This is a genomic window from Bradyrhizobium sp. S3.2.6, from assembly GCF_040546885.1.
Taxonomy (GTDB): Bacteria; Pseudomonadota; Alphaproteobacteria; order Rhizobiales; family Xanthobacteraceae; genus Bradyrhizobium; species Bradyrhizobium cytisi.
This window is the reverse complement of sequence record NZ_JBEPOS010000036.1, coordinates 1-56,775: the sequence shown is the minus strand read 5'-3', so window position 1 is coordinate 56,775 and position 56,775 is coordinate 1. Positions and strand designations below refer to the sequence as shown.

The 56,775-nt window shown below is 63.6% G+C and carries 51 protein-coding genes and 2 pseudogenes; 33 read left to right on the top strand and 20 right to left on the bottom strand.

Annotation, left to right across the window (positions count from 1 at the left end; translation table 11 throughout):
- Positions 1-14: 14 nt before the first annotated feature.
- Positions 15-926 (bottom strand): peptidylprolyl isomerase, encoded by a 912-nt coding sequence (locus ABID58_RS35490; protein WP_148756439.1) that lies wholly within the window; start codon positions 924-926, stop codon positions 15-17.
- A 352-nt stretch (positions 927-1,278) separates the two neighbouring features.
- Here ABID58_RS35490 and secA point away from each other — a divergent pair, with 352 nt between their 5' ends.
- Entirely contained in the window at positions 1,279-4,119 is a 2,841-nt protein-coding gene (gene secA / locus ABID58_RS35485; protein ID WP_354037541.1) for a preprotein translocase subunit SecA, read from the top strand.
- Positions 4,120-4,289: 170 nt separating this feature from the next.
- Here secA and ABID58_RS35480 read toward each other — a convergent pair whose 3' ends face one another.
- Entirely contained in the window at positions 4,290-4,715 is a 426-nt protein-coding gene (locus ABID58_RS35480; RefSeq protein ID WP_148751963.1) for a MarR family winged helix-turn-helix transcriptional regulator, read from the bottom strand.
- Positions 4,716-4,903: 188 nt separating this feature from the next.
- On the opposite strand from ABID58_RS35480, the gene ABID58_RS35475 reads away from it, so the two are divergent.
- The 7 genes from ABID58_RS35475 (at position 4,904) to ABID58_RS35445 (ending at position 12,402) form a co-directional block, all read left to right on the top strand.
- Positions 4,904-6,088, top strand: a complete 1,185-nt coding sequence (locus ABID58_RS35475) for a substrate-binding domain-containing protein (protein ID WP_354037540.1) — start codon at positions 4,904-4,906, stop codon at positions 6,086-6,088.
- A gap of 167 nt (positions 6,089-6,255) precedes the next feature.
- Positions 6,256-7,770, top strand: coding sequence for an amidase (locus ABID58_RS35470; protein ID WP_354037539.1), 1,515 nt, complete (start codon positions 6,256-6,258; stop codon positions 7,768-7,770).
- Between the two features lie 36 nt (positions 7,771-7,806).
- Positions 7,807-8,664: a branched-chain amino acid ABC transporter permease gene (locus ABID58_RS35465; RefSeq protein ID WP_148751960.1), complete on the top strand. Its 858-nt coding sequence runs from the start codon at positions 7,807-7,809 to the stop codon at positions 8,662-8,664.
- A gap of 4 nt (positions 8,665-8,668) precedes the next feature.
- Positions 8,669-9,883, top strand: a complete 1,215-nt coding sequence (locus ABID58_RS35460) for a substrate-binding protein (RefSeq protein ID WP_148751959.1) — start codon at positions 8,669-8,671, stop codon at positions 9,881-9,883.
- A gap of 6 nt (positions 9,884-9,889) precedes the next feature.
- Positions 9,890-10,993, top strand: coding sequence for a branched-chain amino acid ABC transporter permease (locus ABID58_RS35455; protein WP_354037537.1), 1,104 nt, complete (start codon positions 9,890-9,892; stop codon positions 10,991-10,993).
- Positions 10,980-11,714: an ABC transporter ATP-binding protein gene (locus tag ABID58_RS35450; protein ID WP_354037536.1), complete on the top strand. Its 735-nt coding sequence runs from the start codon at positions 10,980-10,982 to the stop codon at positions 11,712-11,714. The genes ABID58_RS35455 and ABID58_RS35450 overlap by 14 nt, the downstream gene beginning before the upstream one ends.
- Positions 11,707-12,402 (top strand): branched-chain amino acid ABC transporter ATP-binding protein, encoded by a 696-nt coding sequence (locus ABID58_RS35445; RefSeq protein WP_148751956.1) that lies wholly within the window; start codon positions 11,707-11,709, stop codon positions 12,400-12,402. Before ABID58_RS35450 ends, ABID58_RS35445 begins: the two co-directional genes overlap by 8 nt.
- A 13-nt stretch (positions 12,403-12,415) precedes the next feature.
- Here the strand turns inward: ABID58_RS35445 and ABID58_RS35440 are convergent, their stop codons facing one another.
- From ABID58_RS35440 to ABID58_RS35425, 4 genes are all read right to left on the bottom strand, one after another.
- Positions 12,416-13,924 carry a L,D-transpeptidase family protein gene (locus tag ABID58_RS35440; protein ID WP_502916457.1) on the bottom strand — a complete coding sequence of 503 codons (1,509 nt, stop codon included), beginning with the start codon at positions 13,922-13,924 and terminating at the stop codon, positions 12,416-12,418.
- 388 nt (positions 13,925-14,312) lie between these two features.
- On the bottom strand, positions 14,313-15,275 hold the full coding sequence (locus ABID58_RS35435) for an acetyl-CoA carboxylase carboxyltransferase subunit alpha (protein ID WP_148751954.1): 963 nt from the start codon (positions 15,273-15,275) through the stop codon (positions 14,313-14,315).
- Between the two features lie 314 nt (positions 15,276-15,589).
- Positions 15,590-16,570 (bottom strand): site-specific tyrosine recombinase XerD, encoded by a 981-nt coding sequence (gene xerD, locus ABID58_RS35430; RefSeq protein ID WP_354037532.1) that lies wholly within the window; start codon positions 16,568-16,570, stop codon positions 15,590-15,592.
- A gap of 17 nt (positions 16,571-16,587) precedes the next feature.
- Positions 16,588-16,734, bottom strand: coding sequence for a hypothetical protein (locus ABID58_RS35425; RefSeq protein ID WP_008144572.1), 147 nt, complete (start codon positions 16,732-16,734; stop codon positions 16,588-16,590).
- A 170-nt stretch (positions 16,735-16,904) separates the two neighbouring features.
- Here ABID58_RS35425 and ABID58_RS35420 point away from each other — a divergent pair, with 170 nt between their 5' ends.
- Genes ABID58_RS35420 through ABID58_RS35410 form a run of 3 tightly spaced genes read left to right on the top strand, consistent with a single transcriptional unit; the run spans position 16,905 to position 20,020 of the window.
- Positions 16,905-17,528: a shikimate kinase gene (locus ABID58_RS35420; RefSeq protein ID WP_148751952.1), complete on the top strand. Its 624-nt coding sequence runs from the start codon at positions 16,905-16,907 to the stop codon at positions 17,526-17,528.
- Entirely contained in the window at positions 17,525-18,694 is a 1,170-nt protein-coding gene (aroB, locus tag ABID58_RS35415) for a 3-dehydroquinate synthase (RefSeq protein ID WP_354037531.1), read from the top strand. Before ABID58_RS35420 ends, aroB begins: the two co-directional genes overlap by 4 nt.
- A 21-nt stretch (positions 18,695-18,715) precedes the next feature.
- Entirely contained in the window at positions 18,716-20,020 is a 1,305-nt protein-coding gene (locus ABID58_RS35410) for an HlyC/CorC family transporter (protein ID WP_148751950.1), read from the top strand.
- Between the two features lie 138 nt (positions 20,021-20,158).
- On the opposite strand, the gene ABID58_RS35405 is transcribed toward ABID58_RS35410, so the two are convergent.
- Positions 20,159-20,434, bottom strand: a complete 276-nt coding sequence (locus ABID58_RS35405) for a BolA family protein (RefSeq protein WP_148751949.1) — start codon at positions 20,432-20,434, stop codon at positions 20,159-20,161.
- A 188-nt stretch (positions 20,435-20,622) separates the two neighbouring features.
- Here ABID58_RS35405 and ABID58_RS35400 point away from each other — a divergent pair, with 188 nt between their 5' ends.
- Entirely contained in the window at positions 20,623-21,261 is a 639-nt protein-coding gene (locus ABID58_RS35400; RefSeq protein WP_148751948.1) for a J domain-containing protein, read from the top strand.
- On the opposite strand, the gene ABID58_RS35395 is transcribed toward ABID58_RS35400, so the two are convergent.
- Together ABID58_RS35395 and ABID58_RS35390 are read right to left on the bottom strand one after the other, a co-directional pair.
- Positions 21,258-22,301 (bottom strand): HWE histidine kinase domain-containing protein, encoded by a 1,044-nt coding sequence (locus tag ABID58_RS35395; RefSeq protein WP_354037529.1) that lies wholly within the window; start codon positions 22,299-22,301, stop codon positions 21,258-21,260. The genes ABID58_RS35400 and ABID58_RS35395 overlap by 4 nt on opposite strands.
- 157 nt (positions 22,302-22,458) lie before the next feature.
- Complete coding sequence (locus ABID58_RS35390) at positions 22,459-23,562, bottom strand: citrate synthase/methylcitrate synthase (RefSeq protein ID WP_354037527.1); 1,104 nt, start codon at positions 23,560-23,562, stop codon at positions 22,459-22,461.
- Between the two features lie 80 nt (positions 23,563-23,642).
- Between ABID58_RS35390 and ABID58_RS35385 the strand changes: the two genes are divergently transcribed.
- The 3 genes from ABID58_RS35385 (at position 23,643) to atzF (ending at position 27,818) form a co-directional block, all read left to right on the top strand.
- On the top strand, positions 23,643-24,869 hold the full coding sequence (locus ABID58_RS35385) for a citrate/2-methylcitrate synthase (protein WP_354037526.1): 1,227 nt from the start codon (positions 23,643-23,645) through the stop codon (positions 24,867-24,869).
- Between the two features lie 82 nt (positions 24,870-24,951).
- Complete coding sequence (locus ABID58_RS35380) at positions 24,952-26,346, top strand: cytochrome P450 (protein ID WP_354037524.1); 1,395 nt, start codon at positions 24,952-24,954, stop codon at positions 26,344-26,346.
- A gap of 89 nt (positions 26,347-26,435) precedes the next feature.
- Positions 26,436-27,818, top strand: coding sequence for an allophanate hydrolase (gene atzF / locus ABID58_RS35375; RefSeq protein WP_354037523.1), 1,383 nt, complete (start codon positions 26,436-26,438; stop codon positions 27,816-27,818).
- Here atzF and ABID58_RS35370 read toward each other — a convergent pair.
- The 5 genes from ABID58_RS35370 to ABID58_RS35350 form a co-directional block, all read right to left on the bottom strand.
- Entirely contained in the window at positions 27,815-28,540 is a 726-nt protein-coding gene (locus ABID58_RS35370; RefSeq protein ID WP_354037521.1) for a Crp/Fnr family transcriptional regulator, read from the bottom strand. The genes atzF and ABID58_RS35370 overlap by 4 nt on opposite strands.
- Before the next feature lie 69 nt (positions 28,541-28,609).
- On the bottom strand, positions 28,610-29,488 hold the full coding sequence (locus ABID58_RS35365) for an ABC transporter ATP-binding protein (RefSeq protein WP_354037520.1): 879 nt from the start codon (positions 29,486-29,488) through the stop codon (positions 28,610-28,612).
- Positions 29,476-30,255 (bottom strand): ABC transporter permease, encoded by a 780-nt coding sequence (locus ABID58_RS35360; protein WP_354037519.1) that lies wholly within the window; start codon positions 30,253-30,255, stop codon positions 29,476-29,478. Before ABID58_RS35360 ends, ABID58_RS35365 begins: the two co-directional genes overlap by 13 nt.
- Positions 30,252-31,253, bottom strand: a complete 1,002-nt coding sequence (locus tag ABID58_RS35355) for an NrtA/SsuA/CpmA family ABC transporter substrate-binding protein (protein WP_354037517.1) — start codon at positions 31,251-31,253, stop codon at positions 30,252-30,254. Before ABID58_RS35355 ends, ABID58_RS35360 begins: the two co-directional genes overlap by 4 nt.
- 203 nt (positions 31,254-31,456) lie before the next feature.
- Positions 31,457-32,119: a DedA family protein gene (locus ABID58_RS35350; RefSeq protein WP_148751939.1), complete on the bottom strand. Its 663-nt coding sequence runs from the start codon at positions 32,117-32,119 to the stop codon at positions 31,457-31,459.
- 297 nt (positions 32,120-32,416) lie between these two features.
- Between ABID58_RS35350 and cobS the strand changes: the two genes are divergently transcribed.
- The 5 genes from cobS to ABID58_RS35325 all read left to right on the top strand — a co-directional run bounded on the left by cobS (position 32,417) and on the right by ABID58_RS35325 (position 38,244).
- A complete protein-coding gene (gene cobS, locus ABID58_RS35345) occupies positions 32,417-33,415 on the top strand; it encodes a cobaltochelatase subunit CobS (protein WP_148751938.1) in 999 nt (332 codons plus the stop codon).
- A 92-nt stretch (positions 33,416-33,507) separates the two neighbouring features.
- Entirely contained in the window at positions 33,508-35,409 is a 1,902-nt protein-coding gene (gene cobT / locus ABID58_RS35340; protein ID WP_354037515.1) for a cobaltochelatase subunit CobT, read from the top strand.
- On the top strand, positions 35,406-36,476 hold the full coding sequence (locus tag ABID58_RS35335; protein WP_354037513.1) for an esterase-like activity of phytase family protein: 1,071 nt from the start codon (positions 35,406-35,408) through the stop codon (positions 36,474-36,476). The genes cobT and ABID58_RS35335 overlap by 4 nt, the downstream gene beginning before the upstream one ends.
- Before the next feature lie 143 nt (positions 36,477-36,619).
- Positions 36,620-37,732 carry an NADH:flavin oxidoreductase/NADH oxidase gene (locus ABID58_RS35330; protein ID WP_354037512.1) on the top strand — a complete coding sequence of 371 codons (1,113 nt, stop codon included), beginning with the start codon at positions 36,620-36,622 and terminating at the stop codon, positions 37,730-37,732.
- Between the two features lie 104 nt (positions 37,733-37,836).
- Positions 37,837-38,244: a hypothetical protein gene (locus tag ABID58_RS35325; RefSeq protein WP_354037511.1), complete on the top strand. Its 408-nt coding sequence runs from the start codon at positions 37,837-37,839 to the stop codon at positions 38,242-38,244.
- 7 nt (positions 38,245-38,251) lie between these two features.
- Here the strand turns inward: ABID58_RS35325 and ABID58_RS35320 are convergent, their stop codons facing one another.
- From ABID58_RS35320 to ABID58_RS35310, 3 genes are all read right to left on the bottom strand, one after another.
- Positions 38,252-38,497, bottom strand: coding sequence for a PilZ domain-containing protein (locus ABID58_RS35320; RefSeq protein WP_187434928.1), 246 nt, complete (start codon positions 38,495-38,497; stop codon positions 38,252-38,254).
- A 312-nt stretch (positions 38,498-38,809) separates the two neighbouring features.
- Positions 38,810-40,141, bottom strand: coding sequence for a T6SS phospholipase effector Tle1-like catalytic domain-containing protein (locus tag ABID58_RS35315; protein WP_354037509.1), 1,332 nt, complete (start codon positions 40,139-40,141; stop codon positions 38,810-38,812).
- Between the two features lie 226 nt (positions 40,142-40,367).
- Positions 40,368-40,712: a hypothetical protein gene (locus tag ABID58_RS35310; protein ID WP_148751931.1), complete on the bottom strand. Its 345-nt coding sequence runs from the start codon at positions 40,710-40,712 to the stop codon at positions 40,368-40,370.
- A 199-nt stretch (positions 40,713-40,911) separates the two neighbouring features.
- On the opposite strand from ABID58_RS35310, the gene ABID58_RS35305 reads away from it, so the two are divergent.
- The 4 genes from ABID58_RS35305 (at position 40,912) to ABID58_RS35290 (ending at position 42,863) form a co-directional block, all read left to right on the top strand.
- A complete protein-coding gene (locus ABID58_RS35305; protein WP_354037508.1) occupies positions 40,912-41,187 on the top strand; it encodes a hypothetical protein in 276 nt (91 codons plus the stop codon).
- Positions 41,184-41,480, top strand: coding sequence for a hypothetical protein (locus tag ABID58_RS35300; protein ID WP_354037507.1), 297 nt, complete (start codon positions 41,184-41,186; stop codon positions 41,478-41,480). The genes ABID58_RS35305 and ABID58_RS35300 overlap by 4 nt, the downstream gene beginning before the upstream one ends.
- 292 nt (positions 41,481-41,772) lie before the next feature.
- The gene (locus ABID58_RS35295) at positions 41,773-42,051 is read left to right on the top strand and encodes a DUF1488 family protein (protein ID WP_354037506.1); all 279 of its coding nucleotides are present in this window, start codon (positions 41,773-41,775) and stop codon (positions 42,049-42,051) included.
- Positions 42,052-42,194: 143 nt separating this feature from the next.
- Entirely contained in the window at positions 42,195-42,863 is a 669-nt protein-coding gene (locus ABID58_RS35290; RefSeq protein ID WP_354037505.1) for a hypothetical protein, read from the top strand.
- A 157-nt stretch (positions 42,864-43,020) separates the two neighbouring features.
- On the opposite strand, the gene ftsZ is transcribed toward ABID58_RS35290, so the two are convergent.
- Together ftsZ and ABID58_RS35280 are read right to left on the bottom strand one after the other, a co-directional pair.
- Complete coding sequence (ftsZ, locus tag ABID58_RS35285; protein WP_354037504.1) at positions 43,021-44,280, bottom strand: cell division protein FtsZ; 1,260 nt, start codon at positions 44,278-44,280, stop codon at positions 43,021-43,023.
- A 50-nt stretch (positions 44,281-44,330) separates the two neighbouring features.
- Complete coding sequence (locus ABID58_RS35280; RefSeq protein WP_354037502.1) at positions 44,331-44,843, bottom strand: hypothetical protein; 513 nt, start codon at positions 44,841-44,843, stop codon at positions 44,331-44,333.
- A gap of 110 nt (positions 44,844-44,953) precedes the next feature.
- Between ABID58_RS35280 and ABID58_RS35275 the strand changes: the two are divergent.
- The 4 genes and pseudogenes from ABID58_RS35275 to ABID58_RS35260 form a co-directional block, all read left to right on the top strand.
- A pseudogene (locus ABID58_RS35275) lies at positions 44,954-45,112 on the top strand (DUF1488 family protein); the annotation flags it as partial.
- 545 nt (positions 45,113-45,657) lie between these two features.
- Complete coding sequence (locus ABID58_RS35270) at positions 45,658-46,827, top strand: GmrSD restriction endonuclease domain-containing protein (RefSeq protein ID WP_354037500.1); 1,170 nt, start codon at positions 45,658-45,660, stop codon at positions 46,825-46,827.
- Positions 46,820-47,932 (top strand): AAA family ATPase, encoded by a 1,113-nt coding sequence (locus ABID58_RS35265; RefSeq protein WP_354037498.1) that lies wholly within the window; start codon positions 46,820-46,822, stop codon positions 47,930-47,932. Before ABID58_RS35270 ends, ABID58_RS35265 begins: the two co-directional genes overlap by 8 nt.
- The gene (locus ABID58_RS35260) at positions 47,933-48,844 is read left to right on the top strand and encodes a hypothetical protein (RefSeq protein ID WP_354037497.1); all 912 of its coding nucleotides are present in this window, start codon (positions 47,933-47,935) and stop codon (positions 48,842-48,844) included. It abuts the gene before it with no gap.
- Positions 48,845-48,975: 131 nt separating this feature from the next.
- Here the strand turns inward: ABID58_RS35260 and rpmB are convergent, their stop codons facing one another.
- Positions 48,976-49,281, bottom strand: coding sequence for a 50S ribosomal protein L28 (rpmB, locus tag ABID58_RS35255; protein ID WP_148751926.1), 306 nt, complete (start codon positions 49,279-49,281; stop codon positions 48,976-48,978).
- Positions 49,282-49,862: 581 nt separating this feature from the next.
- Here rpmB and ABID58_RS35250 point away from each other — a divergent pair.
- From ABID58_RS35250 to ABID58_RS35230, 5 genes and pseudogenes are all read left to right on the top strand, one after another.
- Positions 49,863-50,672, top strand: coding sequence for a DUF3108 domain-containing protein (locus ABID58_RS35250; RefSeq protein WP_354037544.1), 810 nt, complete (start codon positions 49,863-49,865; stop codon positions 50,670-50,672).
- A gap of 584 nt (positions 50,673-51,256) precedes the next feature.
- Positions 51,257-54,652 (top strand): helicase-related protein, encoded by a 3,396-nt coding sequence (locus ABID58_RS35245; protein WP_354037496.1) that lies wholly within the window; start codon positions 51,257-51,259, stop codon positions 54,650-54,652.
- 10 nt (positions 54,653-54,662) lie between these two features.
- Positions 54,663-54,929 (top strand): annotated as a pseudogene (locus tag ABID58_RS35240) (RNA-binding S4 domain-containing protein); the annotation flags it as partial.
- 136 nt (positions 54,930-55,065) lie between these two features.
- Positions 55,066-55,404: a ferredoxin FdxA gene (fdxA, locus tag ABID58_RS35235; protein ID WP_148751923.1), complete on the top strand. Its 339-nt coding sequence runs from the start codon at positions 55,066-55,068 to the stop codon at positions 55,402-55,404.
- Positions 55,405-55,753: 349 nt separating this feature from the next.
- On the top strand, positions 55,754-56,590 hold the full coding sequence (locus ABID58_RS35230) for a CarD family transcriptional regulator (RefSeq protein WP_354037494.1): 837 nt from the start codon (positions 55,754-55,756) through the stop codon (positions 56,588-56,590).
- The last annotated feature ends 185 nt before the right edge of the window (positions 56,591-56,775 follow it).

Below are 56,775 nucleotides of genomic sequence, written 5' to 3'. Positions count from 1 at the left end.
GTGACAGCGAATTTTTACTTCTTGGCGGGGGGCGCCATCTTGCTGTCGGAAGGCTTGGTATCGGCCGGCTTGGCGTCGGCCGCCGGCTGGTCCGTCCGCTCGACCTTGGCTTCGGCGCGGAGCTTGGCGACGTAGTCGGCCTGCGCCTTGCGGGTGACGTACTGCTCGATCTGGGCCTTGACCTGGTCGAACTCCGGCGCCTTGCGGTTGCGCTTTTCCTCGACCTTGATGATGTGCCAGCCGAACTGCGACTTCACGGGATCGGAGATCTTGCCCGGCTCGAGCGCGAACGCGACGGCCGAGAATTCCGGCACCATCTGCTCCTTGGTGAAGAAGCCGAGGTCGCCGCCGTCGGCGGAGCCGGGATCTTTGGACTTCTTCTTGGCGAGCTCGGCGAAATCGGCGCCCTTGTCGAGCTCGGCCTTCACCGCCTTGGCCTCGTCCTCGGTCTCGACCAGGATGTGGCGGGCGCGCACTTCCTGCTCGCCGGTGATCTGCTTGGAGGCCTCCTCGTAGACCTTCTTCATGGCGTCGTCGTTGGTCGCGGCCTTGCCTTCCTGGGCCAGCAGGCTGTCCATCAGCAGGCGATTGCGGGCGAACGCCATCCGCTTCTTGAATTCCTCGCCGTCGGCGACCTTCTTGTCCTCGGCGGCCTTGGACACGATCTTCATGTCGATCAGGAACGACAGGACATTCTCGTCCTTGGTCGCGGGATCCATCTGGGCGAGGCTCGGTCCGAGTTCCTCCTCGGCCATGGCGACGTCGCTCTTCTTGATGTCAACGCCATTGACCTTCGCCAGGACCGGATCGTCGGCGGCCCGGAGCGGACCAGCGAACGCCAGGGACAGCGCCAGGGCAAAGCAGCCAGCCAGGGCGGACGCGTGGCGGAAACGCTGGCCGGTGGTGACCGGGAACGAGGTGGTCATGCAAAATCCTTATGTTGAAGCAGGGGCTGCTTAAGCGGGGCGGACACTCGCCCAATTCAGGGGGGCTTGGCAACGCGAAAAGTCTGTCAAAATGATGAATTAGCCGCAATGCGCCTGCCGTTGACAAGGCCCTGACCGGGCCATATCTCTGCCCGGTCGCGACCATGGCGATGGCGTTTATTTTGCTGCGTTTTTGGCCGTTGAACCCAGACTAGCCCAATTCCCACCCATATGGCGGATGACCCCCGCAGTCCGGGCTCTGACGCCGACAGGCGTCACGGTGAGTTGATAGGCAGGCGGGTGACAACTTCTTGGCTGCAACGCGGTTAAATCGCGAACACAGGAACTAGGCATGATCGGCGCGCTCGCCCGCAAGTTTTTCGGCTCCGCCAACGACCGGCGGGTGAAGGGATATCAGTCCCGCGTCAACGCGATCAACGCGCTGGAGCCCGAGGTCTCGAAGCTCTCCGACGAGGCGCTCAAGGCCCGCACCGCTGACTTCAAGAAGCAGCTTGCCGAGGGCAAGACGCTGGACGATTTGCTGGTGCCAGCCTTCGCCACCGTGCGCGAGGCTGCCAAGCGCACGCTCGGCCAGCGCCATTTCGACGTCCAGCTGATCGGCGGCATGGTGCTGCACGAGGGCGACATCGCCGAGATGAAGACCGGCGAAGGCAAGACGCTGGTGGCAACGCTCGCGGTCTACCTCAACGCGCTCGCCGGCAAGGGCGTCCACGTCGTCACCGTCAACGATTACCTCGCCCGCCGCGACTCCGCCTGGATGGGTCAGATTTACGGCTTCCTCGGCCTGACCACCGGCGTGATCGTCCATGGCCTCGACGATGTCGAGCGCAAGGCGGCCTATGCCTGCGACATCACTTACGGCACCAACAACGAATACGGCTTCGACTATCTCCGCGACAACATGAAGTACCGGCTCGAGGACATGGTCCAGCGGCCGCATTTCTATGCGATCGTCGACGAAGTCGACTCCATCCTGATCGACGAAGCGCGCACGCCGCTCATCATCTCCGGCCCGCTCGACGACCGCTCCGACTTCTACAACACCATCGACTCGTTCCTGCCCAAGCTCGACAAGAGCGACTACGACGTCGACGAGAAGCAGCGCACGGTGACGCTCACCGAAGCCGGCATGGAGAAGATCGAGAAGCTGCTGCGCGATGCCGGCCAGCTCAAGGGCGAGTCGCTCTACGACGTCGAGAACGTCTCCGTCGTGCACCACATCAACCAGGCGCTGCGCGCCCACACGCTGTTCACACGCGACAAGGACTACATCGTCCGCGACGACGAGGTCGTGATCATCGATGAGTTCACCGGCCGCATGATGCAGGGCCGCCGCTATTCCGAAGGCCTGCACCAGGCGCTGGAAGCCAAGGAGCACGTCCAGGTCCAGCCGGAGAACCAGACGCTCGCCTCGATCACCTTCCAGAACTATTTCCGGATGTACGAAAAGCTCGCCGGCATGACCGGCACGGCGCTGACGGAAGCCGACGAGTTGTTCGACATCTACAAGCTCGAGGTCGTGGAGATCCCGACCAATCTGCCGGTCGCCCGCCTGGATGAGGACGACGAGGTCTATCGCACCCAGAACGAGAAATACGCCGCGATCCTGGCCGAGATCGAGCGCGCCAATGCGCGGCTGCAGCCGGTTCTGGTCGGCACGGCCTCGATCGAAAAGTCGGAGGTGATTGCCGAGTACCTCAAGAAGCACGGCTACCGGCAGATCGACTTCGGCAACGAGAACTCGATGCAGAAGCTGTACGCCGCGGCGCGCGCCAACAAGCCGGCAAAGCTGTTCGCGGTGCTGAACGCGCGCTTCCACGAGCAGGAAGCCTACATCGTTGCCGAGGCCGGCGTTCCCGGCGCGATCACGATCGCGACCAACATGGCCGGCCGCGGTACCGACATCAAGCTTGGCGGCTCGCTCGACATGCGGATCCAGCAGGAGACTGCTGATATCGCGGACGAGGCCGAGAAGGCCAGGAAGATCGAGCAGATCAAGGCCGACATCGAGCACTTCCGCGAGATCGTCCTGAAGGCCGAGGAGACCGTCGAGATCGAGCCGGCAAAGGGCTCGAAGCCGGCCAAGACCGTCAAGAAGCCGGGCGGTCTCTACATCATCGGTTCGGAGCGGCATGAATCCCGCCGCATCGACAACCAGCTGCGCGGCCGTTCCGGCCGTCAGGGCGACCCCGGCCGTTCGAAGTTCTTCCTGTCGTTGGAAGACGATCTGATGCGCATCTTCGGCTCGGATCGCCTCGACAGCATGCTCCAGCGTCTCGGCCTGCAAGAGGGCGAGGCCATCATCCATCCCTGGATCAACAAGGCCTTGGAGAAGGCGCAGCAGAAGGTCGAGGCCCGCAACTTCGACATCCGCAAGAACCTGCTCAAGTTCGACAACGTCCAGAACGACCAGCGCAAGGTGATCTTCGACCAGCGCGTCGAGTTGATGAAGGACGACAGCGTTGCCGAGACCGTCACCGACATGCGCCACGCCTTCATCGACGATCTCGTTGCCAAGCACGTGCCCGAGCATGCCTATGCCGAGCAGTGGGACGTCGCCGGCCTGAACGAAGAGCTGAAGCGCGTGCTCGATCTCGACCTGCCGGTCCAGGACTGGGCCAAGGAAGAGGGCATCGCCGACGAGGAGTTGCTCAAGCGCATCGAGACCCGCGCCGACGAGCACATGGCAGCCAAGGTCGGGCAATGGGGTCCCGACGTGATGCGTTACGTCGAGAAGACCATTCTGCTGCAGACGCTCGACCATCTCTGGCGCGAGCACCTGATCATGCTCGACCATCTGCGCCAGGTCATCGGCCTGCGCGGCTACGGCCAGCGCGATCCGTTGCAGGAGTACAAGACCGAAGCCTTCAATCTCTTCCAGGAGATGAGCGCGCACCTGCGCGAGGCCGTTACCGCGCAGCTGATGCGGGTCGAGATCGTCCCGCCGGAGCAGGAGGCGCCCATCCTGCCGCAGATGGAAGCGCACAAGCTCAATCCGGATACCGGCGAGGACGAAATGGCGCTCGCCAGCGTCACGCTGGCCCCGCAGGCCACGGATGCCGCGCTGCGCGATCCGAAGAACCCTGCCAGTTGGGGCAAGATCGGCCGCAACGAGGACTGCCCCTGCGGCTCAGGCAAGAAGTACAAGCACTGCCACGGGCGGTACGCGTAAGCGGTTTAGCTCTCTGGATGCCCCGCGAAGGCGGGGCATCCAGTACGCAGCGGCCTCTCGGCTCAATCACGACCCTCTCGGAATACTGGATCGCCCGATTAAATCGGGCGATGACAGGTGTGCGTGTGGCGCGCAATTCTCGTAGCGGCGAGAAAGCGTAAAGCCGCCCCTCAATTCGAGCTATCGATCAAGCTCTCCAGCAGCCGCTTGAGCTCGCTGGTCGGCTTGTCGCCGTAGCTCTCCAGGATGTGCTCCTCCTGGTCGACCGCGAGCGAGTTGAGCTTCTTGCACAGCACCTTGCCGCGGTCGGAGATGAACATCAAAACCTTGCGGCGGTCGTTCGGGTCCTGCACGCGGTAGACCAGCGTGTCGGAGACCATGCGGTCGATCATCTTGGTCAGCGTCGGATGGTTGAGCAGCACAGCGTCCGCAAGCTCGCCCATCGAATGGCCGTCGCCATCCGACAGCACTTTCAGGATGCGCCATTGCTCGACGGGAACCCCCTCCTTGCTCAACCGCAGTTCGAGCTGCCGGTTGATCTCCCGGTTTGCTTGCGCGAGCAGGTAAGCGAGGTGTTCGGTGATTGGAGCGTTCATTTTTGCCACGGCTAAGACTTCGTCTTGACCCAAATGAGTGAATGTCTTGCAATCAATGCTGCTTCTATATGCACTTCAATTCTTGAATATTCAATATTTTCAAAATAGGATGATTGCACAACAAAAGGGCGGGTGCCGCGGCCGCCTGCTCAATGTGCTTTCAGGTCTGGTACCAGACAGGAGTTGGCGTGCGCGCGACGGTAAACTTCCCGGCACACGGCGGTCCGGCGTTGCCGCCGTCCTTGCTGTTCAGGAATCTGTCGTCATCGGCGGCTGATGGTGCGTTGTCGCCCAACGATCATGCCTTTCTTCGGCGTCGCGGTACGAACAAGCTGCGCGTCGGCTGCTTCATCTGCTGCACCGGCTCGCCCGGCATCTGGGGGCCATGCGCCACCAACACCGCGCAGCTCGCGGTCGCCGAGATCAACAAGCGTGGCGGCATTTTGGGCCGCGAGATCGAGCTGTCGATCTATGATGCCGGCGGTCCGCTCGACAGTGTCCTGAACCGCGCCGAGCAGGCGGTCGTCGACGATGAGATCGATCTCGTCGTCGGCATGCACACCAGCGCGGTTCGTGTCGCGCTCCGTAAGATCACCACCGCGAACCGGATCCCCTATATCTACACGCCCGTCTATGAAGGCGGCGAACTGACGCCAGGCGTCATGGCGATCGGCGAAACGCCGCGCTGGCAGAGCCGTCCTGCGATCCACTGGCTGGCCGACGTCAAGAACGCGGCCCGCTGGTACCTGATCGGCAGCGATTATGTCTGGCCATGGCAATCGCATCGCGCGGTGAAGCGTTACATCAAGGAAACCGGCGGATGCGTCGTCGGCGAGGAGTTCGTTCCTCTTGGCGAGGACAACCACGAGCCGCATCTGGAGCGGATCCGCGCCGCAAGACCGGACGTCGTCCTGATCTCGCTGATCGGCACGGACAGCATCACCTTCAATCGCGCGTTCGGCGAGTGCAGTCTCGCCGCGACGACGTTGCGGCTGGCCGGCGCGATGGACGAGACGGTGCTGCTCGGCATCGGCGCAGACAACAGCGAGAACATGTTCTGTGCCTCCGGCTATTTTCCCGGTGTCGGGTCGCGCGCCAATGACGATTTTCAAAGCCGTTATCGCCAGATGTTCGGACCGAACGCCGCGCCGATCGGCTCGCTAGGCCAGTCCAGCTACGAGGGCCTGCGTTTCCTTGAAGCCGTCGCGAACAAGGCCGGTTCGTTGGCGATGGGGCCGATGCTCGCGGCGGGGCGCAACATCGATTACGGCGGCGCGCGCGGCCCGGTGGTCGTTCGCAACGGTCACGCCCGGATGCAGATGTATCTCGCCGAGGCCGATGGCCTCGACTTCAAGCTGATCAAGCCGGTCTGACGCCACGCGTGGCAATCAGCGCACGATCCGCTCCAAAATAATACTTGAAAAGGAAAATATTTCCGTCTCTAGTATCAACGCGATGCCGATTGGCCCGCGCCGTGCAGGCCCGAGCCCAGCGGCTGTCCGTTCAAAGCCAGGGATCAAGAAGCCTCAAGGAGCGCGCCGTGACAGTTGTCCTTCCCACGCCAGCCCAACTTCGCAGCGTCGCCGAGCAGTGCGGTCTCGCACTGACCGACGCCGACGTGACATCGTTCCGTGGCCTGATGCAGGGCTCGATCGATGCCTACAACCTCGTCGGCGCGATGCCGGACGAGGTGCCGGAGGTGAAATATCCGCGGACGCCGGGCTACCGGCCGTCGGCGGAAGATAATCCGCGCAATGCCTGGTATCGCAAGTCGAGCGTGAAGGGCGCCCCGGCTGGCAAGCTCAAGGGCAAGACCGTCGCGCTGAAAGACAACATCATGCTGGCCGGCGTGCCCATGATGAACGGCTCAACGACGCTGGAAGGCTATATCCCCGATTTCGACGCCACCGTCGTCACGCGCATCCTGGATGCCGGCGGGGAAATCCTCGGCAAGACCCACTGTGAATCCTTTTGCATGTCCGGCGGCAGTCACACCAACGCGGTCGGCGCGGTGCATAATCCCTACAAGATGGGCTATTCGGCCGGGGGCTCGTCCTCGGGCAGCGGCGTTGTCGTTGCCTTGGGCGAAGCCGACATGGCGATGGGCGGCGACCAGGGCGGCTCGATCCGCATGCCGTCCTCGTTTTGCGGCACCTACGGCATGAAGCCGACCTGGGGCCTCGTGCCCTACACCGGCATCATGCCGATCGAGATTTTCGTCGATCACACCGGTCCGATGACGGCGACCGTCGCCGACAACGCGCTGCTGCTCGAAGTGCTCGCTGGCGATGACGGCTACGATCCCCGCATCAAGGCGCCGAAGGTGGAGGAATACACCAAGGCGCTCGGCCAGGGCGTCAAGGGAATGAAGATCGGCATCTTGAAGGAAGGCTTCGAGCAGGCGACTGCCGAGGCCGCCGTCAATGAAAGCGTGCGCGAGGCCGCAAAGCGTTTCAAGGATCTCGGCGCCACTGTCGAGACCGTCTCTATCCCGATGCATCTCGCCGGTCCCGCGATCTGGACACCGATCGGTACCGAGGGCATGACCCAGACCATGATGTATGGCGACGGCTACGGCTTGAGCCGGTCCGATCTCTATTCGACTTCGCTGATGGACTTCCACCGCGGCTGGCGCCGGCAGGCGGACTCGTTGTCCGAGACGACAAAGCTGTTTCTGTTGCTGGGCACCTACATCAACAACACCTTTGGACCACGCTACTACGGCAAGGCGCTCAACATTTCCCGCCGCCTGACTGCGGCCTACGACAAGGCGTTCGGCGAATACGACCTTTTGCTGCTGCCGACGACGCCAATGAAGGCGACCAAGCTGCCGGAACCGACGGCCAGCCGCGAGGACTACGTCGCCCGTGCCCTGGAGATGATCTCAAATACCGCGCCGTTCGACATTACCCATCATCCCGCGATGTCGTTGCCCTGCGGCATGGTCGACGGGCTGCCCGTCGGCCTGATGCTGGTCGGCCGCATGTTCGAGGAATCCACCATCTACCGCGCCGCGCACGCCTTCGAGCAGATCGGCGACTGGAAGAAGATGTGAGAGAGGAATTAGTGCAGACGAACGGAACAGCATCGCATGGCTAACGCGTTCGTCGCGGCTTTCGAGATCCTGAGCTTCGGCGCGATCATCGTCCTGATCGTGCTGGGGCTCGGGATCATCGCCAGCATGATGGGCATCTTCAACTTTGCGCAGGGCGAGTTCGTCCTGCTCGGGGCCTACATCACCTATCTCGCCTACGCCAAGGGCCTGCCGATCTGGACCGGCATGGTTGCAGCGCCTTTCCTGGTCGGTGCGCTCGGCTTCGTGCTGGAGGCGCTGATCATCCGCCGCTTCTACGCCGCGCCGATCGTGGCGATGCTCGGCACTTACGCGCTCGGCCTCATCATCCGCGAATCCGTGCGTGGCCTGATCGGCGGCTTCTATCTCACCGTGCCCGAGCCGATCGGCGGCTCGATCGACATCGGCACCATGCATATCTCGGCCTGGCGCTTCACCATCATCGTCATCACGCTGCTGGTGATGGTCGGCTGCTATCTCCTGCTGTCGCGCACGAGTTTTGGTTTGCGCATGCGCGCCACGCTGGAGAACCCGTCGCTGGCGCGCGCATCCGGCATTTCGACGCCTCTGATGTACGGCGCCACCTTTGCTTTCGGCTCCGCACTGGCCGGCCTTGCCGGCGCGCTGATCGTGCCGGTGTTCAGCCTCTATGCCGATCTCGGCATCCGCTTCCTGATTCAGGGCTTTGTCGCCGTCATGGTCGGCGGCGTCGGGTCGTTCATCGGCCCCGTTGCCGGCGCCGGCGTGATCGGCACGCTCAGCGCCGCGCTGCCCTGGGTCATGGCGCCCGTGGTCGCCGATGTCCTCGTCTTCGTCCTCGCCATTGCCTTCATCAAATTCCGGCCGCAGGGCCTCATCGCTGGAAAAGGGGTTTAGTCACATGTTCGATCGTCAGCTCTCGCGCCGCCGCTTCCTCTCCAATTTTGCTTTTGCCTCCGGCGCGGTCGCAACCGGGGTGGGAAGCTGGGTGATTCCGGCACCGTGGGCCAACGCGGCCGAAGCGCCGATCAAGGTCGGCATCGCAACCGATCTCACCGGTCCGATTGCGTACGCCGGCACGGCGGACGCCAACGTCGCCAAGATGCTGGTCAAGCAGATGAACGATGCCGGCGGCCTGCTCGGCCGACCGCTCGAGCTCTATATCGAGGACACCGCGTCGAATGAATCGGTCGCTGTCGGCAACGTGCGCAAGCTGATCCAGCGCGACAAGGTCGACATGGTGCTCGGCGGCATCACCTCGTCGATGCGCAACGCGATCAAGGATCCGATCGTGGCGCGCGGCAAGACGCTCTACATCTATCCGCAGCTCTACGAGGGCAAGGAGTGCACGCCCTATCTGTTCTGCACCGGGCCGACCCCGGCGCAGCAGTGCGACGAATTCATCCCCTGGCTGATCAAGAACGGCGGCAAGAAGTTCGCGCTGCCCAGCGCCAATTATGTGTGGCCGCACACGCTCAACGTCTATGCCCGCAAGGTGATCGAAGCCAATGGCGGCGAGGTCGTGTTCGAGGAATATTACCCGCTCGACCAGGTCGACTTCTCCGCGACCGTCAACCGCATCATCTCCAACAAGGTCGACGTCGTCTTCAACACCGTCATTCCGCCAGGCGTCGGCCCGTTCTTCAAGCAGCTCTATGAAGCCGGCTTCCTCAAGAACGGCGGGCGCCTGGCCTGCGTCTACTATGACGAGAACACGCTGAACATCAATCAGGCGGCCGAGATCGAGGGACTCGCGAGCTGCCTCGACTATTTCAAGGTGCTGACCAAGGAGAACCCGTTCGACGCAAAAATCCAGGCGGCCTACGAGAAGGACTTTCCGGGCAACTTCCTGTTCGCCGCCGGAAGTGCCGCGACCGGCACGTATCGTGGTCTGAAGCTGTGGGAAGCTGCGGTGAAGGAAGCCGGCAAGGTCGACCGCGACTCGGTCGCCGCCGCGCTCGATCACGCCAAGATCGCGGAAGGGCCGGGCGGACCGGCCGAGATGGTGCCGGGCAAGCGCCACTGCAAGATGAAGATGTACACCGCGGTTGCCAAAGCCGGGAACTACGAGATCGTCGGACGCAGCGACGGTCTGGTCGATCCCAAGGAATGCTAAGGTCAAATGCCGAAGTCGATGGGCGCAGTGAAACAGGTGATCCCCGCCGAGATTGGCGGGGAGACGGACGCGGCAATGGCTGAACGCGAAACGGCGGCGCAAGCCGCCGCGGAACGAAAGATCCTGCCATTCGTAGAGGGCGTGGCGCTCGTCGCCGCGCTCGTCGCGCCATTTGTGCTGCAGGACTACCTCACGGTGTTTGCAACGCGCGTGATCATCCTGGCGCTGTTCGCGCTGTCGTTTGACCTGGTCTGGGGCTATGCCGGCATCATGAGCTTTGGCCAGGCCCTGTTTTTCGGCTCGGCCGGCTATGGTGTCGCGCTGCTCGCGCGCGATCTGGATATCACCAACATCTTCCTGGTGCTGCCTGCGGGCACGCTGATCGGCCTCACCTTCGCGTTGCTGCTCGGCGGCTTCCTGCTGCTGGGCCGGCACCCCTCCAGCGTGATCTTCGTGTCGCTCGGCACACTGACCGGCTCCTACGCTGCCGATCGCCTTGCACGCGGCTGGTATTATCTCGGCGGCCAGAACGGCATTCCTTCGATTGCGCCGATGACGCTCGGCGGTTCCGAATTCTCGGAAGGACCGGCGTTCTATTATCTCGTCCTCGGCATCCTCATTGTCGTCTACCTGCTCTGCCGCTTCCTGATGCGCTCGCAGTTCGGTCTCGCGCTTGCGGGCCTGCGCGAGAACGAGCAGCGCATCGCCTTCTTCGGCTACAAGGTGCAGCACCTGAAGGCGATCATCTTTGCGATCGGCGGCGCCATCGCAGGGCTCGCCGGGAGCCTTTATGCGTTCCACGAAGGTTTTGTCTGGCCCAATATGGTCGGCGTCGTGGTCTCGACGCAGGTGGTGCTCTACGTGCTGTTCGGCGGCTCGGGCACGCTGATCGGTGCTGTCATCGGCGCGGTCATCGTCGAGGGCGTCAGCTTCTGGCTGTCGGACAATTATCGCGACATCTGGCCGATCATTCTGGGACTGTTGCTGCTGCTCGTGATCCTGTTCCGGCCGCTCGGCCTGATCAGTTTTGTCCTCGGGGAGCGCGAGCGGGTCGGCAGCTTCGGTGCCAAGCCCAAGGAGACTAAGGAGAAGCGCAATGCCGCTTCTTGAAGCCGCGGGCATATCAAAGATCTTCGGCAAGCTCACCGCGCTTGACGGTGCAGCACTCACCGTCGGCGAGAACGAGTTTCACGGCCTGATCGGCCCGAACGGCTCGGGCAAGAGCACGCTGATGAAGTGCATCGCCGGCGCCGAGGTGCCGACACAAGGCAAGGTGAGCTTCGTCAACACCGACATCACCGCGTTCACGCCGACCGAGCGGGCGCGGGCCGGCATGAGCCTGAAATTCCAGATCACGAGCGTGCTGCCGTCGCTGACGCTCTACGACAACATCCTTCTCGCGCTGCAGGCGCAGTCCTCGCTGCTTGACCTCGTGTTCTCGCGCACCAGGAATGCGCTTCATGATCAGGTCATGACCATGCTGACGCAGTTCCGTCTCGCCGACCGTGCCTTCGATGCGGCGGCCGCGCTGTCGCACGGCCAGCAGCAATGGCTGGAGATCGCGATGGCGCTCGCCGGCAAACCCAAACTCCTTTTGCTGGACGAGCCGACCGGCGGCATGAGCCTGGAGGAGCGTCGCGTCACCGGCGAATTGCTGCAGCCGATCAAGCGGCATTGCTCGCTCGTCATCGTCGAGCACGACCTCGATTTCATCCGCGACATCTGCGATCGCCTCACCGTGCTCGACCAGGGCAAGGTGCTGGCATCGGGCACCGTGTCCGAGATCCAGGCCAACAAATCCGTTCAGGAGATTTATCTGCGCCGTGCCTGAATTTTTGGACATCAAGCATCTCGACGCCGGCTATGGCCGCAGCCAGGTCCTGTTCGACGTCAATCTCGGCATTCCCTGGCGCGGCGGCGTCGCGGTGCTCGGGCGCAATGGCGCGGGCAAGACCACGCTGATGAAGACCATCGTCGGCGAATTGCCGGCGTGGAAGGGCGAGGTCGGCTTCGATGGCCGCGACATCAGCCGCCGCCGGCCCGAGGAGCGCGTTCGCGCCGGCATCGGCTACGTGCCGCAGGAGCATTCGGTGTTCGCGCGCCTTTCTGTGCGCGACAATCTCGCCGTCGGCTCGCTCCTCAACAAGGATGCCACCGCCGTCGACCGCGTGCTGGCCATCTTCCCGAAACTCGGCCAGCGCCTCGACCAACCCGCCGGCACGCTCTCCGGCGGCGAGCGCAAGATGCTCGCGATCGGCCGCGCCATGCTGGGCGATCCAAAATTGCTGCTGCTGGACGAGCCGACCGAAGGCGTCTGGATCGGCGTGATCGAGGAGATCACCGAGCGCCTGATCGAGCTTGCGAAAGAGATCGCCGTCATCATCGTCGAGCAGCACCTCGACCTCGCGCTGCGCGTCGCCGACTACGCCTACGTGCTCGACCGCGGAAGAGTCGCGCTGCAAGGCGCGGCCGGCGAGGTGAGGGGCAATCCGGAGTTGCTGCGGTATCTGGCGCCGTAAGCGAAAATCCCGCTTACTTCACCGCGCCAAACCGACTGTCGAACGAGTTCGACGACACCACAGGTGCTGCACCGGCCATCTGCGCGCCGTCAGCCGCACTATCTCTCACCGACGGTTTCAGCGCGGGCCGCGTTGCTGCAACCTTGGTCTCGGCAGGCCTTGCCGGCTCAACGGGCTTTGCGGCCGCCACAGCATTATCCTTGGACTTGTCGTGGCCGGGCACGAACCGCGTCACTGCGGCTTTCAGCCTGGAGGCCGTGCTCGGCGCTGCGGGCGCGGGGGTCACCGACGCGGTCGCTTGCGGCGCTGAGGCGGTCGCCGTCGTGTCGGCAGTGCCGAGGCCCATCTTGCGGCCGAGATTGGAGAAGAAGCCGCCGGATTTCTCGGCCGAGGCGACGCGGGTGTTGGTCGCGGGTGCGACCGCAACGACAGGTTCTTGCTGCGGAGCTGCCGCGGCGGGCTCGAGGTTCGGCTTCGGTGGGTTGACGGTGCCTGGGATCGTGCCCGGCGCCTTCGACATCGCCAGCATCTGCAGCGTATTGCCTTCGGCGCCTTCCGACAGGCCGGTCGAGCCTTCCGGAATCTTCGCGGCAAAGATCTTGTTCATGCCGCCGTCGATACCGGTGTTCATGCGCGCCACCGGCGTACCCTTGGAGACGAGCTTGTTGTATTCGGCCTCGTCGCGCTGCTCTTTCTCGCGCACGGCGCTGGCGATGTCCTCGGGGATCACATAGGCCGGGCACTTCGCCGAGGCATCGAACACGGGATCGCGCTTGGCGTCGGGTGCCTTCGCGGCATCGAACACGTACTTCTTCTCGCAGAAGTCGACCTTCGGCTCCTGCCGCGTCACCTCGAAATGATCATAGCCTTCCTTGATCATCTTCCAGAAGGCCATGTTCGGATTGTTGCGGTGCTTGGCCATGTTCACCGGCGTCATCTTGAACGGATACGCCTGGAACTGGAACGCCTTCTGGCCGCCGAAGAAGGACTCGCGCCCGAGCGAATAGATCTCCGCGATCTGCTCGTCCGTCATCGCGTAGCAGCCGCGCGACGAGCAATCGCCATGCACCATCAGCTGCGAGCCGGTACGGCCGAGCGCCTTGTCGAACGCGTTCGGGAAGCCGGTGTTGAACGAGAGGTAATAGGCCGACTGCGGATTCATCTGGCTCGGATTAATCGAGTAGAATCCTTCCGGCGCCTGGCGATCGCCTTCGCGCACCTTCGGACCGAGGTCGCCCGACCAGCGGCAGATCGGATAGGTCTTGAGCAGTGCGAACTGGCCGGAGCGGGTCTGCTTCCAGATCTCGAGCTCGGCCTCCGACTTGAATAGGCGGATCAGGATCGGCGATTGCAGATCCATGTCCTTCTCGCCCATCGCGGCGACGAGCTTTGGCGAGATCGGCTGGTTGGCCTTGGCGTTGGTCGCGAGCGAGACCTGGTCGGTGTCGCAGCCGGCCAGCACAATGCTGGCGGCAAGCGCGACCGAAGCCAAAAGCGCACGAGCAAGCGAGCTAGCAGTCAAGACGAACCCCACAACGTTCCGGGCAAGGAGCGCGAACCCCGATCTTTGAAGCATGGCCTGACCGGATGTCCGGACTTGATTCAGACCAAGCCCCAGCGCTGATGCCCTGAAGCCATTGATTAAAATTCTAACCTCCGCGCCTGGGGGTCGCAACCCGACCGGGGATCACGAGCCCGTTGGCCGACAGGCGTGGTCAACAGAGACTTAAACTGGGCCGGAACTGGGACTGAATTGGGCTTTGCAGCCAAACCGCTACTGAGATCGCCGATTTGGGCAAAAAAAGGGTTAATGCGGGGTTACAGGGGCGGTCCGGGCGAAGTCCAGTAGGGTGGGCAAAGCCGGAAGCGTGCCCACCATTCCCTGCCGTCCGACCGGCTGGTGGGCCGAATCAACCCAGTTTCCGACCGATATCGAGGAATTTCTGCCGGCGCTGCTTGCGGATCGCGTCGCCGTCCAGGCCTCGCAGGTCGTCGAACGCCTTGGCGATGGCATCGCCCGTGGTGGCGATCATGGTGGCGGGGTCGCGGTGGGCGCCGCCGACCGGCTCCTTCAGAATACTGTCGATCACCCCGAAGCGCAGCATGTCCTGGGCGGTGATCTTCATGTTGTTGGCGGCTTCCTGCGCCTTGCTGCCGTCGCGCCAGAGGATGGAGGAGGCGGCTTCCGGCGAGATCACGCTGTAGATCGCGTGCTCCAGCATCAGCACCTTGTTGGCGGTGGTGATCGCAATCGCGCCGCCCGACATGCCCTCGCCGGTGATGATGGCGACATTCGGCACGGTCAGCGCCATGCAGGCATCGGTCGAGCGCGCGATCGCCTCGGCCTGGCCACGCTCTTCGGCGCCGATGCCGGGATAGGCGCCGGCGGAATCGGCGAGCGACAGCACCGGCAGGCCGAACCGCTCTGCCATCTCCATCAGCCGCACGCATTTGCGGTAGCCTTCCGGCCGCGCCATGCCAAAGTTGTGCTTGATGCGGCTCTCGGTGGAATCGCCCTTTTCCTGGCCCATCACGCAGATCGCTTCGCCGCGGAAGCGGCCGAAGCCCGCGACCAGCGCCTCGTCCTCGCCGAATTTGCGGTCGCCGGCGAGCGGCGTGAATTCGGTGATCAGGCCCTTGATGAAGTCGTTGAAATGCGGCCGCTGCGGATGCCGCGCGACCAGCGTCTTCTGCCACGGCGTCAGGTTCTGATAGAGGTCGGCCAGCGCCTGCGCCGCCTTGTCCTCGATCCGTCCGATCTCCTCGGCGATGTCAGTGCCGGAGGCAGCTAACGTCCTGAGCTCGTCGACCTTGGAGTCGAGCTCGGCGACGGGCTTTTCGAAGTCGAGATAGCTGCGCATCTGGTCTGGCATCAACTCAATATAGAGGGACGGGGCGGAGAGGCGAAGCGAGGTTGGCTTCTCATAAAGAAGTGTAGCTTCTTCAAGCACTTGACTTGTGCGCTCCCGGGGGCGCGCCAAATCGCGAATGAGGCCACGGCTCTTTCTGCGGAGATGTGGCCGAAGTCAAGGCGGTTTCGCGGCTGTCGTCCCGACCGGATCTCGTGTCCCGGACGCGCTGCAGCGCTTCTATAGCGCTGCCGCGCAGAGCCGGGACCCAGCGAGCATGGCCCCGGCTCTGCGTCGCATCGTTTCACGCTGCGCCGCGTCCGGGGCACGAGACCTCCTTACTTCTCCGCCAGCGGATGCAGATCGCGCACCAGGCTTTTCAGCCGCTCCTCGACCACGTGGGTATAGATCTGGGTCGTCGAGATGTCGGTATGGCCGAGCAGGGTCTGCACGATGCGCAGATCCGCGCCGTTGTGCAGCAGGTGGCTGGCAAAGGCGTGGCGCAGCACGTGCGGGGAGACCAGCCGCGCCTGAAGCCCCGAAGCCACCGCGAGCTCCTTGAGGTCGCGGGCAAAATGCTGCCGCGTCAGATGCCCGCTCTCGCCGAACGAGGGGAACAGCCATTTCGTGGTCGCGACACTGCCCTTCGTCTCGCCCTTTTTGTTTTCCTTGGCCGCCTCCGTCGCGCTGAGATAATCCGCCATCGCCTGCCGCGAGGCCTCATTGAGCGGCACCAGCCGTTCCTTGTCGCCTTTGCCGCGCACCACGATCATGCGGGCGTCGCGCTTGGCCGCCGTGCGCGGCAGCGACACCAGCTCGGAGACGCGCAGGCCCGTGGCGTAGAGCACCTCGAGCAGGCAGTAGAGCCGCAAAGCGCGCAATCGCTGTGACGGCGAGGCGTCCGCCGCCTCGCTCATCTCCTTGGCGCGGCGGAGCATGCGGTCGACATCGGCGATCGACAGCACCTTTGGCAGGCCGCGGCCGCGCTTGGGCCCGGACAGGATCGCCGCGGGATCCTCAGTTCTGATGCGTTCATTCAGGAGAAAGCGGAACAGGTGCCGCATCGCCGACAGCCGCCGTGCGACGCTGGAGGATTTGAAGCCGCGCGCATCGAGGTCGCCAAGATAGTCGCGGAGTGTTTGCGTCTCGGCGTCCACAAAGCTGTGGCCGGCGCGGCCGAGAAACTCGGAGAAATCGGCGAGGTCGCGGCGATAGGCGTCGAGCGTGTTGGGGCCGGCGCCCTGTTCCGCCGCGAGCATGTCGAGGAACAGGCCGGTGAGCTTGGCGTCGGAGGGCTTGCTGGCGGAGGATTTGCGCATGCCCCGGAGGCTAGCTCCTATTTCTTGAGAAATTTATCCGGCGGGATCGTCACCGTCATTTCCCGCGGCTTCGGATTGACGAAGTTGGCCAGCGCGAACACCACGCCATAGACGATGCCGGCGAGCACGGCGACGACCGTCAGGAAGCGGAACAGGCTGGGCATCGGGCAAGGTCTCGACGAGGGTCTCAAACGGGCAAATTAACCAATGAAATCATCCAACATGTTCGCCGTTTCGTGGCAAGAGTCCTCTGGCGAGGGCCCCGAGGGGGTCGTATACGTGGCCAGGATGCCGCCTTTGGCGGCAAATTGAGCGAGATCCAGAGCAAGATCCAATGTCCGACGCCGCGTTGCCAGCACAAGCGAGCCCTGAGGCCGACATCCTGTCGGCGCTGGGCGCGCGTTCGATCGTGCTGGTCGGCATGATGGGGGTCGGCAAGTCGACTATCGGCCGGCGATTGGCGGCGCGGCTCAAGCTGCCCTTCGTCGATGCCGACACCGAGATTGAGGCGGCGGCCGGCATGACCATACCGGAGATTTTCGAGCGCCATGGCGAGCCGCATTTCCGCGACGGCGAGGCGCGGGTGATCGCGCGCCTGCTCGAGAGCGGGCCGATCGTGCTGGCGACCGGCGGCGGCGCCTTCATGCGCGAGGAGACGCGCAGCCGCATTGCGGCGAAGGCGATCTCGATCTGGCTCAGGGCCGATCACGACGTCATCATGCGCCGCGTGCGCCGCCGCGCCGACCGCCCCTTGCTCCAGACCCCCGACCCCGAGGGAACCGTGACGCGCCTGCTCACCGAGCGCGAGCCGGTCTATGGCAAGGCCGACCTCACCATCGCCTCGCGCGATGTGCCGCACGACAGAATCGTCGACGAGACCATCGAGGCGCTGCGCGCCCATCTTTGCGGCGAGAGCGCGTCCCATCCCCCAGCCGACGTCGCGAGTGCCGTTCGATGACCGCGCCCCCAAAGCATTCCGACCCTGTCAATGTCGATGTCGCGCTCGGCGATCGCGCCTACGACATCGTCATCGGCCGCGGCGTGCTGTCCTCGCTCGGCGAGCGGGTCGCGGCTTTGCGCCCCGGCGTGCGCACGGCTGTTGTCACCGATCGCACCGTTGCAAAATACTGGCTCGAGCCGACCGAGGCCTCGCTCGCCGCTACCGGCATTCCGACCTCGCGCGTCGTGGTCGAGGAAGGTGAGATCTCCAAGACCTATGCGGGTCTGCAAAAGGTCAGCGAAGCCCTGATCGCCGCAAAAATCGAGCGCAACGATCTCGTCATCGCGCTCGGCGGCGGCGTCGTCGGCGATCTCGCCGGCTTTGCGGCGGCGATCCTGCGCCGTGGCGTCGATTTCGTGCAGGTGCCGACCTCGCTGCTGGCGCAGGTCGATTCCTCGGTCGGCGGCAAGACCGGCATCAACTCGCCGCAGGGCAAGAACCTGCTCGGCGCGTTCCACCAGCCGGTGCTGGTGATCGCCGACACCGCCGTGCTCGACACGCTGTCGCCGCGGCAATTCCGTGCCGGCTATGCCGAGGTCGCCAAATACGGCGTGCTCGGCGACGAGGCCTTCTTCACCTGGCTGGAGAATAATCACGCGGACATCTTCAAGGGCGGCTCGGCGCGCGAGCACGCCATCGCGACCTCCTGCCGCGCCAAGGCGGGTGTCGTCTCGCGCGACGAGCGCGAGACTGGCGAGCGCGCGCTGCTCAATCTTGGACACACCTTCGGCCATGCGCTGGAAGCCGCAACGGGTTTCTCTGATCGCCTGTTTCACGGCGAGGGCGTTTCGATCGGCATGACCCTGGCGGCGCAGTTTTCCGCAAGTCTCGGCATGATCGCCGAGGCCGACGCGGCCCGCGTCGAGCGGCATCTCATCGAGGCCGGCCTGCCGACCCGCCTGCAGGACATCGCCGGCTTCGCGCAGGAAGGCCTCGCGGATGCTGACGCGCTGATGGCGCTGATGGCACAGGACAAGAAGGTCAAGCGCGGCAAGCTCACCTTCATCCTGCTGGAGGCCGTCGGGCGTGCCGTCATCGCCAAGGATGTCGAGCCGGCGCCGGTGCGCGACTTCCTGCAGAACAAGCTCGCCCTCAAGGCGCGAGACGCTGCTGAACGGCGCTAAAACAAGGAACCAGAGTGGTTCATGGACTGGCTCGGCTTCACCATCGTCATTATCTGCCTGCTCGTCTCGGGCTTCTTCGCCGCGAGCGAGACCGCGCTCACCGGCGCCTCGCGCGCCAGCATGCTGCGGCTCTCCAGGCAGGGTAATCGCGACGCCGACGTGGTCTCGCAACTGCTCGACATGCGCGAGCGCCTGATCGGCGCGCTGCTGCTCGGCAACAACATCGCCAATATCAGCGCTTCGGCACTGGCGACCTCCATCTTCACGGCCTGGTTCGGCGATGTCGGTGTGCTCTATGCCACCGGCGTGATGACCGCGCTGGTCGTGATCTTCGCGGAAGTTCTGCCCAAGACCATCGCCATCAACGCGCCGGACCGGATGGCGCTCGCGGTCGCGCGCCCGATGCGGTTGACGATGTACGTGCTGGGGCCGCTGCTGCGGGTGGTGGAAGTCATCGTGCGCCTGCTGATGCGCCTGTTCGGCCTTGCCGGCGAGCATCAGGCGATCCTGTCGCCGACCGAGCGCCTGCGTGGCGCGGTCGACCTCTTGCACCACGAGGGCAAGGTCGAAAAGCACGACCGCGACATGCTCGGCGGCCTGCTTGATTTGCGCGAGCTCCAGGTCTCCGATGTCATGATCCATCGCACCGAGATGATGATGATCAACGCCGATTTGCCGGCTGAGGAGTTGGTGAGTGAGGTGCTGGCGACCGAATACACCCGTATCCCGCTCTGGCGCGAGAAGCCCGAAAACATCATCGGCGTGCTCCACGCCAAGGATCTCTTGCGCGCGATCCGCGCTGCCGACGGCGACACCTCACGCATCGATGTCTCCACCATCGCGCTGCCGCCCTGGTTCGTGCCCGAGATGCGCACCGTCTCCGAGCAGCTCAAGGCATTCCGCCGGCGAAAAACCCATTTCGCGCTCGTCGTCGACGAGTACGGCGAAGTTGAAGGTCTTGTGACGCTGGAAGACATTCTGGAAGAGATCGTCGGCGACATCTCCGACGAGCACGACGTCGTGGTCGCCGGCGTGCGGGCCCAGCCGGACGGCTCCGTGGTGGTCGACGGCTCGGTGCCGATCCGCGACCTCAACCGCGCCATGGACTGGCGGCTGCCCGATCAAGAGGCGACGACGGTCGCGGGCCTCGTCATCCACGAGGCGCAATCGATCCCCGACCGTGGCCAGAGTTTCACCTTCCACGGCTTCCGCTTCCGCGTCCTCCGCCGCGAACGCAACCGTATCACCGCACTCCGTATTTCACCGGTCCCGCGCGACGCGGAGGTGGAGGAAGCCAAGCCGCGACGGGCAGGGAAGTCGTTTTGACGCGTGGTGTCATCGCCCGCCTTGTGCGCGCTTGCGCACTGGGGCGGGCGATCCAGTACTCCGCGGCCGCGATTATGTGAACGAACTGCCGCCGCGGAGTACTGGATGCCCCGCCTTCGCGGGGCATGACGGTGGAGATTACGTTCCGCCTTCCCCCGGGGCCTGCGCTTGGATCGCCAGCGCATGCACGCCGCCGGAAAGTTCCGCGGTCAGCGTCGCATTTATCATACGGTGCCGGTCGACCCGGCTCTTCCCTTTGAAGGCCTGAGATACGATATAAACCCGAAAGTGCGTCTCGCCGCTCGGCCGATGGCCGGAATGGCCCTCATGCAAATGTGACTCATCGACGACCTGCAGGCTTTCCGGCGTGAAAGCTTCCTGCAACTTGTTGCTGATAATGTCTTTGGTAGCCATGTTTGCCATTAAGGTACGCGATTGCACGCCGTCAATGCCGATAGGCCGCCTTGGCGGCCGTTCTTGAGCGATAGGCCGCCTGGGGCGGCCGTTCTTAAGAACGCCGAAGCGAAGCTTCGGCTACGGGTTCCAAGCTAATTGCAATGTCAAGACTTGAAGGTTTTTGCATTGCGTAGTCAAAGTCTGCCATGCCGATCGATTCATCAAAGTTCTTCGACTCCATCCGCGTGAAGCCGCGGGGCAAGCAGCCCGAGGTGAAGCCGCGCGATACCGTGGTCGCCTGCGAATGGACCGGGTGTCAGAACAAGGGCGCGCACCGCGCGCCGAAGGGACGCGATAACCAGCGCGAGTACTGGCACTTCTGCCTGAACCACGTCCGCGAGTACAATCAGAACTACAATTTCTTCTCCGGCATGAATGCCGACGCGGTCGCGCGCTACCAGAAGGACGCGCTGACCGGCCATCGCCCGACCTGGAAGATGGGCGCCAATGGCGGCGTCAAGAAGGGTGCGGAAGCCGAGATCGACGGCGCCTTCGATCCGTTCAGCATGTTCGCGGAGCTCAACGGCCGCACCGGCTGGCGGAAGGGCCCTGAGGCCGCCCAGCCCAAGGTCGAAACCCGCAAGGTGATGAACGCCGAGCGCAAGGCGCTCCAGGTCATGGGCCTCGGTCCAAGTGCGACGCTCGCCGACGTCAAGTCCAAGTACAAGGCGCTGGTGAAGCAGCACCACCCCGATGCCAATGGCGGCGACCGCTCCACCGAAGATCGCCTGATCGAGATCATCAAGGCGTATAATTATCTGAAGACGGTGGTGCGGGAGGCCTAACCTACAAGCTCGGGGAAGGCGAATTCGCAGACCAATCCCTCCGGCTTCCACTGCCGGGTGATCCTGCCGCGCAAGGTCCGGATGATACCGTCGACGGCGCCAATTCCGAAGCCATGGCGCGTCGGCTCGTCGACCCACGGACCGCCGCTCTCGGACCAGCGTAGCACGAGAGGCTCTGCGTCGCTGCTTTCCCAGCGAACGTCCAGCCGACCCGCTGGCGTCGCCAGCGAGCCGTATTTGGCGGCGTTGGTGGCCAGCTCGTGCACGGCGACCGCAATCGATTGGGCGAGCGTCGCCGGCAGGCGGATGTCGTCTCCAGCGATGCTGACACGTTCGCCGTCCGGGCTTGCGTATGGCCGGAGTTCCTCTTCGACGATGGTCTTCAGACTGGCACCGGTCCAGCGCGACGCCGAGAACAGCCTCTGCACGTTGGCAAGTGCTCTAAGCCTGCCTTGAAACGCGGCTTGGAATTCTGCCGCGGTCTCGGCCTTGGTCAGCCGCAGCATCGCCTGGGTCACCGCGAGCAGATTATTCGAACGATGATCGACCTCGTAGGCGAGGAGCATCATGCGCTGCTCGGCCTGCTTACGGGCCGTGATGTCGACCAGCATGTTCACCGCGCCAACCAGTCGGCCGCGTTCGTCGCGCAGCGGGGTCGGATATGGCATGAAGCAGATCCGCGATCCGTCCGGCCGTTCGGCCACAGCCTCGACGTCGCGCACCGGCCGGTTCTGCCTGAGCGCGATAGCCATCGGGCATTCATCGTGGGGGAGCGGCGTGCCGTCCGGCAGATAGAGCTTCCACGTCACGCACCACATCTCGCCGATTTCTGGAGTGCGTCCGGCAAAATCGATGCAGGCTTGATTGAAGAAGGTGATGCGGCCCGTTGCGTCGGTGGTGTAGATCGCGGCGGGCAGCGCCTGAAGCAAGTCCCGGAACCGCCTCCCGGAATCCGCTCCCGCTTCGACCCGGCTCGCCGCATAACCGGCGGCGATCTGGCCAATCCTGGCCTCGTCCGCTTGTCCAAACAAGTCCAGCATTGCGTTCCTCACGGGGAGAGATCAGGCAATGCGCTGGACGCGCATATGTTCCAAGGCGCTCGTCAGGGACGTGCAGACCCACCTTAACCCAGCGAGCGATTAGAACCTCGTCGGCACGACGACGGAGCAGGGCTCCGCCGTCGCCTTGCCCTTGCCCCTAGTTGCCGGACGCCTCCGGCATCGCCCCCACATATGACGAGCTCGGCCGGATCAACCGTCCCGTCCGTTGCTGCTCGCGCGCATGTGCGGTCCAGCCGGCCGAACGTGCCACCGCGAAGATCGGCGTGAACGCCTGCCTTGGGATTGCCAGCGCATCGAGCAGGATCGCGGTGAAGAACTCGACATTGGTCTCGAGCGGCCGCTCCGGATTCTTCTTGCGTAGCGCTGCGCGGATATAGGCCTCGACCTCGCCGGCAAACGGCAGGTCGGTACCGTCAGAGGCGAGCGCCTCGACTGCAGTCTTGAGCACGTCGGCACGTGGGTCGCGCACGCGATAGACGCGGTGGCCAAAGCCCATCATCCGCTCGCCGCGCGCCAGCGCCGCATCCACCCAGGGCTGGATCCGCTCGCGCGAGCCGATCGCATCGAGCATTTCCAGCACCGGCTCCGGCGCCCCGCCATGCAGCGGACCGGTGAGCGCGCAATAGCCGGCGGTCACTGCCGCGAACAGATCGGCCTGCGTCGAGGCCACCACGCGCGCCGTGAAGGTCGAGGCATTCATGCCGTGGTCGCTGGCGGTGACGAGATAGGCATCGAGCGCGGTGACTTCGCGTGCGGCAGGGCTGCGCCCATGCAGCATGCGCAGCGTATCGGCAGCGTGACTCACGTTCGGATCGGGCGCGATCGGGTCGAGCCCTTTCGCGCGCCGCACCAGCGCGCCCGCGATCACCGGAAACGCGCCGACGATCGTGGCCTCATGCTCCAGCCCGTGCTCGGCGCGCAGGCCCGCGACCGCGGCACGAAAGCCGTCGACGATGCCCATGCCTTGGGTCGCCGGCAAGAGCTCGGAGAGCCGCGCGAAGGCACGTTCGCGCGCCGCGCCCAGGCTCGCTCGGACATTGGCTTCGGTGAGGGTCGTCTTGCTGGCGCCGTTCCAGAGCCGGGCTGTGACGCCCTCAAAGCTCGATTTGGCGGCGAGGCGGCCGACATGTTCGCCGGCGATGATGAGCTCGCCGCGCTCGCCGTCGACATGGCTCAGCACGGTCTCGGCCGCGGGAATGCCGTCCAGCCCGATCTGGCTTTTGGTGAGGTGGATGTTCATGGCCCAAATCTCCTTTGCACTGCCCCAGGGGAAAATCGGACCTCTCGACAGATTGATCAATCTTGATTACATTAATCAATATGAAAAATTCGGACGGTCTCTATCTCTCTGCCCGGGAAGCTGCGGCCGAGCTCGCGATCTCGCCGGCTTCCCTCTACGCCTATGTCAGCCGTGGCCTGATCCGCTCCGAGCCGACGCCGGATTCGCGCAAGAATCGCTACCGCGCCGAGGACGTCCGCGCCCTGAAGGAGCGCCGGGTGCCGTCGCCGGAGCCGCGCGGCTTGCGTAGCTTCGATGCCGATCTGCCGGTGATGGACACGGAGATCTCGACCATCACCGAGGAGGGCGCGATCTACCGCGGCGTCAACTGCGTCGATCTCGCCGAGAACGACACGCTGGAGCACACCGCGACGCTGCTCTGGGACGTCTCCGACGTCGATCCCTTCGCGCCGGACAATCAGCCTGCGATGTCCGAGGAGATGCGTGCGATTGCGGAGGCTGCGCGCCGCGCAGCTCCGATCGATCGCGCCATCGCGGTGCTCGCGCTCGCGAGCAGCGCCGATACCCGCGCGTTCACCCGCGCGCCCGATGGCCGCGCGATGGTCGGCGCGCGCATCGTCCGGCTGCTGGTCGCGACCATGCTCAATGCGGAGTCTTCATCCGAGCCGCTGCATCAGCAGATCGCGCGTGTCTGGGCAGGCGACAACAAGCACGCGTCCGATCTGATCCGCCGCGCGCTGGTGCTGCTGGCCGATCACGAGCTGAACGCCTCGACCTTCACCGCGCGCTGCGCTGCCTCGACCGGCCTCAATCTCTACGACTCCGTCATCGCGGGTCTCGCCGCGCTGAAAGGCCCAAAACATGGCGGCGCCGGCGTGCTAGCCTCGCAGCTCGTCAAGACGCTGGTCGACCGCGACGTCGAGCCGATGGTGCGCGAGCGCGTTGCGCTCGGTGAGCGTTTTCCGGGCTTCGGCCACGGCGTCTACAAGCGCGGCGATCCCCGCGCGAAGTCGCTGCTGAACGCCTTGGCCCGCGCCGGCGCGCCACGCAAATTCACCCGCGAGGTGCCCGAGCGGATCGCGGAAGCGACCGGAGAATTCGTCAATATCGATTATGTGCTCGCCGTGCTCGTGCACGCACTGCGCCTGCCGGGAGGCAGCGAGCTCGCTTTGTTCGCCATGGCCCGCAGCGTCGGCTGGATCGCGCATGCGAGCGAGCAATTGCAGTTCGGCAAGCTGATCCGGCCGCGGGCACGGTATGTGGGGCCGGCGCCGGGACGGAGATCGGCGCTCCTGGAGAGGCCTTAGGGACAGCCAGTGGCTCTAGGAACCAATTGCCACTTATTCCCGTTCCGCTACGGTTCAGGCTTATTTTTCTTCTGATCGCGCCATGTTACATCGCCGCGAATTGGACTATTGCCCGCCTGCCCCACGTCCTTCGCCAGCCCGGCCAGGATTTGTCGAGCTATTAATCAAACTGAGGCGAAACCCGCTTGAATGCTGGAGCGCGGATTTTTTTGAGGAGCCAATAGCCAAGCTTCGCCTGCCGTTCGCTGATGCTTTTCTGGTTCATGACCCCCAAGCCATCAAGCGCGTGCTGATGGATAATTCAAGAAACTATCAGAAAGATACGATCCAACGCCGCATTCTCTCGTCTGGACTGTCCGATGGCTTGTTGAGCGTCGAAGGAGAGCGTTGGGAGCTTCAACGACGAATACTCGCACCCGTGTTCGCTCGCAGAACCGTCAACTCTTTCACGAAGGCCATGTTGTCGGCCGCGAACGGACTGGCCGCAAGATGGACAAGCTTGGAGCCTGGCGCCACGGTAGACGTCGCTGCAGAGATGACTCTGGTCACTTTGAACGTGCTCGCAGTCACGATCTTTTCTGGCGGGATCGGCGGCGACTTCGATGAATTTCGAGTGGCGATGAATGCCTATTTCAGCGTGATCGGCCGCATAGGGATGCTGGATCTGTTCGGCGTGCCCAAATTCGTGCCACGTCCGGGTTATCGCCGCTTGCGTCACACGATGGCTTACTTCGAAGCGGTGATCGACACGATCATACACGCGAGGTACCAAAGGCTTGCGGCCCTTGCCGCACACGACGGGCCAGATGATCTTTTGACGCTGCTGTTACGTTCGCTGGATCCGTCGACCGGACGGCAACTCAGCCCGACAGAGGTTCGCTCGAACATCCTCACTTTTCTTTCGGCGGGACATGAGACAACTGCCAATACACTCGCCTGGTCGATCTTTCTGCTTTCACAGGTACCGGAGTGGCGATCGCGCGTCGTGGAGGAAGCACAACGGGAACTGTCGAACCCGAGGGATGACCTGGCCGACCGGCTGATCGTGACCAAGGCAGTGATCGAGGAAACGCTTCGCCTCTACCCGCCGATCGCCGCACTCAGCCGGGCCGCGGTCGATGCCGATGTGTTGGGTGAAATCCCGGTCAAGCCGCGGTCTCTGATCGTGATAGCGCCCTATGTTCTCCATCGACATCGCGGGCTATGGAGCCGCCCGGATGCATTCGACCCTTCCCGGTTTCTACCGGAGGTCCGCAGCCGAATTCCACGTTTCGCCTATATGCCCTTCGGGGTTGGGCCTCGGACCTGTATCGGTTCGTCTTTTGCCCTGCAGGAGGCTGCAATCGTACTTGCTGTCTTGACCCGTCATTTCGAGATGCAGCTGCTGCCGCACGCCGAGGTCTGGCCCCTTCAGCGCATTACGCTACGTCCCGCAAAGGGGCTGCCGATGAGGTTAATTCAGAGGAGAGCGCTTTAGCGCGGCGACCGGAGAGGCGCTTAATTGCTTTCCGTATCGTCGGCCCCCGGGCACGCTTCCAGCATCTTCGATCTCCCCGGGAGCAATTCGTGTCGCAAGCCGCCCTGCCTAGCCGAAGCCGAGCCGTTCGCTCGCGCGCCGAACTCACGTCAGCCATTGCAACGGCATACGAGCGCATCGAAAGGGACCAACACCGCAACTGCTGGGTCTATGTGAGGCCGATGGCGGAGGCGCTGGCGGAGGCCGAAAATCTCGCGGGGCGCGGCGCGCAGGGCGAATTCCTACCGCTCCTCGGTGTGCCTTTCGGCGTGAAGGACAACATCGACGTGGCGGGCATGTCGACCACCGCGGCCTGCCCATCATTCGCTCATGTTGCCGAGCGGTCGGCTCGGTGCGTCGAGCGCCTGATCGCAGCGGGTGCCATCTGTCTCGGCAAGACAAACCTGGATCAGTTCGCCACCGGGCTCTCCGGCGCGAGGTCACCTCACGGCGCCTGTCCGAGCGCCGCCGACGATCGCTATGTCGCGGGTGGATCGAGCTCGGGCTCGGCCGTCGCCGTTGCCTCCGGCCATATTGCTTTTTCGCTCGGAACCGACACCGGCGGCTCCGGCCGGATACCGGCAGGTTTCAACGGCATCATCGGGGTCAAGCCGACGGTCGGCCTGGTTTCATCCCGTGGGCTGGTCCCGAACTGCCCGACGCTCGATTGTCCGTCGATCTTTTGCAATTCAGCCGCCGAGGGCAAACTGTTGCTGGGGCTCGTCGAGGGCTTCGACGACGAAGATCCATACAGCCGTCAAGCGCCCGGCCTGTCATCGGTCTTTCCCCGCGAATTCCACTTCGGACGTATTTCCGCTCGTCAGCTGAATTCATTCGGTATGCCCGAATGCGACGCGCTGTACGAACGGGCCTGCGAGAGGCTCGTGCGGTTGGGAGGCCAAGCCATCGAGATTGACTTCACGCCTTTCACTGAAGCCGGCGAAATGCTGTTTTCGGGGCCATGGATCGCCGAACGCTACGCGTCGATCAGCAGGCTCCTCGACATCGATCATGGTGAGCTGCTGGAGGTTACGCGCAAGGTCCTGCACTCCGCGGCGCAGTTCACCGGGGCGGACGCATTCGCGGCACAACACCGTCTCTTGAAGCTGCGGCGGCAGGTCCGGCTGTTCTTTGAAGAGATGGATGTGCTTGTGGTGCCCACCGCACCGCGTCCCTACACCATTGCGGATATGCTTCAGGACCCCATCAAGCTCAATAACAGCCTTGGTTACTACTCCTACTTCGCCAATCTTCTGGACCTCTGCGCGGTAGCGCTTCCCAATGCAGCGCTCCCCACCGGCATGCCCATGGGCGTCACCCTGCTGGCGCCCGCATGGCACGACCATGCCCTTCTGGATTTTGCATCGCGATGGCAGCCTGACGAAGGCGGAGCTCTGTTCGGTCTCAAGGTCTATTCGCCGGTCGCCGGCTAGACGAGTTCGAGATCGAGGGCGCGCAAATTCAGGATGACGATGAGGCCCCTGTCGTAGCGGATGACGCCTCTCGCCTGCATGCGCGAGAGCTGCACCGTCACCCATTGTCGGGTCGCCCCGATCAGGTTGGCGAGATCGCTGTGGGTGAACGGAATGCCGATCACGATCTGGCGGCCCTGCTGCGATCCGTAGATCTTCGAGAGAAAGATCAGCAGGCGCTGCAACCGCTCGGTCACCGACCGCGTGCCGAGCATCTGCGCCATCGCCGAGTAGCACCTGGCCTTGAACGCCAGCGCATCCAGAAGAGCAACCGCGATGGTCGCCGATTGAAGTGCAAGTTCGCGCAGGGTGGCGCCGGGCAGAAACAGGAGCCGGCTGCGCTCAACTGCAACCGAAGACCACATATGCGCGCCGGCTCCGAACAGGTCCGGCCCGCCAATGAAATTGCCGGCAAACCAGTAGGCGAGCGTCACCTCGCGCCCGGAAGGGGCTGCGTAATAGCTGCGGATCCGGCCGGACTCGATCAGATAGATGCCGTTCTGCGTGTCGCCCTGGCGCCAGATATGCTTGCCGGTTTCCAGCACCTCCTTGCGGCCGATGGCAAGGACGCGACGGCGGTCAGCCTCACCTAAGGGATCGAGGAAGCCTGGCAATGAGCTGACCAGAGTATCGGACTCCGCCAGCATGATCCCGGCCGTAGTCCTGAGAGTTGCCGCTGCCATCTGCCCGCTCCCTCGTAGCCGGGCGATGCCATTCAAGAGCCATGCCAGCTCGCGCTATGAGGACACGCGCTAGGCGACCGTTTCCATTTGCTCGAATGCCTTGCGGCCTTCGCTCCGGATCAGATCGAGGCAGTCCCGCTTGAGGGCGAGATAGGCGGGGTCGGTCAGGATGGCGCTCGAGCGCGGGCGCGGCAGGCCTACGGAAAGATCGCGCAGGATACGACCCGGCCCGGCGCTCATGATCAGCACCCGATCGGACAGGAGAATGGCTTCGTCGATGTCGTGCGTGACGAAAACGATAGTGGCGTTGATCCGGCCGCGAAGTTCGAGAAGGTTGTCCTGCATCACCGCCCGGGTCTGCGCGTCCAAAGCGCCGAACGGTTCGTCCATCAGCAGGACGCGCGGCTGATTTGCGAGAGCGCGGGCGATCGCGACCCGCTGCTGCATGCCGCCTGACAGCGTATGCGGATAGGCGTTGGCGAATTTTGTCAGCCCGATCATTTCGATCAGGTCGTCCGCGATCCGCAGTGCCTCCGCTTTCGACTTGCCGAGCGCGCGCGGTCCATGCGCGATATTGCGCCGTACCGATTTCCACGGGAATAGATGCGGCTGCTGGAACACCATCCCTATATCCGGCCTGGGTCCCAGCATCGACTCGCCGGCCACCGTCACCAGGCCTTCGAACGGCCGCTCGAGCCCGGCCACCGCATTCAGGAGTGTAGACTTGCCGCAGCCCGACGGGCCGACGAGCGAGACGAATTCGCCCGGCATGACGGCCAGAGACACCCGGTCCACCGCGATAACCTGGCCGCGCGGCACATCGAAGACGATGCTCAGATCCTCGACGCGGATGATCGCCCGAGGTGTTGTCGACGAAGGCGCGGGCGGAGCATCCACCAGCCGGAGCGGCAGGGCCGGACGAAGCGGGTTGTGCATCATCGCCACCATACGGCGCGTTCGGCAATGGCCGCGAAGGAACGATCGGCCGCGAATGAGAGCAGTCCGAGCGCCGCCAGCCCTCCCATGACCTGTCCGGTCTGCATGTTCTGTTGCGCAATCTCGATCCGGTAGACGATGCCCGCAAACGCGCCCGCCAGCTCGGCGGCGACCAGCGTGTAAAAGGAGATGCTGACGGCGGTGCGCAGGCCGACGACAATGTAGGGGAGCGCACCCAGCAGGACGATCTCCGATAGCATCTGCCGGCGCGGCGTGCCGAGCATCAGCGCGGCGCGAATGAGGCCGCGGTCGACCTTCTGCACGCCGATATGGGTCGCGAGCCACACGGTGAAGAACACACCCCAGACGACCAGAAACAGTTTGCCGGCCTCCGACAGCCCAAACCACAGGATCACGATCGGCACAAAGGCGATTGGAGGGATCGGGCGAAGAATGTGGAACAAAGGGGAGAGCAGGCTCGAGACCAGCCTGAACTCGCCTGTCAGGACGCCGAGCACGATCCCACCCGTGGCACCGATCAAAAATCCCGCAGTGACGCGGAAGAGGCTCGCGGAAAGGTCGCCGAAAAACTGGCCGCTATGGATCCAGTCGAGGACGGCGACGGCGACCGTCGAAGGCGGCGGAAACAGCACCGCGTTGACGATCCGAGATCGGGCGATCAATTCCCATACGCCGACGAAGGTGGGCACGGAGAGCACGCCGACAAGCACGCTAAGGCGCCCGGCCGCGTTCGCACGGCTGCGTCTGCCGACGCTCATGGATTGGCCGACAGCGTCACACGTGCGGCATCAAGTGCCTTCAATGGCGCAGTCGCGATGATCTGTAAGAAATCGGGCATCCCGGCCCCGGGCGGATGATTGCCGGTTGCGAGCCGCCAGGCAGCGTGCGTCTTGAGCGTCTCGAGCAGCTTGTCGTCAAGGCGCACATGATAGACGTAGTCCGGCCAGATCAGCGTCAGCTCGTCGCGTTTCATGCCGGTCGCCGTGGCAATGATGTCAATCGCTTCATCCGGATGAGCCTTGACCCAGCCTTCGGCCTCAATGAGGGCAGCCAGGAATTTGCCGATGACCGCAGGGTTGGCCTCCAGATAGGACCGCATCACAACGACGTTGAACGTCTCCGAGTAGAGCCCCTTGGTGTCGAGCAGGACGGCACCCTCGCCGAGAGCTTTCTTTGCATTCGCCACATGCGGCTCCCAGGTATCGAATGCATCAATGCTCCCCGCCGCCAGGGCGGGAAGCATCTCCTGCGGGCGAAGATTGACGAGCGTAACGTCCTTGGCGGTCAATCCGGCCGCCTTTAACAGGACCGCTGTGTAGACCTCGCTGCCCGTCCCGGCCGTGAAGCCGATGCGCTTGCCGCGCAAGTCGGCCTTGGTCCTGATCGCCGCGGACGCGGCCGTCATCGTCTTCAGATCCGAGTATTCCATGCCGGCGACGAAGGCGATCGGCTGCTGGGCCATTGCGGCCGCCGTTACCGGCGCTTCGGCGGTCGTTGCGATATCCGCTCCTCCTCCGACCACCGTATCGAGGCACTGCTTTCCGCTGGTGAAGTTCGAAACGGAGATATCGAGCGCCTGCTTGGCGAACAGGCCTTTGGTCTTGGCGACGATCGCGAGACCCGAAATCGGTCCGAGATTCTGCGCAAGCCGTGCCTTCAGCACATCTTCGGCTTTAGCTCCGACGCCGGAATTCAGGCCGACCGCATACGTCGAGATCACCAACAAAACCACGCGAAGAGCTGTGTTCGAGCGCATGCAACCACCCCCAGGAACGTCGGCGGCCGCAACGGCCGGCCTGCGATTAGATGAGGGTCATCCGAAGGCAACGCGCCGTGAAGCAATTAATCGACAACTCATCCCGCTGGCAAATATTTGCGCATCGCGGATGCGCAGCGGACCGCAATTTAGGCAACGGAGCGCTCCAGGCGCCCGCCTCTTGTGCTGCCGGCCGAGCCCGTTCAGACCCGCGGCTTCGCCGCTGCCGCGATGCCGTCGCCGTTCCGGCGACGGATGATCCAAACCGTCACGCCCAGCACGATCGCGACGGCGACCACGGTCAAAATCCAGATGTGTTTGACCGGATGCCCCTCGTGCGGCACCCCGAAATATTGGTGGAAGGCCGACACCGCCAGCACGCCCGGCAGCACATGGGCCGGGGCCCAGACCAGGATCGCGGGGATGTTCACCGCGTAGAACTTTGCCGGCGCCATGCCGAGCGCACCGGCGGTCACCGGCACGAAGGCGCGGATCGGCGGCACGAAGCGGGCGAAGAACACCGCCCAGGTGCCGAAGCGGTGGAAGAAGGTTTCGCTCTCCTCGACCACGCGCGGATAATTGGTCATCGGCCAGGTGTTGAGGATCTTGCGCTGCTGCCGGTGCCCGATCCAGTAAGCCGAGCCGTCACCCAGCACGGCGCCCACGGCGGCCGCGAGCAGCACCCATTGCAGCTTCAGGTCGCCGCCCGGAATCAGGGCGCTCAGCGCCAGGATGATGGTCGAGCCCGGGATCACCGACCCCACCACCGGCACGGCTTCGAGAAGCGCTGCCAGGAACAGGGTCAGATAGGCCAGCCACGCGTGGACTGAGACGAAGGATATCAGGGGATCAAGGAATGACGTCACGTCGTCTCTGTGGTGGGCTGGGGCATTCGGGTTCAGACCCTTACACAAGTAGTGAGAGGCGGTGAAAGTGCCATTCACCTGGGCAGGGCGCCTGTCCGGCGCGAAATTTGGGCGAGATTTGCAGGGCAGCCTTCCCAAAATCGCGTTCCTTGCCTATCTAAATGAAAAGACAATGGAACTTTGGTTGGCGCGCGGGCTTCTGCAGGCCCTTGGTCTCTGATAGGTTCGCAATCGCACCCAGCCGCAGCCAACGTGCAAATAACTGGTCTCGGGATCGCCCGGGATCTCGGAGGATTGATGACGACCGCCGCCTTGTCCAAAGTTGAGGAAATTTCCGGTCTGCCCGACATGAAGGTGTCGGTGCGCCAGGTATTCGGGATCGACAGCGATCTCGAAGTGCCGGCTTATTCCGAAGTCGATCCTCATGTGCCCGAAGTCGATTCCGACTACCGTTTCGACCGCGCCACCACGCTTGCCATTCTCGCCGGTTTTGCCCGCAACCGCCGCGTGATGGTGACCGGCTATCACGGCACCGGTAAATCCACCCATATCGAGCAGGTCGCAGCCCGCCTGAACTGGCCCTGCGTGCGCGTCAACCTCGACAGCCACATCAGCCGTATCGATCTCGTCGGCAAGGACTCGATCGTGGTCCGCGACGGCAAGCAGGTCACCGAATTCCGTGACGGCATCCTGCCCTGGGCGTTGCAGCACAACGTCGCGCTGGTGTTCGACGAATACGACGCCGGCCGCCCGGACGTGATGTTCGTGATCCAGCGCGTGCTGGAGGTCTCGGGCCGCCTGACGCTGCTCGACCAGAACAAGGTGATCAAGCCGCACCCGTCGTTCCGGCTGTTTTCGACGGCCAACACGGTCGGCCTCGGCGACACCTCGGGCCTCTATCACGGCACCCAGCAGATCAACCAGGGCCAGATGGACCGCTGGTCGATCGTCACCACGCTCAACTACCTCAGCCACGACGAGGAAGTGGAGATCGTGCTGGCGAAGGCCAAGCACTATCGCACCCAGGAAGGCCGCGACATCGTCAACAAGATGGTGCGCCTCGCCGATCTCACCCGTAACGCCTTCGCCAATGGCGATCTGTCGACGGTGATGAGCCCGCGCACGGTGATCACCTGGGCTGAGAACGCCGACATTTTCGGCGATATCGGCTTCGCGTTCCGCGTCACCTTCCTCAACAAGTGCGACGAGCTCGAGCGTCCCCTGGTCGCCGAGTTCTATCAGCGCTGCTTCAACGCGGAGCTGCCGGAATCGGCAGTCAACGTGGCGCTCAGCTGATCTCTCGATTGAACGTCACTGATAGTTTCCTGACACAAGAGCGGCCGGTGGTTATGGGTCCCGGCCTTCGCCGGGACGACAGATAGGGTCAGATGACCACCTCCAACTCCAAATTCCGCAACACCAAGGAAGCGCCGACCGAGCCGTTCAAGCGCTCGGTGGCGTCCTGCCTGAAGGCGATCGCGAAGTCGCCCGAGCTCGATGTCTCCTTCGCCGCCGAGCGCCCGGGCCTTGCGCCCGGCAAGGCGCGGCTGCCCGAGCCCGCGCGGAAAATGACCAAGCGGGATGCCGCGATCGTGCGCGGCCACGCGGATTCGATCGCGCTCAAGATCGCCTGTCACGACGCAAAGCTGCATCGCAAGCTGATGCCCGGCAATCCGCAGGCGCGCGGCGTGTTCGAGGCGGTCGAGCAGGCCCGCGTCGAGGCGATCGGCGCGCGCCGCATGGCGGGCGTTGCCAGGAACCTCACCGCGATGCTCGACGATCACTTTCATCGCGGCAAGTTCGACGAGATCACCGACCGCGCCGACGCGCCGCTCGCCGACGCGCTGGCAATGCTGGTGCGCGAGCGCCTGACCGGTATGGCGCCGCCAACGGCTGCGAAGAAGATGGTCGATCTCTGGCGCCCCATCCTCGAGGACAAGATCGGCAGGCGGCTCGACCGGCTTGATAACCTCGTCGAGGACCAGACCAGGTTCGGCGACGCCGTGCACGATCTCTTGACCGCGCTCGAGCTCGGCGACGAGCGCAGCGCCGACAGCGAGGACAATGAGGACGACGACGAGAACCGGGACGGCGACAACGACCAGTCCGGTGCCGAGGGTTCGCCCGATTCCGACGCCGCGCAGGAGATGAGCGCCGACCAGGCGCAGGCCTCGAGCGAGGATATGAGCGACAGCGCGATGGAAAGCGCGCAGGCCTCGACGTCGGATACCCTGGACGACGGTGAGCTCGGCGACGACGAGACGCCGGGCGAGGCGACGCGCCCGAACGCGCATGGCAAGAACGAGCCGCGCGGGCCGGAATATCACGCCTTCGCGCCCAAGTTCGACGAGGTCATCGCCGCCGAAGATCTCTGCGACCATGACGAGCTGGAGCGCCTGCGCGCCTATCTCGACAAGCAGCTCGCGCACCTCCAGGGCATCGTCGCCCGCCTCGCCAACCGGCTTCAGAGGCGCCTGATGGCACAGCAGAACCGCGCCTGGGAGTTCGATCTCGAAGAAGGCATTTTGGACCCCGCGCGCTTGTCGCGCGTGGTGACCGACCCGCATCATCCGCTGTCCTTCATGCATGAGAAGGAGGCGACGTTCCGCGACACCGTGGTGACGCTGCTGCTCGACAATTCCGGCTCGATGCGCGGCCGTCCGATCACGGTCGCCGCGACCTGCGCCGACATTCTCGCGCGCACGCTGGAGCGTTGCGGCGTCAAGGTCGAGATCCTCGGCTTCACCACGCGTGCCTGGAAGGGCGGGCAATCGCGCGAGGCGTGGCTTGCCGCCGGCAAGCCGGCCAGTCCCGGCCGCCTCAACGATCTCCGCCACATCATCTACAAGTCGGCCGACGCCCCGTGGCGCCGCGCGCGAAAGAACCTCGGCCTGATGATGCGCGAGGGGCTGCTGAAGGAGAACATCGACGGCGAGGCGCTGGACTGGGCGCACAAGCGCCTGCTCGGCCGGCCCGAGCAGCGCAAGATCCTGATGATGATCTCGGACGGTGCGCCGGTCGACGATTCCACGCTGTCGGTCAACCCCGGCAACTATCTCGAGCGGCACCTGCGCCACATCATCGAAGAGATCGAGACCCGCTCGCCGGTCGAGCTGATAGCGATCGGCATCGGCCACGACGTGACGCGCTACTACCGCCGCGCGGTCACGATCGTGGACGCCGAAGAGCTCGGCGGCGCCATCACCGAGAAGCTCGCCGAACTGTTCAGCGAGACCAACACCGCGCCCACGCAAGCTCCCAGTCGCCCGCGACGCAAACTGCATTCGTGAGCACGCATCAATCCCGCCGCGGCTTTCTTGGCCACGCGGCGGCGGGATTTTCCACTCTTGTAACTCCTCGGCTCGCGCAAGCGCAGTCCGCGCCAAAGCCGGCGCGGGCCGAGCACGCCGTCACCGAGCCCGTCAGCATCGAGGTCAACGCGCGGCCGATTCCCGACTTCGAGCCGCGCGACCGTTCGCGCGTGCGGTTCGGCTCGTTGCAATATCGCAGCGGTCTGGTGCTGACCTCACCGCATCGCGGTTTTGGCGGCCTGTCCGGCTTCCGCTTCCTCGATGACAAGGGCCTGCGCTTTCTCGCGCTGTCAGATCAAGGCACCTGGTTCACCGGCGCCATCCGCTATTCCGGCAGCAAGATGGTCGGGCTCGACGACGTCGAGGCCGCGCCGATGCTCAACGCCGAGGGACGGCCGATCACGGAGAAGCGGCTCTGGTACGATACCGAGTCGCTCGCGCGCGACGGCTCGCTGGTCTATGTCGGGCTCGAGCGCGTCAACCAGATCATGCGCTTCGACTTCGCCAAAGGCGGCACCCGTGCCCGCGGCGAGGTGGTGCCGACGCCGCCCGCGCTGCGAAAACTGCCCTACAACAAAGGCCTTGAGGCGCTGGTGTTCGTGCCGAGGGACATGAAGGGCCAGCCACTCGCGGGCACGCTGATCGCCCTGTCGGAAGGCGGCTTCGATGCCGACGGCAATCTGATCGGCTTCTTGATCGGTGGTCCCTCGCCCGGCCAGTTCAGCATCAAGCGCACCGACAAGCAGTTCATCAGCGACGCCGTGCTGCTGCCGTCAGGCGAGTTGCTGATCCTCGAGCGCAAATTCTCCTGGTTCACCGGCATCAACATCCGCATCCGGTCGCTCCCGTTGAAGGCAATATCGCCCGGCGCATTGGTCGACGGCCCCGTGCTGTTCGAGGCCGATCTCGGCCATGAGATCGACAACATGGAAGGCATCGACGCCCACGTCACGGCCGAGGGCGAGACCGTGCTGACGATGGTGTCGGACGATAATTTTTCGCTGCTCCAGCGCACGCTGCTGTTGCAGTTCACGCTGGTGGACTAGTCGCCTGTTCCGTGACGACGGCCCGTCGTGCCCGCAATGCATGGGGCCGCCAGCGGCCATGCCGCCTGCGCAACTGGCAATTCGCCGTCGGCCTACTAGACTTCATGCAATCGCTTTCATCCCTCCATTGCCGGATCCCCCGCATGAGCGCCCTGTTTTCCCCGATCAAGCTGCGCGGCCTGACCTTGAAGAACCGCGTCGTGGTGTCGCCGATGTGCCAGTATTCGGCCGAAGACGGCGTTCCCACCGACTGGCATTTCACCCACATCAACAATCTCGCGCTGTCGGGCGCGGCGATGTTCTGCATCGAGGCCACCCATGTCGAGGCGATCGGCCGCATCACGCCGGGCTGTCTCGGGCTCTACAGCGACGCCGCGGAGGCCGCGCTGAAGCAGATCCTCACCTCAGTCCGCAAGCATTCCACCACGGCGATCGCGATGCAGCTCGCGCATGCGGGCCGCAAGGCTTCCAGCGCGCGACCCTGGGACGGCGGCCAGCTCATTCCGCAAAGCGAAGGCGGCTGGCAGCCGGTGGCGCCGTCGGCGCTGCCGCACAAGGAGGGCGAGGCCGCACCGCTGGCGCTCGATGCGGTGGGGCTGAAGCGCATCCGCGAGGCCTTCGTCGATAGCGCGAAGCGTGCGATGCGCATCGGCATCGACGCGATCGAGCTGCACGGCGCGCACGGCTATCTCATGCATCAATTCCTGTCGCCGATTTCGAACAAGCGCACCGACGAATATGGCGGGTCACTTGAAAATCGCATGCGCTTCCCGCTCGAAATCTACGACGCGGTGCGCGCCGTGGTCCCGCACGACAAGCCGGTCGGCATGCGGGTGTCGTCGACCGACTGGGTCGAGGGCGGCTGGGATCTGGCGCAGACCATCGAGTTTGCCAAAGTGCTGAAGGCGCGCGGCGTCGACTGGATCGACGCCTCCTCCGGCGGCGTCTCGCCGTTGCAGAAGATCACACTCGGCCCCGGCTATCAGGTGCAGTTCGCAAATGCGATCAAGCGCGAGACCGGATTGCCGACCATCGCGGTGGGCCTGATCACGGAAGCCAGGCAAGCCCAGGAGATCGTCGCCTCCGGCAAGGCCGACATGGTCGCGCTCGCCCGCGCCATGCTCTACGACCCGCGCTGGGGCTGGCACGCCGCAGCGGAAGTTGGCGGCGAAGTCGAAGCCCCGCCGCAATACTGGCGCTCGCAACCGTCGACGCAGAAGGCGCTGTTCGGGAAGACGACGTTCGGAGCGCGGTAAGGGAGTAACCGGGCACCTCACGCATCCGTAACTCCCCCAACCTTCCACCCGCGGCAAAACAGGCCTAACGTCCGCCCATCCGGGGGGCGTCACGGAGGCCCGGCATGCGATTTGGTGTCCGCAAGACTGCCCATGTGCTGGAACGGATTGGCCTCGCGATGGCGGGCGCAGCCTGCGGGCTGTTCGTCGGCGCCCATGTCGGATCGGCGATCCCGTCGCTCACCACGCAGGGCTTTCTGCTGCTGATGATGCTGCTCGGTGCCGTCGGCTTCTATCTCGGCATCGACACGCCGCAACTACCCTTCGACGCGGCCCACAGCCAGATCGACGCCGCGGAATTATTGAGCTCCGCCGGCACCCTCTGCGCCACGCTCGCCTCGCTCGCGTCAGTCGCCGTCATCGTGCTGCGGCTCGATCCGCACGATGCGGCCACATGGCTGGTGTTCGCCGGCTGGATCGGGGGCGTCGCGATGCAGATCGTCGCGGGCACAAAGGCGAGGATGCGGGAGTAGTCCCTCTCTAAAACACCACGCCCACGCGCGTGCCGCGCTTCCAGGCGATGCGGCAGCGTTTCTTGGTGTTGACGTGCAGCAGCTCGAACCGATCGGGGATCTTGACCTGTCCGCCGAGATCGATGCAGGCGCCGCCCGGCGAATAGTCCACCAGTGTACAGACGATGACCGGCGCACGCGCGTCGGTGATGATCTTGGCCTGGCGGGACACCAGGCCGGCGGGTTTCACGCGAGCATGTCGGCGCGGATGCATTGGCACTCTCCTCCAATACCGCGGACAACGCGGTGGCAGGCTGCAATGATGCCGATGAGATGATGCGATCACGTTGAGGTCGCGGAGAGAATTTTAATGAAAAGTAGCGGCGATCGGGGAATGTTGCGGTAGCGGGGTGGGGTACCGCTGCGACCTCAAACTCCGCCCGGTGTGTGGCGCGACGCCGTCTCTACACTCTCCGTCATTGCGAGCGCAGCGAAGCAATCCAGTCTGCCGCCGCGGAAAGACTCTGGATTGCTTCGCTTCGCTCGCAATGACGAGAGGAGAGGCCACGGGTTCATACCCCCACCGTCACCCCGCCACGATCTCCTCCATCTCCGCGCGCGCCGGCGCCACCGGCATCGGCACCGTCACAAAATCCTTCGGCATGTTCACCGGCCGATAGTCCGGCTCCACCGCCATCCGCTTCAACACGCTCTCATGCACATGCGCCCCCTCGGGGATCAGCCGCGGCTCGCAATCGGGGATGTAGAAGCCCAAAAACACCTTGCCCAAAAACACCTTGCGCGCCGGCCATTCCTTGTAGCTCGCGCTCTTCGGCAAGAATTCCAGCACGCGCCAGGCCGCACTCATCGAATTGTGCAGCACGCCCGCCTTGCCGGTAAAAGCCGGCGGGACATATTGGAACGGCGAGGCCTTGTGCTGGATGCCCCAGGCGAGCTGGTTCACGGTGCGCGGGTTGAAGTTCAGCCCGGCGCGTCCCGCCTCGTCGATCATCCATAGCAGCGGGTATTTCGATTCCGCGCTCTCGGCCTCTGGATAACCGCCGCCGACGTCGCAATGCACGCCGGCGAACCACACCTGCAGAATGTCCTGCTTCTCCTTGCTGTGGTCAGGCACGAAGCGGTTGCTCCAGTACTCCTGCGGCTCCTCATACGCCTTGAGGCGAAACATGCAGCGCCGCTCGTCGATCGCGATCGCCTGGCGGAAGATTTTTACGCTCGGATTGCGCAGCGTGAAGGCCAGCTCCTCCAGGCTCGGCCAATAGAGCCGGTCGGCGCGCGGCACGATCACGCTCGCCACCGTGTCCCAGACGCCGATGAAATGGATGGTCGGCCAGCGCGACGAGGTGATGCGGGCGAATTGCGCGGCGAGATCGAACTGGTCCTTCGGCAGCGGCCCGTCCTCGTCGCTGCCGTCGTCCTTGAGGTCCTCGATGTCGTTGCCGCGCCCGAGTCCGGAATATTGCTTGTAGGCGACGAGGCCCGAGCCTGCGAGGTTCGCCTGCTCCGGCGAGATCAGACCAATTTTGTGGATCAGCCCCGCCAGCACCCGCACGGTATAGGCGCCGCGCGAGAAGCCGAACAGATAGATGCGATCGCCCGGCGCGTAATGCTGGACCAGGAAGCAGTAGGCATTGAGCACATTGTCATCGAGCCCGTAACCGGTGGCGAGCCCCAGCACCAGGTTGATGTCAGCCTTCCACCTGTTCCACGTCGACGGCTCCGTCACCGTGCCGACGCCGGGATCGTAAAACACCATCTGCCGCGGCTGCGTCTTGTCGGTCTTGCGCAGGCAGCGATACAGCTTCAGGACGTTGGAGATGTTTTCCGAGATCTCGTTGCCGGTGCCGTCACAGCAGATGACGAGATTCTTCGGCTCGGTTGCGCGCGCATGCTCCACAGGTCTGCCCCTCCAGGTGATGCTACCGGGGCGAGTATAGCCGAAAAGCGCGGCGGCGAGGAGACGAGGGCTGCGCCAGTTGGATGCGCGGTCGTGCCACAAACTCGTCATGCCCGGGCTTGTCCCGGGCATCCACGTGCTGGTTTCCGCGTAACAAGAACGTGGATGGCCGGGACAAGCCCGGCCATGACGGGCTCTATCGATTTGGCCGAGCGCGCTTGCTAACCTACTTCTTCTTCCCCTGTCCGATCTCCGGCTGCCACGCGTCCTTGCGGGTCGGGGCCGCGGCGATCACCTTGGTCTTGTCCTTCTTCGGCTTCTTGGCTTCGCGATTGCTGCGTTGCTGTCCCTTGGCCATGATGTTGGTCTCCTGTGCGGGTTTGAGTTCGTCCAGTTCGTCCGATTGCAGCACGCGTCCGCGCGGCGTGCAGACGCGCACCTCCATGAAGCCGTCGCGCAGCAGCTTTCGCGCCATCCGGAGCGCGACATTGGCGTCGCTGCGGCCGTGATGGGCGCTGCCGTATTCGCCGGTCGCCCAGATCAGATAGGGCACGCGGATCGGCCTGGCCATGGCAATGCCCGTCTGAGTTGCGATGATGCGTCGAGCCTACGCCTGCACCACACCATTAGCGAGGCCTAAAACTAGCGAGGCCTAAAACGCCGCGCACCAGCCGCGGTATTGATAGTGCTGGCTATTGCCGCGCCGAGAGCGCATGGTTGCAACCAAGCTGGCGTCGGCTGGGGCCGCTCTCGCAGGAAGGCAGGCGTGCATGACCATCCGTTCGCGGCGGGAGACCGTCACGTTCAGGCATCCGTTCCGCATCCACGGTATCGATCGGATGCTGCCGGCCGGCAGCTATCAGGTGATCGCCGACGAAGAGACGATCGAGCGCGAGATGTTCTCGGCCTGCCGCCGTGTCGGCACGTCGATCGTCGTGCCCGTGGACGGTGTGCTCGGCTCCATGGAGACGCTGTCGATCCGCGCGCCCGATCTTGCGGATGCGATAGCGTCCGACGCGAGCGTCGCCCAAGAGCCTCGCCAATGACTGAGATTCCCGTCGATCTCGACAAGCACCGCGGCATGGCCGCCCAGAAGGCGACCGACCTGCGCCGCGCGCTGGCCGAGGTCGAGAGCAATGTGAGGCAGCTGCGCGAGCGCGAGGCCGATCTCGAGAACCGCCTGATGACGGTGCCCGCCGGCTCCTGGGCCGAAGCCGCCGTGAAGGCGCGCTATCTCCTCAACCTCTACGCCGCCAGCCTCCCCTCTGAGGACACCCGCCACCGCGCGCTGGTGGCCGCCCTGTTCGACGACTTCGCGAGATTAGGCGGGGACAACTGAAGCCGCCGCGGGGACACCTCTCCCGCTCGCGGGAGAGGTCGACGCGCCCCGGGCGATGCGAAGCATCATCCCCCGGGCGATGCGAAGCATCATCCCCCGGGCGATGCGAAGCATCGTCCCGCGCGCGGCGGGTGAGGGCTCTCTCCTCATTGGGATTCCCGCCCGCAGAGACGCGCCACCCGCATCCGCCTTCGCCAAGGTTCCGGCCGCCAACACCGAGAGATGGCGGCGAACCACCGCCGTCACACCGCGTTCAGTCCTCAGCAAGCAACCCGCGTCAAAGGAGTAACCCATGACCCTCACCAGCGGCCGTTTCATCGGCCACGAACAGGACCGCGGGATCGTCCAGTTCTCGATGCAGGATGGCGCGAGAGAAGTCCCGTGCGCGATCTCGACCTCCGCCATGGACGATCTCGAGCGCGGCCCCAAGGCCCGCCACAACGAGCGCGAAGCCCAGTTCACCCGCCTTCGCGACCGCATCGAAGCCCAAGCCGCGAGCAAGTACCGCGCGACCGAGTTCGAGGGCACCCCGCCGGGGATCGTGCTGCGGAGCATTGATTTTCGGGGGTAGGGGGAGGCGACGGTTCGCACCGCGAGCGTGCGCAAGCTTCGCGCATTTTCGATCGCATCCGCGGGCCCCGCGGCCGCATCAGCTGTTCACATTAACCACCTGTTAACCATGCGGTCGCCTAATGTGTAGATTGGGGGATCACCATGTCGGCCCATGTGACGCGCCCGAAGTTGATGCCTGTTCCAGCCGATCCAGCCTTTCATCTGCTTGGCGGGCTGGCGGTTCGCGCCACGGCTGTCCTACGGAGCAATGCAATGTTCGGAAAGGACGACTTAGTGGACAATCTCAGTCGCGATCTCGATCGCGCGCGCGGACGACGCGATGCTCTTGCATCCGAAGCCGCGACCCTGACGGCTCAGATCGCCGAAATCGAAGCCCGCCTTTCGGAGGAGAAGCACAGGCGGGAGCGTGATCGCGTCTTGGGCGAAATCGAAGCGATCAAAACCCGAATCAAGCAGGCCGGGAGCGCGTTTGCACCTGTTGTCGATGGTCTCTGCAAGGCGATCGAGCAGGCTGCGGTCGTTGTGCCCGAGGCCCGCGAGCTCAATAGTTTTCTGGTATCGGTGGCGACCGAAATCGACGGTGTAATCGGACCCCTCTTGCGCGAACTGGATCAGCGCGCGGATGCGGTGCGAGTCGGCCACGCTGCACTGGACCTCCCGAGTTCGGCCAATGAGGGGTCCATCGTGCCGCCCATCGAACCGGCAAAAGACAACAACGATCGCCTGCTTCGTTTCCCGGCATGGCTGTCGCGCGACAAGGACGCGGAAAAAACGGAAGCAGCGGAGAACCCGCGCAGCACGGCAGCGTGAAGGATTCGGCGCGCTGCGCACCTTGGGATGCGAGCCGGGAATTCAGACGACCTCTTCCCGCTAGGGAGAGGTGGACCTCCGACAGCCAACCGAACTTGATCTCATCGCGCCTTGGAGCCGCGTCGCAGCGGTCCATGTGCTGGTGCTTGCGACCAGCTCAGTTGGCCGCTCGGCGCAGGAAGGCCGGGATCTCGAGAATGGCTTCGTCGGTCGCATTGCGCGCAGAGGAGCGGTCGTAAGGATCGTGCGGCTGGGGAGCCGCGTGGCGCGTATATTCCGGATTCGGCCTTGCCGGTTGCCCCGCCGGGTGGCGGGCCTCCGGGCGGAGCGGCGGACTCTCTACTTGCGGAAGCGGTGCGCCGCGCTCGATGCGATCGGCGATGCGGCGGCTGTCGTTGCGCAGCCTGCCGGCGAGCTGCGTGAGTGGGCTTTCCGCCGGTTGCGTCTGCTGCGCCGGGTCAAGATTATCGATTCCGGTCGCCACCACTGAGACGCGGACGATACCTTCGAGGCTTTCATCAAACGACGCGCCGACGATGATGTTGGCGTCCGGGTCGGCCTCGTCGCGAATGCGGGTCGCAGCTTCGTCGACTTCGAACAGCATGAGATCCCGGCCGCCGGTGATGGAGATGATGAGGCCACTGGCGCGCTTGATCGAGGGGTTCTCGATCAATGGATTGGAAATTGCGGCCACGGCGGCGGCGAGCACGCGCTTCTCGCCGGATGCTTCGCCCCTTCCCATCATGGCCTTGCCCTTCTCTCGCATCACGGAGAGAACGTCGGCAAAATCGAGATTGATCAGGCCTTCCTTGACGATGAGGTCGCTGATGCAGGCCACACCCGAATAAAGCACCTGATCGGCAAGGGCAAAGGCATCGGCGAATGTGGTCTTCTCGCTGGCCACCCGGAACAGGTTCTGGTTCGGGATGATCAGCAGGGTGTCGACTGTCTTCAGCAACTCCTCGATCCCGGCTTCGGCAAAGCGCATGCGGCGCCGGCCCTCGAAGTAGAATGGCTTGGTGACCACGCCGATGGTGAGAATGCCGAGCTCGCGTGCAGTCCTGGCGATGATGGGTGCAGCCCCGGTGCCGGTACCGCCGCCCATGCCGGCAGTCACGAAGACCATGTGCGCGCCGATCAAATGATCGCGGATCGTATCGATTGCCTCCTCGGCTGCGGCGCGTCCCAATTCGGGCTGCGAGCCGGCGCCAAGGCCTGCAGTCACATTTGTGCCCAGCTGGATGAGGCGCGTCGCCTTCGACATGGCAAGCGCCTGCGCGTCGGTATTGGCGACGACGAAGTCGACCCCTTGCAGCCCGGCCGTGATCATGTTGTTGACAGCATTGCCGCCGGCGCCGCCGACCCCGAACACGATAATGCGCGCCTTCATCTCGCGAATTTCGGTGATGCCAGTCATTCTTTCCTCGCGGTTGCTCCGGCGGGCCGGGATGGAGAAAGGTTCGAGTGCTACCTGCGAGCCGCGCGGTCTCCGTCCACGATGGCCGCGGCCAGATGTCCCAATCGAAGCGCGGCTTGTCCCCCGATTGCGCCGCCAGCTCGGCGACCGGTCCGCAGCGCCGTCACTTCGTCTTCCAGTCGTGCCGCCCACGCATTGGCTGCCGTCGTCTCGGCAGCCGCCTGCAGCAGCTCGACGGCCAGGCGATCGGCGCGCTCGCGCTCGCGCTCGAAATCTGACCTGTAGCCGGTTGCGACTGCTTCGAGCCGCGCGACCTCCGCCTTGAAGGCCTCCGCCTTGAATGCCTCGATCTTTGCCATGGAGGCGGCGACGGGGTCTGCCTGGCGGCCACGCCGTGGGCGGGGCATGTACCGGAGTTCGGAGAAATCAACGCTCACCAGGGCTTTGCCATCATCCGAACGCGAGCGCGGCAAACGGCGTCGTCTTGCAAGCGAACGCGCGGCCTCGCGCGAGATGTTGAGGCGGGCACTGAGTTCGGCATACGTCAACAACGCAACGCACATCGGCGCTTCTCCTGGAGCGAACCGGGAAGGCATTTCGGGCTAATGATGGCTGGACGATTACAGCAGGCTAGGGTGCGTTGGTTAATGGACGGTTAACGCGCGCGCGGGCGCTGGCGCCGGGCCCGCGCGCCAGACCCGACCAGCGCGAAGCCCAGTTCAGCCGCCTGCGCGAGCGCATCGAAGCCTGCGCGGGGCGCAAATATCAGGCGACGGAGTTCGAGGGCACGCCGCCGGGGATCGTGCTGCGGAGCATTGATTTTCGGGGGTAGGGGAGGTTTCGCACCGGACCGCGAGATGTCGTCGTTGCATCCGCCGCTGTCGTGATCCTAGGACCGAATCGATCTTGATTTATCAGTGATGCCGCGTCGTCCGCTCCGTCGTCGCGCCGATGTTGAGATCAAAAAGCATCAGCTGCCGCGGCTGTGTCCTATCTGTCTTACGGAGACAACGATAGAGCTTAAAGACGTTAGAGATGCTCTCGCTGATCCCTTTGTTGTGTCTCACGGCAGATGACGAGCTTCTCGGGTCGGTGTTGCGGTCCTGATCCAAGGCATTGGTACTCATCTTCATGAGATACAATCTATACGAGTATTCCGGATTAGGTAAAAAATGTGCCCCCACGATTGTGGTGAACCTTCAGGGAGGGGTGAACGGAAGCGTCCTGAGGAGCGAAAGCGTGAGGGAAGAGACGGTTCCGTTGGCTCCCCCAATGGGAGGCCTGCCCTTGGGCAGATTAAGATCCAAATTGAGATTAGGATCGAACAACTAGCTAGAATCTAGGACCTGGGCTATTTAAGACTAGGTGGAGACTAGAATGGCTAGCGACGGAAAACTAGGTCTGGAAGAGAGTACTTCGTTTGGGGAAGCGTCTGGTATTGAAGTGGAGGTCCGGCCTCGCTTCGAAGATGTCGCCATTGGGGAGCCATTCAATCCAGATGATATTGACGTCGCGACGAGGTCGATGACGATTGATTTATTACTGTCCAGAATCGCCGCGCGCGCAATCGATCTTGAGCCTGACTTTCAGCGACGTCGAGGAATTTGGACGGAACGACAGCAAAGCCGCTTAATTGAATCTCTCCTCCTGAGGATACCCCTTCCAACGTTATACGCGGCCGAAGATGAAAACGAAAACTGGGCGATCGTAGACGGCATCCAGCGACTCACCACGATCACCCGATTCATCTCCCCGGAACTTATAGATGATCCCCCGCTGCGCTTGAGCGGTTTGGAGTACTTGGGAAGTTCGTTCGACGGGATGGTCTTTGATGGTTTGCCGGCGCGGCTAAAGCGTCGCCTTCGTGAAACTGAGCTAGTAGTTCATCTGATCAGACACGGTACTCCGCAAGAAGTGAAATTCAACATCTTTGCGCGAATCAATACCGGAGGATTACCGCTCTCAAGCCAGGAACTACGTCACGCTCTCATTCCCGGCCCGGCTAGAAACTTCCTCCGGGACTTGGCTGCAAACGACTCTTTCAAGATCGCTACTACGTACAGCATACGCGACGAACGTATGGCAGATCGCGAGATGGTTCTACGCTTCATGGCGTTTCGTATGACTAAGCCTGAAGATTTTAAGGCCTACGACTTTGACCGTTTTCTCGGTGACGCTATGCGCCAGATAAACACCCAAAGTCGTAGCCAGCTCCGGCGCTTTGCAGATGACTTTAATGCTGCAATGAAGACCGCGACCGAAATCTTCGGCGATGACGCCTTCCGAAAGCGCTATCAAGAACAAGACGCGCGTATGCCGATAAACAAAGCGTTGTTTGAGACAGTCTCCGTAGCTATTGCCTCGCTCACAGAGGTGGAGCGTCGGCGATGCATCGAAAAGTCGGCAGAGATTCGAGCTCAAATGATGGAGCTAATGCAAGATCGGACATTTGAGAGCGCTATATCTCAAGGTACAGGTGACATCGGCAAGGTTCGCCTTCGGTTTGCCGCAGTAGAGAGAGCTTTTCGGAAAGTAACCCATGGCTAACCTTCTATCGCTGCACAATTTCAAAGCATTCAAAGATGTTTCTCTTGAACTCAGGCCGCTGACAGTGCTCGCTGGCCTAAACGGAGCAGGAAAAAGTACCGCGTTGCAGGCCCTTGCGTTACTTCGACAATCCCGAGATGCCGGCTTCCTTGACACCAAGGGCTTCTTGCTAAATGGCGAGCTAGTTGAACTAGGAACTGGGTCGGACTTACTTCACGATCAACACGAAGATGATGTCATTCGTGTTGGCTTGCACGATGGACGCACTCCGTGGGAATGGGAAGCCGCGTATGCGCCCGAGGCGGACGTTTTGCACTTTGCAGCTACTCCAAAGCATTCGATGTTCGCGGGTAATTTCGACGGAGGACTCTTTGGTAACAATTTTCAATATTTGAGAGCTGATCGAGCGAGCCCCAACGTCAGCTATCCTAAGTCCTATCATGTGGTGAGTGAGCGTCGATTTCTCGGTACACGCGGCGAGTTTACTGCGCACTATCTAAACGCATTTCGGGATGTCGCTATCCCAGAAACGCTTCAACATCCCGAAGAAGCCGCTCCTGGATTGCTATCACAAACTAACGCGTGGATGCAGATGTTCAGTCCGGGCGTGAGCGTAGATGTCGCGGAGGTCCCGCGCACCGATTTTATTCGTCTTGATTACACGTATGGTGGTTCTGCCGGTATCAGTAGTTCAAATCCATTTCGGCCGACCAACGTTGGCTTTGGCTTAACTTACGCGCTGCCCGTGGTGGTCGCTTGCTTGGCCTCGCCGCGAGGTAGTTGGGTTTTGGTAGAGAATCCTGAGGCACACTTGCATCCGCAAGGCCAAGGTGCCATGGGCGAGATGATAGCGCGCGCGGTTGCCGCCGGGATTACAATTATTGTCGAAACGCATAGTGATCACCTTCTTAACGGTATCAGGATTGCGGTGAAAGATGGCGTAATTGCACCTGAGCAGATCGGGCTTAACTTCTTTCACCGTCCAAGAGGAGCGCTAGAGCCATCGCATGAGCAACCAAGGATATCTCGAGAGGGACGGTTGAACGTCTGGCCCGACGGCTTTTTTGATCAATGGGATAAATCGCTCGACCGCTTGCTTCCTTAGATGACATTTCTAACTTTCCTCAATGAGCTCTCGTACCTGCAGGGGCCGGTCTCTCAAGCGACGGCCAGGGATACCGTGCGGACGTTGATCAGCGTACTGAAGGAGCTGAAGAAGGAGAGATTGGATCTCGCACTCCATTCCTCCATCCCGCTAAACGGCGTTCCGCTTGGCGACAATGTTTGGTTAGGTTCGTTACGTTCGGACGGCGAGACAGTGGACGACTGGCGCTTTCTTCGCGGTCTAGAAAATCGCGCGCCTTTCCACATTGGGCTAGAGCACGAAATAAGCCAGAACCTCGACTACGAATTCCAAGGGAAGCAGGCGGTGGCGCTAGGCTTTTCTTACGAATTTGATGCGTTGGCCGTTAGTCTAGACTCTGAACCTTGGCGGCAATCGTCGCTGGTAATCACCAGATTTGAATTGCGTGACGACGGCACAATTGAGTCAGAGAATGTGCTCGTCCGGCACGCTTCTCTTCGAGACCATATTGAGCAAGTGCGGCCATGGCTTCGCATCGTGGCGCTTTCAGAGCCTGTTGATGGTGACGATCTATGGGAAAATAGAGCCAAGTACTTTCCTCGCCTTCGGTTCTTGGCGAGAGTTGAGGCGCAGGTTCGCTCTTTGAAGTCGGGTATGCCTGAGCTTTTGGCGATCAATCGGCGCCTGTGGCAGATCCAAGCGGCGCTTGGTGAGTGGGACTTGCCCACTCAAGTGCTTCCAACGTTTCACTCGAAGGTTACGCCCGAGCACGAGCAACGACGCAGCCAATTTAATTTCGAGGATGCTGACGGCGAAACGCGCTGTTTCGATCTACATGCTCGTTACACTCCTGGTGCGGGGCGCGTGCATTTCTGGTGCGATCGGTCCGATGGAACTGCCGCTATCGGCTATATCGGCGAAAAGGTGCAGTAGACAATCGAACTACCAAGAGCCCCCCAACAAAAACGGCCAGATCTCTCGATCCGGCCGCAACGCAAAACTCTACTCGGCTAAGCCTACGCCACGCGACGCAACCTAGCCCCCGCCCAACTCAAAAAATTCGCTTAGCTGGCCTTCTTGACCGGCGCGTCGCCGACCTTCTTCTGGATGGCGCGCTTCAGCTCGAGGGCGCGCGGCGACAGCACGTCGGCCTTGGCCTTGAGCAGGAAGGCGTCGAGGCCGCCATTGTGGTCGACGCTCTTCACCGCGTTGGTGGAGACGCGCAGGCGCACGTTGCGCTCCAGGGCTTCGCTGATGAAGGTCACGTTGACCAGGTTCGGCAGGAAGCGGCGCTTGGTCTTGATGTTGGAGTGGCTGACCTTGTGGCCGACGAGGGGGCCCTTGGCCGTCAGTTCGCAGCGGCGAGACATGTCACTAATCCTCAGTTTCGAGCCCCCAACGAGTTGCGGCCGCCATCCGGGGCGCCACGGGGGCAAATTCTCTGTCCTTGCAGGGAGCGGGCGGACGTATAGGGGGGAAGGGGCGGGTAGTCAAGGCGACGGGCCTTTTTGGGCCCGTCGTCCCGGGGCGGGCGGGAGCCCGAACCCGGGATCTCGATCGGCATATTCAGGTGTCATCGCCCGCGAAGGCGGGCGATCCAGTATTCCACCGGCGGCGCGGCTGGAACAGAGAGGCCGCGGCGTACTGGATGCCCCGGTCGAGCCGGGGCATGACAGCCAAGTGCGCAGGGCGAGGTGTGCGCCCCTGACGCATCCTCAATCACCAAAACGGCAATGTTTAAAGCGCCTTACCATCACATAAAGGGCGCATTCACCGCCGAAAGACTCCGGTGAGTTCCCGGCTTATCGTGCCCGGATACATTGCTTGCGGCCGTAACAGGCTTAAGTAACACCCACTCGCGTCCCGATTGGATCGTCTCGTGCACACCTCGCCCCTCTTTCTGCCCCGGCTGCGATCGGCCGGTAGGCTGGCCTTTGCCGCCCGGCTGGCGCTGGCCGCTGTTGGCGCCCTGGTGCTGGCGTGGGCGGCGGAGCCTGCGGCCGCGCAGGGCAAGCTCGAGGCGCAGTATGAGGCGACGCTGTCGGGCATTCCGGTCGGCCGCGGCGCCTGGAACATCGATATCCAGGACGACGTGTTTTCCGCGGCGGCCAGCGGCGGCACCACCGGCATCCTGAAATCGTTCGCGGGCGGGTCCGGCACCGGCGCCTCGCAGGGTCGCGTGGTCAATGGCGCGCTGGTCGCGACCGCCTATCAGGCCTCCACCACCACGTCGAAGAAGACCGAAGAGATCCACATCAACCTCGACAAGGGCAATGTGAAGGATTTCGGCATCATCCCGGAGCCGCCGGTCGATGCCGACCGCATCGTCGTCACCGACGCGCATCGCCGCGGCGTGTTCGATCCGATGACGGCCTCGCTGGTGCGCGTATCAGGCACCGGCGATCCCGTGTCGCCGGAGGCCTGCCACGGCAGCGCGCCCGTGTTCGACGGCCGCATGCGCTACGAGCTGAAGCTCGATTTCAAGCGCATGGAGACGGTGAAGGCCGAGAAGGGCTATCGCGGCCCGGTCGTGGTCTGCGCGCTCTATTTCGTGCCTGTGGCCGGCTATATCCCCGACCGCCCCGTGATCAAATACCTCGCCGCCCAGCGCAACATCGAGATCGCCTTCGCGCCGGTGGCGGGCACGCGGATCCTGGTCCCGTTCTGGCTGAAAGTGCCGACGCCCTTAGGGCCGGCGATGCTGGAAGCCACCAGCTTCATCACCACCGCCCAGCCGCCAAGGGTGGCGAAGACGCAGTAGCCGCCGCTGCGACGCTCCCCCTAATCATAACAATGACTTAGCTACTGTGCATGGGGTTGTTTTCGCGAAAATGGGTTGAGGGGCCGCTTTTCGGGGAATCCATTTGACTCCTCCCCGATTCTGATTCGACTTCGCGCCATCCCCAACTTAACGAAATCCGCCACCACATCGTCGCTTGTGCGACAGCCCAAAACTCCATCTAGTGCGATGGAAACAAGCGTCCCGCGACATGTTGCGTGAACGGAACAGGACTCACCGGGGAGTCAGCGATTCGGCCGCGATTCGTTCTGGAGTCGTTCCGAAGCTTAAGGGCACAGGAAAAAGCGTCGCAAAGTGAGACAGTTGCGCGGGATTTGGGGAAGCTGCTCCCACACGATCGGTGTCATCGCCCGGCTTGACCGGGCGATCCAGTACGCCGAGGCGGTTGTGGTGGAGCGGACAGGCCGCGGCGTACTGGATGCCCCGGTCAAGCCGGGGCATGACAGCGGAGAATTTGGCCGCGTTCGGAGACATGGCTGACAGCACCTCGCCGCCCCAAACAGCACTGACATTCGCCCCAATCGCCACTACCTAATCATTCAGACATGGCCTTTTCCTCTTCCCCCTTCGCCTCCGAGCGCGCGCTTTCCGATCGCGTGCCTGGCGCCGGCGTCACTGCGGTGCTCGGGCCGACCAACACCGGCAAGACCCATCTCGCCATCGAACGGATGCTCGCGCATTCCTCGGGCATGATCGGCCTGCCGCTGCGGCTGCTCGCGCGCGAGGTCTATAACAAGATCGTCGGCCGCGTTGGCGCTGAGGCCGTGGCGCTGATCACCGGCGAGGAGAAGATCAAGCCGAAGAACCCGCGTTACTGGGTGTCGACGGTCGAGGCGATGCCGCGCGACCTCGACGTCTCCTTCCTCGCCGTCGACGAGATCCAGATTGCGTCGGATCTGGAACGCGGCCACGTCTTCACCGACCGCATCCTCAACCGCCGCGGCCGCGACGAGACGCTGCTGCTGGGCGCTGCCACCATGCGCCCGATCATCGAGCGGCTGCTGCCCGGCGTCTCCATGATCACCCGTCCGCGCCTGTCGCAGCTGGAATTCGCCGGCGATCGCAAGATCACGCGCCAGCCGCGCCGCACCGCGATCGTCGCCTTCTCGGCCGACGAGGTCTACGCCATCGCCGAGCTGATCAGGCGCCAGCATGGCGGCGCCGCCGTGGTGCTGGGTTCACTGTCGCCGCGCACCAGAAACGCGCAAGTCGAGATGTTCCAGAACGGCGACGTCGATTATCTCGTCGCCACCGACGCCGTCGGCATGGGCCTCAATCTCGACGTCGACCACGTCGCCTTCGCCTCCGACCGCAAGTTCGACGGCTATCAGTTCCGCCGCCTGACACCGGCCGAATTCGCGCAGGTCGCCGGCCGCGCCGGCCGCGCCACGCGCAACGGCACCTTTGGGACGACGGGACGCTGCGGCCCGTTCGAGCCCGAGCTGGTGAATGCGCTCCAGAACCACATCTTCGACCCCGTGAAGATGCTGCAATGGCGCAACGCGAAGCTGGATTTCTCCTCGCTCGGCGCGCTCCAGGTCTCGCTGAACCTCGGCCCCGGCCATGAGGTGCTGACGCGGGCACCCATTGCCGAGGACATGCGCGTGCTCGACCACGCCGCCCGCGACGTCGAGGTGCGCGATATCGCGCATGGCAAGGCCGCCGTGGAACGTCTGTGGGAGGTCTGCCAGGTCCCGGACTACCGAAAGCTGTCGCCGGCCGCCCATGCCGAGCTCGTCACCACGCTCTACGGTTTCCTGATGCAGAAGGGCTGCATCCCCGATTCCTGGTTTGCCGCCCAGGTCGACCAGGCCGACCGCGTCGACGGCGACATCGACACGCTCTCGGCCCGGATCGCGCAGATTCGCACCTGGACCTTCGTCGCCAACCGCCCGGACTGGCTGAAGGACCCCGAACGCTGGCAGGGGATCGCGCGGGAGGTCGAAAATAAATTATCGGATGCGCTCCATGAACGCTTGACTGAGCGTTTCGTTGATCGCCGGACCAGTGTATTGATGCGCCGCCTGCGGGAGAACACGAGCTTGAATACGGAAATCGGCAAGACCGGCGAAGTCATCGTCGAAGGCCATGTCATCGGCCGCCTCGATGGCTTCACCTTTGCACCGGATGCGGCGGAAGCCGGCTCCGATGCGAAAGCCTTGCAGGCTGCTGCGCAAGCGGTGCTCGCCGGCGAGATCAACACGCGCGCCGAAAAGCTCGGCAATGCGCCGGACGATCAGTTCGTGCTGACCTCGGACGGCACCATCCGCTGGACCGGCGATGCGGTGGCGCGGCTGACCGCCGCAGAGGAGGCGCTGCATCCACGCATCCGCATCATCTCGGACGAGCGGCTGACAGGTAGCCCCCGCGAGAAGGTGCAGGCGCGGCTCGACCTCTGGCTCAAGACGCACATCGAAAAGCTGCTCGGGCCGATGTTCGAGCTGTCGAAGGCCGAAGACGTCACCGGCATTGCCCGCGGCATCGCCTACCAGCTCGTCGAGGCACTCGGCGTGCTGGAGCGACCCAAGATCGCCAACGAGCTGAAGGATCTCGACCAGCCCTCGCGCGCGACCTTGCGCAAATACGGCGTCCGCTTCGGCGCCTATCACATCTATTTCCCCGGCATCCTGAAGCCCGCCGCGCGTGCGCTGGCCGCGCTGCTGTGGGCGCTGAAGCAGGACAATGTTGATCTTTCGGCGCTTTCAGGTGCGCAGCATCTGGCATCGTCGGGTCGCACCTCGTTCCCGGTCGACAAGCAGCTGCCGCGCGATGCCTATCGCGTGCTCGGCTACAAGCAGGCCGGCGAGCGCGCCGTCCGCGTCGACATCCTGGAGCGCCTGGCCGACCTGATTCGTCCGGCGCTGGCCTGGCGCGACAACGCGCTAGGCGAAAAGCCCGCCGGCGCGTTCGACGGCCGCGGCTTCGTGGTGACGCAGGCGATGACCTCGCTCACCGGCTCCGCCGGCGAGGATTTTGCCTCGGTGCTACGCGCGCTTGGCTATCGCATGGAGAAGCGTGCGCCACTTCCGCCCAAGCCGGCCGCGCCTGCTGCCGAGACGCCGGCGGCTGAAGCTGCCGGCGAGACGCCCGCGACCGAGGAGGCCGCGGCGCCCGCAGATGCCGCGATCGAAGCCGTCACCGTCGAAGACGCGCCCGGCCTGGAGCAGACCGACGAGGGAGCGCACGAAGAGCCGGCGCTCGAAGCCTCGCCCGAAGCGCCCGTCACGCCCGAAGATGCCCCCGGCATCGCGCCGCCGGCGGAAGAGGCTGCTGCGGCTGCGGAGGCTGCCGCTGAAAGCGCTCCGGCCGAGATCGCTGCAACCGAAGCTGCCGCATCGCCCGATGCTGCTGCACCTGAGGCTGCGGCGGCGCCCGAGGCTGCTGCGGCACCTGCCGAGCCTGAGCTCGTCGAAGTCTGGCGTCCCGGTGGCCGTCACGAGGATCGCAAGCCGCGCCACGAGCGCCATCGTCATCAGCGCCACAACAACCAGCGTCCGCAGGCCGGTGCTGAAGCTGGCGCCGCGCCCGCGGAAGGCGAAGCCGCGCAGGCGGCCGATGGCGAGAAGCGCGGCGAGCAGCGTCATCGCCACGGCGGTCATCGCAGAGACGGGGCTAAGGACTTCCGCAAGCCGCGCGAAGGTGGTGCCGAAGGTGCGCCGCGTCAGGAAGGGCGCGACGACAGAAATCGCAGTTTCCAGGGCAAGGACCGCGACAACAAGGATCGCAACCGCGACAACAAGAAGTTCGGCGGTGATCGCGACAAGGGCCGCGACAATCGTGGCCGCGACCGCGACAAGGGCCGCGACCGTCAGGGTGGTCCGTCGCTGCGTCCCTACGCCTCGAGCGCGAACCCGCGCGAGCGCGATCGCCCCGTCGATCCGAACTCGCCCTTCGCCAAGCTCGCTGCGCTGAAGGAGCAGCTGTCCGGTCGCAAGGAGTGATCCCACGACCGAGCGGCAGCGCCTCGACAAATGGCTGTGGCACGCGCGGGTGGTAAAGGCGCGCACCTCCGCGGCTGAGCTCGTCGAGTCCGGCCATGTCCGCGTCAACGGCACACGCGAGAAATCGCCGGGCCACGCGGTCAAGGTCGGCGACGTCATCACCGTCGCGCTCGATCGCACCGTACGCGTGTTGAAGGTGACCGGCTTCAATGCGCGCCGCGGCGATGCAGCCTCGGCGCGCGTGCTCTACGAGGAGCTCAGTGAACGCAAAGAGTAATTAATTGCGTTTTCGGTTCATTTCTTGGTCGATCAACCACACAAAGCCCTCATGATCGGGGCTTCCCGACCTTGCAGCGCCGGGCCATCCGCGCTACGCAAGCCGCGAGTTTTAAAAGAGCTTTTCGGAGCGTTGGATGACTTACGTCGTCACTGAAGCCTGCATCAAATGCAAGTACACCGACTGCGTCGAGGTCTGCCCGGTCGACTGTTTCTACGAGGGCGAGAACATGCTCGTCATCCACCCGGATGAGTGTATCGACTGCGGCGTGTGCGAGCCGGAATGCCCAGCCGACGCCATCAAGCCGGACACGGAACCGGGCCTGGAAAAGTGGCTCCAGGTCAACGCCGACTACGCCAAGAGCTGGCCGAACATCACCCAGAAGAAAGAATCACCCGACGACGCGAAGGAATTCGACGGGATGGAAGGGAAGTTCGAGAAATATTTTTCTCCGAACCCCGGCTCCGGAGACTAAATTCCGGCGCAAACTTAACCCTAATACCTTCGTCAGCGTCGAAAACCAGCCTCACGACCCCTAAATCATTGATTTTTGCGGGAAATGTGCTATATTGGGCACATTAACCCGAACCCCTCGTCAGCCCTGTTGGCTCCGCCGGGTTCCCGTGAAACCAGATGTCGAACAGGGGCGTGGCAGTTTCCGCGCGCAGGCTGTGTCACAGAAAACGCGTAAAAAGAGTACTTCAGCGAGGGCTTCCCATAAGGAGGCCAAAAAAGTCGCCGCGGCCAGCCGTAGCGCATCCAAGGGTCGGGCCGCTGCCAAGGCGCCGCCGGCTGCAAAGTCCTCGAAGAACAAAAGAAGCGCAATGCCTCACAAGACTGCCAAACCGGCCGCGAAAGCGACCGTTGCCAAGCCTGCTGCCGCCAAGGCTCCCGCTGCCAAGGCTCCCGCTACGAAGCCTGTTGCTGCCAAGACTCCTGCTGCCAAGCCTGTTGCTCCGAAGGCTCCTGTTGCTGCCGCCCCTGCCAAGGCTCCCGTTGCTGCTGCCAAGCCGGCCGTGAAGGCCGCTGCACCCGCGCCGAAGGTCGAGGAAAAGAAGGTCGTGACCCAGCGTCAGGGCTTCAGAGCCAATGAATTCGTCGTCTATCCCGCTCACGGCGTCGGCCAGATCCTGGCCATCGAGGAGCAGGAGATTGCCGGCGCGAAGCTCGAGCTGTTCGTCATCAACTTCATCAAGGACAAGATGACGCTGCGCGTTCCGACCGCCAAGGTGGCCAACGTCGGCATGCGCAAGCTGTCCGAGCCCGCGCTGGTGAAGAAGGCGCTGGAGACGCTCAAGGGCCGTGCCCGCGTCAAGCGCACCATGTGGTCGCGCCGCGCCCAGGAATACGAAGCGAAGATCAACTCGGGCGACATCGTCGCGATCGCGGAAGTCGTGCGCGATCTCTATCGCTCGGAGTCGCAGCCGGAGCAGTCCTACTCTGAACGTCAGCTCTATGAAGCGGCGCTCGATCGTCTCTCCCGCGAGATCGCGGTGGTGCAGCACTCGACCGAGACCGAAGCGGTCAAGGAGATCGAGGCCCAGCTCGCCAAGAGCCCGCGCCGCAACGCCAAGGCGGAAGCCGCCGAGGGCGAAGGCGAGGCGGATGCCGAGGGCGATACCGACGGCGACGACACCACCGTCGCCGACGAGGCCGCATAAGCCGCTCTCGCTTCTAACAGTTCAAAAGCCCGGCCGTTCGGCCGGGCTTTTGTTTTTGGATTTGTAGCTTCGTAGGGTGGTTAGCCTCGCTAGAGCGTTAACCGATCAGGTTGCAAGTACCCTGCGGCCACGAAGTAGTTTGTGGATTCTGCGGGCGTGTAGGTGTCGACGATGCGACCAATAGC

Excerpts from the sequence above, each read along its gene's own strand:
- aroB (WP_354037531.1), top strand. The coding sequence starts at position 17,525 with ATGACCGCGCCCCCAAAGCATTCCGACCCTGTCAATGTCGATGTCGCG.
- ABID58_RS35465 (WP_148751960.1), top strand. The coding sequence starts at position 7,807 with ATGGCTAACGCGTTCGTCGCGGCTTTCGAGATCCTGAGCTTCGGCGCG.
- ABID58_RS35325 (WP_354037511.1), top strand. The coding sequence starts at position 37,837 with ATGCGATTTGGTGTCCGCAAGACTGCCCATGTGCTGGAACGGATTGGC.
- ABID58_RS35320 (WP_187434928.1), bottom strand. The coding sequence starts at position 38,497 with ATGCATCCGCGCCGACATGCTCGCGTGAAACCCGCCGGCCTGGTGTCC.
- ABID58_RS35280 (WP_354037502.1), bottom strand. The coding sequence starts at position 44,843 with ATGTGCGTTGCGTTGTTGACGTATGCCGAACTCAGTGCCCGCCTCAAC.
- ABID58_RS35410 (WP_148751950.1), top strand. The coding sequence starts at position 18,716 with ATGGACTGGCTCGGCTTCACCATCGTCATTATCTGCCTGCTCGTCTCG.
- ABID58_RS35360 (WP_354037519.1), bottom strand. The coding sequence starts at position 30,255 with ATGAGCGTCGGCAGACGCAGCCGTGCGAACGCGGCCGGGCGCCTTAGC.
- cobT (WP_354037515.1), top strand. The coding sequence starts at position 33,508 with ATGACCACCTCCAACTCCAAATTCCGCAACACCAAGGAAGCGCCGACC.
- ABID58_RS35395 (WP_354037529.1), bottom strand. The coding sequence starts at position 22,301 with ATGCTGGACTTGTTTGGACAAGCGGACGAGGCCAGGATTGGCCAGATC.
- ABID58_RS35380 (WP_354037524.1), top strand. The coding sequence starts at position 24,952 with ATGTTACATCGCCGCGAATTGGACTATTGCCCGCCTGCCCCACGTCCT.
- ABID58_RS35385 (WP_354037526.1), top strand. The coding sequence starts at position 23,643 with ATGAAAAATTCGGACGGTCTCTATCTCTCTGCCCGGGAAGCTGCGGCC.
- ABID58_RS35290 (WP_354037505.1), top strand. The coding sequence starts at position 42,195 with ATGTCGGCCCATGTGACGCGCCCGAAGTTGATGCCTGTTCCAGCCGAT.
- ABID58_RS35370 (WP_354037521.1), bottom strand. The coding sequence starts at position 28,540 with ATGGCAGCGGCAACTCTCAGGACTACGGCCGGGATCATGCTGGCGGAG.
- ABID58_RS35405 (WP_148751949.1), bottom strand. The coding sequence starts at position 20,434 with ATGGCTACCAAAGACATTATCAGCAACAAGTTGCAGGAAGCTTTCACG.
- ABID58_RS35455 (WP_354037537.1), top strand. The coding sequence starts at position 9,890 with ATGCCGAAGTCGATGGGCGCAGTGAAACAGGTGATCCCCGCCGAGATT.
- ABID58_RS35245 (WP_354037496.1), top strand. The coding sequence starts at position 51,257 with ATGGCCTTTTCCTCTTCCCCCTTCGCCTCCGAGCGCGCGCTTTCCGAT.
- ABID58_RS35480 (WP_148751963.1), bottom strand. The coding sequence starts at position 4,715 with ATGAACGCTCCAATCACCGAACACCTCGCTTACCTGCTCGCGCAAGCA.
- secA (WP_354037541.1), top strand. The coding sequence starts at position 1,279 with ATGATCGGCGCGCTCGCCCGCAAGTTTTTCGGCTCCGCCAACGACCGG.
- ABID58_RS35420 (WP_148751952.1), top strand. The coding sequence starts at position 16,905 with ATGTCCGACGCCGCGTTGCCAGCACAAGCGAGCCCTGAGGCCGACATC.
- fdxA (WP_148751923.1), top strand. The coding sequence starts at position 55,066 with ATGACTTACGTCGTCACTGAAGCCTGCATCAAATGCAAGTACACCGAC.
- ABID58_RS35230 (WP_354037494.1), top strand. The coding sequence starts at position 55,754 with ATGCCTCACAAGACTGCCAAACCGGCCGCGAAAGCGACCGTTGCCAAG.
- ABID58_RS35300 (WP_354037507.1), top strand. The coding sequence starts at position 41,184 with ATGACTGAGATTCCCGTCGATCTCGACAAGCACCGCGGCATGGCCGCC.
- ABID58_RS35305 (WP_354037508.1), top strand. The coding sequence starts at position 40,912 with ATGACCATCCGTTCGCGGCGGGAGACCGTCACGTTCAGGCATCCGTTC.
- ABID58_RS35490 (WP_148756439.1), bottom strand. The coding sequence starts at position 926 with ATGACCACCTCGTTCCCGGTCACCACCGGCCAGCGTTTCCGCCACGCG.
- cobS (WP_148751938.1), top strand. The coding sequence starts at position 32,417 with ATGACGACCGCCGCCTTGTCCAAAGTTGAGGAAATTTCCGGTCTGCCC.
- ABID58_RS35295 (WP_354037506.1), top strand. The coding sequence starts at position 41,773 with ATGACCCTCACCAGCGGCCGTTTCATCGGCCACGAACAGGACCGCGGG.
- ABID58_RS35400 (WP_148751948.1), top strand. The coding sequence starts at position 20,623 with ATGCCGATCGATTCATCAAAGTTCTTCGACTCCATCCGCGTGAAGCCG.
- rpmB (WP_148751926.1), bottom strand. The coding sequence starts at position 49,281 with ATGTCTCGCCGCTGCGAACTGACGGCCAAGGGCCCCCTCGTCGGCCAC.
- ABID58_RS35450 (WP_354037536.1), top strand. The coding sequence starts at position 10,980 with ATGCCGCTTCTTGAAGCCGCGGGCATATCAAAGATCTTCGGCAAGCTC.
- ABID58_RS35265 (WP_354037498.1), top strand. The coding sequence starts at position 46,820 with ATGGCTAACCTTCTATCGCTGCACAATTTCAAAGCATTCAAAGATGTT.
- ABID58_RS35390 (WP_354037527.1), bottom strand. The coding sequence starts at position 23,562 with ATGAACATCCACCTCACCAAAAGCCAGATCGGGCTGGACGGCATTCCC.
- ABID58_RS35355 (WP_354037517.1), bottom strand. The coding sequence starts at position 31,253 with ATGCGCTCGAACACAGCTCTTCGCGTGGTTTTGTTGGTGATCTCGACG.
- ABID58_RS35310 (WP_148751931.1), bottom strand. The coding sequence starts at position 40,712 with ATGGCCAGGCCGATCCGCGTGCCCTATCTGATCTGGGCGACCGGCGAA.
- ABID58_RS35425 (WP_008144572.1), bottom strand. The coding sequence starts at position 16,734 with ATGCCCAGCCTGTTCCGCTTCCTGACGGTCGTCGCCGTGCTCGCCGGC.
- ABID58_RS35365 (WP_354037520.1), bottom strand. The coding sequence starts at position 29,488 with ATGGTGGCGATGATGCACAACCCGCTTCGTCCGGCCCTGCCGCTCCGG.
- ftsZ (WP_354037504.1), bottom strand. The coding sequence starts at position 44,280 with ATGACTGGCATCACCGAAATTCGCGAGATGAAGGCGCGCATTATCGTG.
- ABID58_RS35330 (WP_354037512.1), top strand. The coding sequence starts at position 36,620 with ATGAGCGCCCTGTTTTCCCCGATCAAGCTGCGCGGCCTGACCTTGAAG.
- ABID58_RS35270 (WP_354037500.1), top strand. The coding sequence starts at position 45,658 with ATGGCTAGCGACGGAAAACTAGGTCTGGAAGAGAGTACTTCGTTTGGG.
- ABID58_RS35260 (WP_354037497.1), top strand. The coding sequence starts at position 47,933 with ATGACATTTCTAACTTTCCTCAATGAGCTCTCGTACCTGCAGGGGCCG.
- ABID58_RS35460 (WP_148751959.1), top strand. The coding sequence starts at position 8,669 with ATGTTCGATCGTCAGCTCTCGCGCCGCCGCTTCCTCTCCAATTTTGCT.
- xerD (WP_354037532.1), bottom strand. The coding sequence starts at position 16,570 with ATGCGCAAATCCTCCGCCAGCAAGCCCTCCGACGCCAAGCTCACCGGC.
- ABID58_RS35435 (WP_148751954.1), bottom strand. The coding sequence starts at position 15,275 with ATGCCAGACCAGATGCGCAGCTATCTCGACTTCGAAAAGCCCGTCGCC.